The organism is Escherichia sp. KCJ4928 (assembly GCF_004352695.1).
GTDB lineage: Bacteria > Pseudomonadota > Gammaproteobacteria > Enterobacterales > Enterobacteriaceae > ECMA0423.
This window is the reverse complement of record NZ_SJWV01000017.1, coordinates 1-46,594: the sequence shown is the minus strand read 5'-3', so window position 1 is coordinate 46,594 and position 46,594 is coordinate 1. Positions and strand designations below refer to the sequence as shown.

Here is a 46,594-nt window from a genome sequence, read left to right as displayed (position 1 = left end):
GTATCCTGGTGGCGCTTGCCAACATGCTGGTGCAGTTCGGTTTGCCGTATACCGATATGTCGAAAGGCGCGCCGTCGTTTACCTGGGTAGTTGAATCCATCGGTTACCTTGGCTTCACCTTTATGATCCCCATCATGGGCGCTTATATTGCCTCGTCGATTGCCGATAAACCGGCTTTCGCTCCGGCGTTTCTGGTTTGCTATCTGGCGAACGACAAAGCGCTGCTCGGCACCCAGTCGGGTGCGGGATTCCTCGGCGCGGTGGTGCTGGGGCTGGCGATTGGCTATTTCGTCTTCTGGTTCCGCAAAGTGCGCCTTGGCAAAGCATTACAACCGCTGCTCGGTTCAATGCTGATCCCGTTCGTTACTCTGCTGGTTTTCGGCGTGCTCACTTACTACGTTATCGGGCCGGTGATGTCCGACCTCATGGGCGGGCTGCTCCACTTCCTGAATACCATTCCTCCATCAATGAAGTTTGCGGCAGCGTTTCTGGTCGGTGCGATGCTGGCGTTCGATATGGGCGGCCCCATCAATAAAACCGCCTGGTTCTTCTGCTTCTCACTGCTGGAAAAACACATTTATGACTGGTACGCCATCGTCGGCGTTGTCGCGTTGATGCCGCCCGTTGCGGCGGGTCTTGCGACGTTCATTGCGCCCAAACTGTTTACCCGACAGGAAAAAGAGGCTGCCAGTAGTGCCATTGTGGTCGGTGCCACAGTCGCAACCGAACCTGCTATTCCTTACGCTCTGGCAGCTCCGTTACCGATGATTACCGCCAATACGCTGGCGGGCGGTATTACCGGCGTGCTGGTGATCGCTTTCGGAATCAAACGTCTGGCACCTGGTTTGGGTATCTTTGACCCGCTGATCGGCCTGATGTCGCCGGTAGGTTCGTTTTATCTGGTGCTGGCGATTGGCCTCGCGCTAAACATTTCATTCATTATCGTCCTGAAAGGATTGTGGTTACGCCGCAAAGCGAAAGCCGCGCAACAGGAGCTTGTCCATGAACATTGAGTTACTGCAACAGTTGTGCGAAGCCAGCGCCGTCAGCGGCGATGAACAGGAAGTTCGCGACATCCTGATAAACACGCTGGAACCTTGCGTTAATGAAATCACCTTTGATGGTCTGGGCAGCTTTGTTGCCCGTAAGGGGAATAAAGGTCCAAAAGTTGCCGTTGTCGGGCATATGGATGAAGTCGGCTTTATGGTCACCCACATCGACGAGAGCGGTTTTCTGCGCTTCACCACCATTGGCGGCTGGTGGAATCAGTCGATGCTCAACCACCGGGTAACCATACGCACACACAAGGGATTTAAAATCCCTGGTGTGATTGGTTCCGTCGCGCCTCATGCGTTAACGGAAAAGCAAAAGCAACAACCGCTGTCATTTGATGAGATGTTCATTGATATTGGCGCGAACAGTCGCGAAGAAGCGGAAAAGCGCGGCGTTGAAATTGGCGATTTTATTAGCCCGGAAGCCAATTTTGCCTGCTGGGGCGAAGATAAAGTAGTCGGAAAGGCGCTGGATAACCGCATCGGCTGCGCGATGATGGCGGAGCTACTACAGACAGTAAATAACCCAGAAATTACGCTGTACGGCGTTGGCAGTGTGGAAGAAGAAGTTGGGCTACGCGGGGCACAAACCTCGGCGGAACACATTAAACCGGATGTGGTGATTGTGCTGGATACCGCTGTCGCAGGTGATGTTCCGGGCATTGATAACATTAAATACCCGCTGAAACTGGGCCAGGGGCCGGGGCTGATGCTGTTTGACAAGCGCTACTTCCCCAACCAGAAACTGGTAGCAGTGTTAAAAAACTGTGCCGCACATAACGATTTACCGCTGCAATTTTCCACCATGAAAACCGGAGCGACGGATGGCGGGCGCTACAACGTGATGGGCGGCGGGCGTCCGGTTGTCGCGCTGTGTCTGCCAACTCGTTATCTGCACGCTAACAGCGGCATGATTTCAAAAGCCGATTACGATGCTCTGCTCACGCTGATACGGGATTTTCTGACGACCTTAACTGCGGAGAAAGTCAACGCGTTTAGCCAGTTCCGTCAGGTGGATTAATGCTAAACGAACGCCAGTTAAAGATTGTCGATCTGCTGGAGCAACAGCCGCGCACGCCTGGAGAGCTGGCGCAACAGACTGGCGTTTCAGGCAGGACCATCCTGCGTGATATTGACTATCTCAACTTCACCCTTAACGGCAAAGCCCGCATTTTCGCCAGTGGTAGTGCGGGCTATCAGCTGGAAATCTTCGAGCGCCGCAGCTTTTTTCAGTTGCTGCAAAAGCACGATAACGACGATCGGCTGCTGGCGCTATTATTACTAAATACCTTTACTCCCCGTGCGCAACTCGCCTCGGCGCTTAATTTGCCAGAAACGTGGGTAGCAGAACGTCTGCCCCGGTTAAAACAGCGTTATGAACGCACTTGTTGCCTGGCCAGTCGCCCCGGTTTGGGCCATTTCATTGATGAAACAGAAGAGAAGCGCGTTATCTTGCTGGCGAACTTGCTACGCAAAGATCCGTTTTTAATTCCGCTGGCGGGCATAACACGAGACAACCTTCAGCATTTATCCACGGCCTGCGACAACCAACACCGCTGGCCGCTGATGCAGGGTGATTATCTCTCCAGCCTGATTCTGGCGATTTACGCCCTGCGTAATCAGCTTACTGACATATGGCCGCAATATCCCGGTAACGAGATAAAACAAATCGTTGAACAGTGCGGCCTGTTTCTCGGTGATAACGCTGTAAGAACCCTGACGGGTTTGATAGAGAAACAGCATCAGCAAGCGCAGGTAATTTCAGCCGATCATGTGCTGGGGTTGCTGCAAAGGGTGCCAGGCATCGCGTCATTGAATATTATTGATACGCAGTTGGTTGAGAATATTACCGGGCATTTATTACGTTGCCTTGCCGCACCGGTGTGGATTGCTGAGCACCGCCAAAGCAGCATGAATAACCTGAAAGCCGCCTGGCCTGCGGCCTTTGATATGAGTCTGCACTTTATTACGCTACTGCGTGAACAGCTCGATATTCCCCTTTTCGACAGCGATCTGATCGGTTTGTATTTTGCCTGTGCGCTGGAACGGCATCAAAACGAACGCCAGCCGATCATTTTGCTCTCGGACCAGAACGCGATTGCCACTATTAATCAGCTCGCCATTGAGCGCGATGTTTTACATTGTCGGGTGATTATTGCCCGTAGCTTAAGCGAACTTGTTGCCATTCGCGAAGAGATTGAGCCGTTATTGATCATTAACAACAGCCATTATTTACTGGATGACGCGGTAAATAATTACATCACCGTAAAAAATATCATTACGGCTGCCGGTATCGAACAAATAAAACATTTTCTGGCGACGGCATTTATTCGCCAACAGCCGGAGCGTTTTTTCTCTGCCCCCGGAAGTTTTCATTATTCGAATGTACGCGGTGAAAGCTGGCAACATATTACCCGGCAAATTTGTGCGCAATTAGTCGCACAACACCATATTACCGCCGATGAAGCACAACGCATCATCGCCCGCGAAGGCGAAGGTGAAAACCTGATTGTTAATCGCCTCGCCATCCCACATTGCTGGAGCGAACAGGAGCGACGTTTTCGTGGATTTTTTATTACCCTCGCCCAACCAGTTGAGGTGAATAACGAAGTCATTAACCATGTCTTGATCGCCTGCGCCGCCGCCGATGCGCGTCATGAGCTAAAAATATTTAGCTATCTGGCAAGCATATTGTGTCAGCATCCGGCGGAGATTATTGCCGGGTTAACAGGATATGAGGCATTTATGGAGTTACTTCACAAGGGGTGAACTGTGTCGGATGCGCCGCATCCGACACTGCATTTATCATCAAAAACGTTTAACGCAGGCTATTATAGTCATCAACCATTTCGTTGTACTCGCGTAATGCTCTCGGGAAAGAGTCTTCGACCATCCAGCTTGAGTTTGCGTCCTGAAGTTGCTCTTTATCCCAGTCAGAGTACGGGACTTTATCTCTGATGCGGCGAACGTATTTTTTAGCCTCGAGTTGATACTGGCCTGCCGAATTAATAAACGAGAAATTCATGCCGCCTTTATCCGCTTCTTTGGCCTGCGCCACTAGCGTTTCCAGTTCAGACACTTTCTTCATTGCCGCATCAACATCAAACTTCTCTTGCGATATCAGATTATTAATTTGTTTCGCTGAAATCATGACTGCCAGAGAGTAGTAGTGGAATGTTTTCCCTTCTCTTTCTTCAATATTTTTCAGTTCCGCAAGCTGGCGCTTATCGTTAATTTCCTGAATCGCCGCATGATAAGATTCTGCTACAGCTTCAAAGGCTTCCAGATTTTTTAAGAATGTCTGGTGCAGCGTTTTCCCTTTCGCAAACGCATCGTCTTTATAATTTTCCTGGGTGTAATATTTATCCATTTCGTTAATGGTATTACCCAACGCCACGGCAGCATCGATATAACTCACCGCCACGCCATCAATAGGTTGCAGCGCAGGCGTTAACGCCACAGCACTTTTTACGCCTTTTTCACACTCAGCGAGGTTGGATTCACTAATGCCGTAGATGCCATAAACAGTACGCTCTTCACCGGTAGGCCCCTGTTTAAAATCTTTCAGCCAGTCAGCATAACGCGCCAGACTGCTCTGTACAGGGATCTGTAACTTGTTATAGCACTTGATATAGACATCCATTTTTTCGTCGAAAACCGCTTGTTCATCGACCACCGGTTGCGCAGGTGTTTCAGGTTTAGCTTCTGCTTTTGCAACGGGAGCTTCAGGAGCTGGTGCGGCAGGTTGACTATTGGCAGGCGGGGGCGTTTCTGTTTCGGCTTTTTTATCATCACAACCCGTCAGACCGAGGGCCATGATGGCGACTATAATAGCGGAAGATAATAAATTCCTTTTCATTTAATTGCCTTATAAATATATAGATAAGAGAGTGAACATAATAAATGAAAAAAGAAAACGCCACTACACGCGTTTTATTTATAAATAAAATAATAAAATTCACGAAATGAATAAGTCCTGCAATTTAATATATATCGCAGGACTTATTTTAATTAATTGCTCAAACGCTGCGGATGGGTATAAACCGTTGCCCGACCCGGCTTACAAAAACCCACCAGCGTCAGATTACAACGCTCAGCCACTTCTACAGCAAGCGTGGTCGCGGCAGACACCGCAAACAAAATCTCTACGCCGCACATCGCCGACTTTTGCACCATTTCATAACTGGCACGACTGGAAACCAGTACCGCACCTTGCTGCCAGCTTTCCCCTTCTTGTGACCGGCGGCCTAACAGTTTGTCCAGCGCCACATGGCGACCCACGTCTTCATGCCCGCCGACCAGTTCGCCAGATGGCAACATCCAGGCAGCGGCGTGAGTACAACCAGTCAGTTGCCCCACTGGCTGAAAATCGTTGAGATGACGTAATGCATCATCCAGTTTGTTGAGATCAAACGTCTGGGTGAACGGTAGCGGCTGCACCGGTTTTCCGATGTCATTAAGTTGCTCCACGCCGCATACGCCACAGCCCGTACGTCCCGCCAGCGCCCGGCGGCGCTCCTTCAACCCCATAAAGCGGCGGCTGGAAAGCTCAATTTGTACTTCAAGACCATTACAGGAAGGAACGACATCCATGCCGAAGATATCGCGCGGACTTTCTATTATCCCCTCGGAAAGCGAAAAACCGAGCGCAAAGTACTCAAGGTCTTTGGGCGACGCCATCATCACCACATGCGAAATGCCGTTGTAGACCAGCGCAACGGGAACTTCTTCCGCGACCTCATCTAACCGTGGGTGTTGTAAATCATCACGCCGCCATAACTCAATTTGACGAACACCTGTGATATTTGTCACATTTTCGATTTCTTTTTGCTGTGTTTTTTTCACTTTCTCTTAACCAGATAAGAACACACACACCAACATTATGGTATTCTGTTACAAACCCTTCCTGGATGGAGGGAAATTGAGCCAATTCTGGACCTTTGCGGCCCCTTCCGCAAAGAAAAATAACTCCCACTCCCTGCACACGCAGCAAGCGAATGTAAATGGGACGTGACAATGTCGAAACAAGGAGCAATCCATGCAGGTCAGCAGAAGGCAGTTCTTTAAGATCTGCGCTGGCGGTATGGCAGGCACCACGGCAGCGGCACTGGGTTTTGCACCCAGCGTAGCGCTCGCGGAAACCCGGCAGTATAAACTGCTGCGCACCCGCGAAACCCGTAATACCTGCACCTATTGTTCCGTAGGCTGTGGGCTGTTGATGTACAGCCTCGGTGACGGAGCAAAAAACGCCAAAGCATCTATCTTCCATATCGAAGGCGATCCGGATCACCCGGTCAACCGCGGTGCACTTTGTCCGAAAGGCGCTGGCCTGGTGGATTTCATCCACTCCGAAAGCCGTCTGAAGTTTCCGGAATACCGTGCGCCAGGTTCTGATAAATGGCAGCAAATCAGTTGGGAAGAGGCGTTTGATCGCATCGCCAAACTGATGAAAGAAGACCGCGATGCTAACTACATTGCGCAAAACGCCGAAGGCGTGACTGTTAACCGCTGGCTCTCCACCGGGATGCTGTGTGCTTCCGCGTCGAGTAACGAAACCGGCTATTTAACGCAAAAATTCTCCCGCGCGCTGGGTATGCTCGCGGTCGACAACCAGGCGCGTGTCTGACACGGACCAACGGTAGCAAGTCTTGCTCCAACATTTGGTCGCGGTGCGATGACCAACCACTGGGTCGACATCAAGAACGCCAACCTCGTCGTGGTGATGGGCGGTAACGCCGCTGAAGCTCACCCGGTCGGGTTCCGCTGGGCGATGGAAGCCAAAATTCACAACGGCGCGAAGCTGATTGTGATCGATCCTCGCTTTACGCGTACGGCGGCGGTAGCTGACTACTATGCCCCTATTCGTTCCGGTACTGACATTGCTTTCCTGTCAGGCGTATTGCTGTACCTGCTGAACAATGAAAAATTCAACCGCGAATACACCGAAGCCTATACCAACGCCAGCCTGATAGTGCGTGAGGATTACGGCTTTGAAGATGGCCTGTTCACCGGCTACGACGCGGAAAAACGCAAGTACGATAAATCCTCCTGGACTTATGAACTGGACGAAAACGGCTTCGCCAAACGCGATACCACGCTGCAACATCCGCGCTGCGTGTGGAACTTGCTGAAACAGCACGTTTCCCGCTACACGCCAGATGTGGTTGAAAACATCTGTGGTACGCCAAAAGACGCGTTCCTGAAAGTCTGCGAATACATCGCAGAAACCAGTGCTCACGATAAAACTGCCTCGTTCCTGTATGCCCTCGGCTGGACGCAACACTCCGTTGGTGCGCAAAACATTCGTACGATGGCGATGATCCAGCTGCTGCTCGGCAATATGGGGATGGCCGGCGGCGGCGTTAACGCCCTGCGCGGTCACTCCAATATTCAGGGGCTGACGGACCTGGGGCTACTGTCGCAGAGTCTGCCAGGTTACATGACGCTGCCAAGCGAGAAGCAGACCGATCTGCAAACCTACCTTACCGCCAACACGCCAAAACCGCTGCTGGAAGGCCAGGTAAACTACTGGGGCAACTACCCGAAATTCTTCGTCTCTATGATGAAGGCCTTCTTTGGTGATAAAGCGACGGCGGAAAATAGCTGGGGCTTTGACTGGTTGCCGAAGTGGGATAAAGGCTACGACGTCCTGCAGTACTTCGAGATGATGAAAGAGGGCAAGGTCAATGGCTATATCTGCCAGGGCTTTAACCCTGTTGCCTCATTCCCGAACAAAAACAAAGTGATCGGTTGTCTGTCGAAACTGAAGTTCCTCGTCACCATCGACCCACTGAACACTGAAACCTCTAACTTCTGGCAGAACCACGGTGAGCTGAACGAAGTTGACTCGTCGAAGATCCAGACCGAAGTGTTCCGTCTGCCATCGACCTGCTTCGCAGAAGAGAACGGTTCAATCGTTAACTCAGGTCGCTGGTTGCAGTGGCACTGGAAAGGTGCGGACGCCCCGGGGATTGCGCTGACTGATGGCGAGATCCTCTCCGGTATCTTCCTGCGCTTGCGCAAGATGTATGCCGAACAGGGTGGCGCGAACCCGGACCAGGTGCTGAACATGACCTGGAACTACGCCATTCCGCATGAGCCGAAGTCGGAAGAAGTAGCGATGGAGAGCAACGGTAAGGCGCTGGCCGATATTACCGATCCGGCAACCGGTGCGGTTATCGTCAAGAAAGGCCAACAACTTAGCTCGTTCGCCCAATTGCGCGATGACGGTACAACCTCCTGTGGCTGCTGGATTTTCGCCGGTAGCTGGACGCCGGAAGGCAACCAGATGGCGCGTCGTGATAACGCCGATCCGTCTGGCCTCGGTAACACGCTGGGCTGGGCATGGGCATGGCCGCTTAACCGCCGCATTCTGTATAACCGCGCCTCCGCAGATCCGCAGGGTAACCCGTGGGATCCGAAGCGTCAGTTGCTGAAATGGGACGGCACTAAGTGGACCGGCTGGGATATTCCGGACTACAGCGCAGCGCCTCCGGGTAGCGGCGTCGGGCCGTTTATCATGCAGCAGGAAGGCATGGGGCGTCTGTTTGCCCTCGATAAGATGGCGGAAGGTCCGTTCCCGGAACACTACGAGCCGTTTGAAACGCCGCTGGGAACTAACCCGCTGCATCCAAACGTTATCTCGAACCCGGCTGCACGTATCTTTAAAGACGACGCCGAAGCATTGGGTAAAGCCGATAAGTTCCCGTATGTCGGAACCACCTATCGTCTGACCGAGCACTTCCACTACTGGACCAAACACGCGCTGTTGAACGCGATTTTGCAACCAGAGCAGTTTGTGGAAATCGGGGAGTCGCTGGCGAATAAACTTGGCATTGCCCAGGGCGATACCGTGAAAGTCTCCTCCAACCGTGGCTATATCAAAGCCAAAGTGGTGGTGACCAAACGTATTCGTACGCTGAAAGCGAACGGCAAAGATATCGATACCATCGGTATTCCGATTCACTGGGGTTATGAAGGCGTAGCTAAAAAAGGCTTTATTGCCAATACGTTAACGCCATTCGTTGGTGATGCGAACACGCAGACGCCGGAGTTTAAGTCCTTCCTTGTGAATGTGGAAAAGGTGTAACGGAGACGACATATGGCTTATCAATCTCAAGATATCATTCGTCGTTCCGCGACTAACGGTCTGACCCCCGCGCCTCAGGCGCGGGACTTCCAGGAAGAAGTGGCGAAACTCATCGACGTCACCACCTGTATCGGCTGTAAAGCCTGTCAGGTGGCGTGTTCAGAGTGGAACGACATTCGCGATACCGTCGGCAATAACATTGGGGTGTACGACAACCCCAATGATTTAAGCGCCAAATCGTGGACGGTAATGCGCTTCTCGGAAGTGGAGCAGAACGACAAACTGGAATGGCTGATCCGCAAAGACGGCTGTATGCACTGTTCCGATCCAGGCTGCCTGAAAGCGTGCCCGGCGGAAGGTGCAATTATTCAGTATGCCAACGGTATCGTCGACTTCCAGTCCGAGCAGTGCATTGGCTGCGGTTATTGCATTGCGGGCTGTCCGTTCGACATTCCGCGCCTCAACCCGGAAGACAACCGCGTCTACAAATGTACGCTGTGCGTTGACCGCGTGGTGGTTGGGCAAGAACCAGCCTGCGTGAAGACCTGCCCAACGGGCGCGATTCACTTCGGTACGAAAGAGTCGATGAAAACGCTGGCGAGCGAGCGCGTTGCTGAGCTGAAAACCCGCGGTTACGACAATGCGGGTCTGTACGATCCGGCAGGCGTCGGTGGTACACACGTCATGTACGTGCTGCACCATGCTGACAAGCCAAATCTGTATCATGGCTTGCCGGAGAACCCGGAAATCAGCGAAACCGTGAAATTCTGGAAAGGCATCTGGAAACCGCTCGCGGCTGTTGGCTTTGCGGCTACCTTTGCGGCCAGTATCTTCCACTACGTGGGTGTCGGTCCGAACCGTGCGGATGAGGAAGAGAATAATCTGCACGAAGAGAAAGACGAGGAGCGCAAATGAAACGACGTGACACCATCGTGCGCTACACCGCGCCGGAACGTATCAACCACTGGATCACCGCCTTCTGCTTCATCCTGGCGGCGGTGAGCGGGCTGGGCTTTTTGTTCCCGTCCTTCAACTGGTTGATGCAAATCATGGGCACACCGCAGCTGGCGCGAATTCTGCACCCGTTTGTCGGCGTGGTTATGTTTGCCTCGTTCATCATCATGTTTTTCCGTTACTGGCATCACAACCTAATCAATCGGGATGATATCTTTTGGGCGAAGAATATTCGTAAGATCGTCGTCAACGAGGAAGTAGGTGACACCGGGCGTTATAACTTCGGTCAGAAATGCGTTTTCTGGGCGGCGATTATTTTCCTGGTTCTGCTGCTGGTGAGCGGCGTGATTATCTGGCGTCCTTATTTTGCGCCTGCTTTCTCAATCCCGGTGATCCGATTCGCGTTAATGCTGCATTCATTTGCCGCAGTGGCGTTAATTGTGGTTATCATGGTGCATATCTACGCCGCCCTTTGGGTGAAAGGCACGATTACCGCCATGGTGGAAGGATGGGTTACCAGCGCCTGGGCGAAGAAACATCACCCGCGCTGGTACCGTGAGGTCCGCAAGACAACGGAAAAGAAAGCTGAATGAGTATTCGCATAATCCCGCAAGATGAGCTGGGTTCGAGCGAGAAACGTACGGCGGATATGATTCCGCCGTTATTGTTCCCTCGGCTCAAGAATTTATACAACCGCCGCGCCGAGCGTCTGCGCGAGCTGGCAGAAAATAATCCGCTGGGTGATTACCTGCGCTTTGCTGCGCTTATCGCCCACGCCCAGGAAGTGGTGCTGTACGACCATCCGCTGGAGATGGATCTGACCGCGCGCATTAAAGAAGCCAGCGCACAGGGCAAGCCCCCGCTGGATATTCACGTTCTGCCGCGTGATAAGCACTGGCAAAAGCTGCTGATGGCGCTGATTGCTGAGCTGAAACCTGAAATGAGCGGCCCGGCGCTGGCAGTGATTGAGAATCTGGAGAAGGCATCGACTCAGGAGCTGGAAGATATGGCCAGCGCACTGTTTGCCTCTGATTTCTCATCCGTCAGCAGCGATAAAGCGCCGTTTATCTGGGCTGCACTGTCGCTCTACTGGGCGCAGATGGCCAATCTGATCCCCGGCAAAGCCCGCGCTGAATACGGCGAGCAACGTCAATATTGCCCGGTTTGTGGTTCTATGCCGGTGTCCAGCATGGTGCAAATTGGCACCACTCAGGGTCTGCGTTACCTGCACTGCAACCTGTGTGAAACCGAATGGCACGTAGTGCGCGTAAAATGCAGCAACTGCGAGCAGAGCGGCAAACTGCATTACTGGTCGCTGGATGACGAACAGGCCGCGATTAAAGCCGAAAGCTGCGATGACTGTGGCACTTACCTGAAGATTCTTTATCAGGAAAAAGAACCGAAAGTTGAAGCCGTGGCAGATGACCTCGCTTCTCTGGTACTGGACGCGCGAATGGAGCAAGAAGGCTATGCCCGCAGTTCCATCAACCCGTTCCTGTTTCCGGGTGAAGGGGAGTAATCTCTGACGTTTTCCGGGTGGCGCTGGTCGCCCGGATTACAGCTCATAGGGTGTGACGACACCATCTCTCGTATTCCGCGTTACCCATTCAAGATCATGCCGCAATTGTCTGTTTGCCTCGTTCTTCCCTCCAACACATCGATAAGGTTATGGGTATGTCACTGATGACAAGCGTATGATTGCCTGATGCGCTGCGCTTATCAGCCCTACCAATAAACTTCAATATATTGAATTTGCATGACTTTGTAGGCCGGATAAGGCGTTCACGCCGCATCCGGCATGAACAACGCGCACGTTGTCAGCAATCTGATTGACATCATTTTTTCCCATTACCATTCCTCGCGCAGCTTACGCTGATATTCGACACCATCTTCCTCACACCCTTGCCAGATGCCAGGAACACTGGTTCTTGCTGTTTGCGATTGATTTATCAGGTATTGATCTACCGCTTCCCTTAATAGGTCCGCACGAGGAAGATTACGCTGCACCTCGAGATCATCAAGTTGCTTAATCACCTCATTCGATAAATCGAGTAAAATTCTGCCCATATCTATACCTGCCAGAGAGTTCATAAATATCTCGCCAATATCATTTTTGAATCTATGGAGAGAAAAGTACCCTTTCCGAATCTTTAAAGAAAGCTCATTTACGCATCATTTTTTATTTTTGCGAGGCGTTTTCCAGATACGATGTAACAGTTGCAGTTATTATAAGTTCAAGTAAAACAGCCTTGTATTAATACCAGAATAAGGGCATCTGTTTTTTTATATTCAAGAATGAAAAATTTTTTTCATTCCTTATGCTCCTTACACTGATCATCAACACCAACTGTCTCACCCCTTTGCCTGCCTCTCTTTGCTTTACGCACCGGAAATTGCTGCCGCTCCAGATATTGCTCAACCGCTTCGCGTAAAATTGCAGATCGTGAAACCTTACGCCAGCCCCGAAGCTTGTTCAGCCGTTTAATTGCCTCTTCTGATAAATGAAGAAAAACCGTATTCATCGCCATTACCACCACCTTACATATATTACTCATTAATGTATGTGCGAAAATTACGCCGGAAAATCATTTAAAAAAAGCGGATTTTTGCATGTTGTTTTGTTTTTGCGAGGTGTTTTCCAGAAATAATAAGAGTGTTGCAGTTGTTTCATTTATTACTCAAAAATGGTTTAGTTATCGCCCAGGATGAGTTATGGATGCTATGAATATATTATATTCAGGGATGTTTATTTTTTGATTGGATCTTTATTTGCATAATCTGAATGGTGTACCCGAAAAATGTCAGCATCCTAACAGCACCCGGATTTAAGGTGAAATTAATCATCCATCACAGACCGGTCAGTACTGCCACCAACCGGTCTTTACTTGTTCATCGTTATAATTTTGTTGGTAACAGTTCGGGAAACAAGGAATTCCTTCCGGAACCCCCCGGTATCATCCGATAGCATTGACGTCAATCATCAGCGCGACGATGAGTTTTTTTAATCGCATCATAGGGTGGCGACGTTCAGCACGATTACGGGTCATAGCAAAACTCCTGGGCAGGCGACCACTATGCCGCTTTCACAGGAGTTCTGAATGCTAGTGCTTTCTGTATGGCATAACCATGCCTCTAACGGTTAAGTGCTTGCAGCACATGTTGCGGATCATTGGCAATCGCTCGCAGCAAAGCCTTTGCAGGCCCGGTCGGTGAACGTCGCCCCTGCTCCCAGTTACGCAACGTGTCTACGCTTACAGAAATAAGATCGGCAAATTTAGATTGTGACAACCCTGAAGCGCGGCGTATTTCTTTGATTTTCATAGCATCAACTTCAAAAGTCCGCGAAGGCTGTCGCGTTCCTTCAATAATTTCATTCATCTGGGCCATGCTGTGAGTCAACCGCTCAAAAAGTGCCTTATCCATTTACCACCTCGTATTTAACAACCGGAGCATTGCTTTTTCCTGGGGAGACAGATCATCTTTAATACCCTTACGATAAATAAGCAGTAATCTGATCTCATAATGTTTAACCTGATGAAAGTAAATAACCCTGACACCAGCACGTTTCCCCTTTCCTCCTGAAACCCATCGAACCTTTCTTAACCCACCAGTTTCAGGTATTACCTCACCATAGTCAGGATTCAAGGCCAGGAAAAACTGAAAACGACTGAATTCATCGTCGGTCAGCAGTTTTTGAACATCTTCAGTAAAAATTTCCGTTTCGATGAAGAGCATAATTATACGCCATTGGCTTAGAGTAACAATCCTTTTTGTACGTCATTGACGTACCCTTGAAACCACTAGCTTACTGATAGTGCTCCAGCAAAACCACGTCTCTGCCGGGTTTGTCTTTAGATTTGCGAGGCGCTTTCCAGATTTTTCACGCCCGTGAATTTCCCTGTATCCATCCAGCAAAAACGGGTGTATAAGACTGTACATTCATACAGCAAAATAAGTTCTACTATGGCACTGGAAAAAGGAATTGCAGAGTTAGTCGAAAAGTTTATCGCTGCGGGTCGCCCCTCATCGCGTCAACAAAGTATTGCGCAGCGCAGGGAGGGCTATATCGCCAGCGCTGTCCTTGCGGGTGAGACAGAAACGCGGGTAGATATTCAGACTATCGAACTTGAAGGGATGACCTTACGAATAGTGTCGCCGCTGAATGCCCCGACATTACTCCCGACGATAATTTATTACTACGGTGGCTGTTTTGTTAGCGGCGGGTTCGCAACTCACGACAACCAGCTGCGCCAGTTAGCCTATTACGGGCAATGTCGGGTTATTGCCGTCCAGTATCGGCTGGCACCGGAACATACTTTCCCCGCCGCCCATGATGATGCGCAACGAGGTGCAGAAATAGTCTGGCAACACGCCGAACGACTCGGCGTTGATAAACAACGTATAACTCTTGCCGGTGACAGTGCGGGCGGACATCTGGCGCTGGTAACTGCTTTGCGATTAAAGCGTGCTGGCGAGTGGCAACCGGCACAACTCATCTTAATTTATCCTATGCTTGATGCGACTGCGCATTTCGAAAGCTACATACGCAATGGTCACGATTACATCATCACACGCGACACTTTACTGAGCGGCTTTGAGATGTATCTGCCAGGCATTGAACGCAGGCATCCTGAAGCCAGCCCTCTTTGGCGCGATGATTTCAATGGCTTGCCACCTGTACATATCATTACCGCTGAATACGACCCACTTTGCGATGAAGGTGAAGCGTTGTATCACCGCATGACAGGGCAAGGAGTGCAATGCACCTGCCAACGCTACCTTGGCGTTATCCACGGATTTTTTCAGTTAGGTGGTATCAGCGAGGCCGCGCGATCGGCACTACGGGATGTTGCCTGGAGAGCGGGAAGGTAACTTCGGACCTGGGCCCTGAAAAGGTTTTCAGATTGAAAACCTTTTCAGTCAAGTAAAACGCCCCTACTCTTCTTCGTTCCCGCCCTCTTCATACGGGCCAAATGGCTTCGCGGGCAGAACGATATACGTGCCTTCAAACACTGCACCCGGCGTCTCGTCGCCAAAGATTTCAACTTGCATCTGCACCCGTGCTTTTCGTCCGCGCGCCAGACGGTCGAGATCGCCGCTTAAGGCACCAAGGTCGGCTACCGCATGAGGTTTACCGCTAATCGGCTTGCTGTAGCGGATATGCGCATCCGCCAGAATAATCGTTCCGCCGAGATGGCGTTCGCGCAGCATCAGCCAGATAAGCCCCCAACCGGTGAGCGTTGCCAGTGAGAATAAACTCCCGGCAAACAGCGTATGGTGCGGATTCTGATTACCGGTTTCCGGCATGGTGGTGATAAATTTTTGCCCGGTATATTGTTGAATACGCACGCCCATTTTTTCACTAAGCGGGATATGTTCGTACCACGCCTGTTGCAGCTGCGCGCACCAGTCTCCGCGATGCAAAATATCATCCAGAGTGGCAACGGGTTTAATCATCAAAAAATGGCGAATCGGCGTGGTAGTTGGGGTGGTGATCTCCCCCTGATTAATGAATCCCAGCTTGGCGAAAAACTCCACCGCGTCTTCACGGGCGCTACAGGTCACGCGCTTAACGCCTTCCTGACGCGCCACCGACTCCAGGGTCATCGCCATCAGCGTGCCTAACCCTTTGTCCTGCACGTCCGGGTGAACGGCCATAAAGCGAATGGACGCTTCATTGTCGGCATTAATATACAATCGGCCTACCGCCACCAGATTACCCTGCTCGTCGACGACCATCTGGTGATGCGCCATCGCATCCCACGCGTCGCGTTCCGAACCTTTTGGTTGATGCAGGGGCTTACGCAACATTTCCCAGCGAAACTGATAGTAACGCTCTAATTCTTCTTCTGTTTGTGGAACCCGAAGGTGATACATAGCGATACTCTCTCTTGTTTCCCGTGACAACCCTGGAAGCTGGCTCATACCTGCAACCAGAATGTCACGGGGCCATCATTGACCAGCGATACCTGCATATCCGCAGCGAAGCGTCCTGTTTGCGTGTTCATCTCTTGCTGACGGCAGCGTTCGACGAAATAGTCATATAACGCCTCTGCGCGATCCGGTGATGCACCTTTGGAGAAACTTGGGCGCATCCCCCGTTCGGTATCTGCGGCGAGGGTAAACTGGGAAACCACCAGCACACTGCCGCCCGCCTGTTGCACGTTGAGGTTCATCTTGCCTTCGGCATCGCTAAAGATGCGGTAGCCGAGCACACGCTCGCACAGACGGTTTGCTTTCTGTTCGTCGTCATCCTTTTCGACACCCAATAACACCAAAAGTCCCGCGCCAATTTCGCCCGTCACTTCTCCCTCCACGGTGACGCTGGCACGGGTTACGCGTTGAATTAATGCAATCATGGTTCGTCGTCTTCTTCTTGTTCAGCTGCTTGTTTTAGTTTGCGGTATTCCCCGAGAGTGACAGTAATTTCCGCGCCAAGCAAGACGATACACCATGTCCAGTAGACCCAAACAAAGAGAATGGGGATCACCGCCAGCACGCCGTAAATGAGCTGATATGAGGGGAACATGGTGATATAAAGCGCGAAACCTTTCTTTCCTGCTTCGAACAGGAGCGCGGCGACAAACGCGCCGACAATCGCGTCGCGGTTAGGTACGCGGATGGTAGGAACAATGCTGTACAGCAACCAGAAGGAGATCCACGACAACAGCAGCGGAAAAATACGCAGCACGTTATCGATGACAGTATTGAGATCGCTCGCCCAGCGCAGGGAGAGCAAATAGGAACTGATCGCCAGACTGGCCCCTGCCAGCAGCGGCCCCAGCGTTAAAATCATCCAGTACACGGCGAACGAATAAATTTTTGGTCGCGCTCGTTTACTGCGCCAGATGGTATTCAACGCGCTATCGATGGAGTACATCAGCAATAACGCGGTGACGATCAGCCCGCACGCCCCAACGGCGGTCATCTTGTTGGAATTGGCAACAAATTGTTCGATATACCGCTGAATAACATCGCCAGTAGCAGGCAGAAAGTTGGCAAAAATAAAGTGACGTAACTGAATGCTGACGTCGGAAAACATGGGAAAAGCGGCGAAAAGCGCAAAAACAACGGCAACCAGCGGCACTAATGAGAGCAACGACACATAGGCAAGGTTACCTGCCAGGGTTGTCATGTTGTCCTCATCAATGCGTTGCCAGAGTAGTTTTAGCCAGGCCCATAGTGGACGGGTACGGTGCCTGGCTTTGTCCTGAATGGTTTTTAGCATAACACCTTCGCGAAATAGTCCGGGATGGTGGTTTTATCTTTCACCAGAATACTGGTAATGCCCAGCTGATTGGCTCCTTCTATATTATCGGCGTTATCGTCGAAAAAGACCGTATCGCTGGGTGAAAAACCTTCCGCCTGCAAAACATGCTGGTAAATTCGTGCTTCAGGTTTGCGCATCCCCAGATCTTGCGACAGATAGATATGGTCAGCAGCATCACGAATTTCCGGGTATTCTTCCGGCCAGAAGGTGGTATGCAGGCGGTTGGTATTGGAAAGCACCACCACGCGATGCCCCTGCTCACGCAGTTTATGCATGATGGCGATCACTTCCGGGCGCAGCGCAACAAACACCGCCTGCCAGCCGTGAGAGAACTGCTCGTAGCTTAGCGGTAGAGCCATCTCATGACACAGCGCCTCTGCGAACGCTTCGTCGCTAATTTCCCCACGCTCATGCTGATGAAACGCCTCCCCCATATGAAAACTCTTCTTAAGCGATGCCAGCGGAATACGCGTTAAATCGCTCCAGGCTCCCAGCACACGGTTAAAGTCGATATCGACAATCACATTACCTAAATCAAAGATATAGAGCATTTTTGCCTCCTTTCGCGCCACAAGAAATTAACTGTAGCGGGAAAGGATGGGTTTGGCTATGTGGCAAGGTATGAAGCCAGGTTAACGGTCACAAAAATCTACGCGTCTTCCTGGGGAAGAATGATTTCAATTTGGCTGTCTTGTAAGCGTGATTTTAGCGCAGCGGGCGGCAGCTCGTCGGTAAAGAGCGCAGTGACCTGTGCCACGTTACCAATTTCAACCGCCGCCGAAGCATGATACTTAGTGTGATCGGCGACCAGCAGAATATTTCTCGCGTGCGCCATCATCGTTTTCACCACGTTAGCTTCGTTTACATCAAACTCCATCAACGCGCCATCGCTCTCAATCGCCCCAACGCTTGTTACCAGATAATCAGCACGAAAATCAGCCACAAAGGACGCCGCTGAAGGGCCAATGATCCCGCTATTATGAGAGCGCAACGTACCGCCGGGCACCATCACTTCAAAGCGCGGGTTGTGGTAAAGAATATGCGCCACACGCAGGCTGTTGGTGATTATCCGCAAATGATTATGGTTAAGTAACGCCCGGGCAACATGCTCAACAGTCGTACCAATGGTGATAAATATTGTTGAACCATCAGGAATATAGTCTGCCACCGCTTCGGCAATCGCTTTTTTTTCCTCGGTTTGCGAAACCTCACGCTGCTCGAACGCCGTATTAACGACGCTGGAAGCCCGACCCGCGCCACCGTGATGGCGCGTAATCAGGCCTTGCTCGCTTAATTTACGAATATCCCGGCGGACCGTCTGCGTGGAGACATCCAGCAGATTTGCCAGCTCATCAATATTCATATACCCACGCTCGGCGATCAGCATGAGGAGTTGGTCGTGCCGCGGGTTACCGGTTAGTTCGGTAAGGCTCATGAAAATTCCTCGAAAAACCATCACCCTGGCATTTTATACAAAAAGTGACAAAAAAGATCGGGTTTGATCACAGTCAGGGATCCCGGCTCGTCCACCGGGACGTGTGCATTTTAACGCCGCTACACCGCTGGCGAAGCGGACTGACTCCGCTAAATCCCCACTTGTTGCCAGCGCCACCGCCAAAGCGCCGTGAAAAACATCACCCGCACCTGTGGTATCTACCACATCAACTTTGAAGGCCGGTTGATGCTGACGCCCACCATTTTCCAGCCAGTCGCAGCCTGCGCTACCCTGGGTCACATAGACATGACCATTTGTGAGCGTTTGTGCCTGTTTTAGCGCACTGGCCATCTCTTTCACGCCCGTTAAGCGCGCCAGACCCGGTTCTGAAAAGGCCGCGTGATCGCTTAATGCCACCAGCTCACTGATATCCTGCGGCGTAATGTCCCCGTCCAGAACGGTCATCACACCCGCCTGACGGGCCAGGGTGAAGGCTTTTTTAGCGCCGTCGTGCCAGCGTACATCTGCCAGCACAACATCCCACTGAGAGAAATCAATTTCCTCCAACCACTCTGCGTCAGGCAGCAGATCCGGGCTGGGGTAGTTAATGATTATCCGCTCGCCTTTGGTATCCACCATGATGGCGGATTGCGAAGATTTCGCCTGGTTATACCGTTTGGTGTAACGGGTGTTAACGCCCCAGGATTCCAGCTCTGCCAGCAGGCTGTTGCCCGTGTCGTCATCACCTACGCGACCAATAAAATCGACCTGCGCCCCCAGCCTTGCCGCCGCAACCGCTGCCGTCGCCGCTGGCCCGCCACCAACTTCCGTATAATTTCTCGCCACGTATTTACCGCTCTCCGTCGGTAACCCTTCCACGTAATAGATGCGATCCATCACGGTTATACCTACACAAGCAACACGAATCATGGTCATTCCTTAAACATTTTGGGATGCGTTCATTTTAATTTCACCAATTGTTTAAAAAGTGACGGCTGTCAATTTTTTGACGATAAATTACAAATACGATCAAAAACAGACAAGCAAAGCATGTCATAAATGACAAAAAGTGACATCGCTGTATTCAGGAGAGGGTTATGGCAGCAATCGCGTTTATCGGTTTAGGACAAATGGGTTCGCCAATGGCGAGCAATTTATTGCAGCAAGGGCATCAACTTCGCGTCTTTGATGTGAACGCCGAAGCTGTGCGGCATCTGGTAGACAAAGGTGCGACTCCCGCCGCCAACCCGGCGCAGGCCGCTAAAGATGCCGAATTTATCATTACCATGTTGCCGAATGGCGATCTGGTGCGCAACGTGTTGTTCGGTGAAAACGGCGTTTGCGAAGGCTTATCTACCGATGCGCTGGTCATTGATATGTCCACCATCCATCCGCTGCAAACCGATAAATTGATTGCCGATATGCAAGCCAAAGGCTTCAGCATGATGGATGTTCCGGTAGGCCGTACTTCTGCAAATGCCATTACCGGTACTCTGTTACTGCTGGCTGGCGGCACCGCTGAACAAGTTGAACGTGCCACACCGATCCTGATGGCGATGGGCAGTGAGTTGATCAACTCTGGCGGTCCGGGCATGGGGATCCGCGTTAAGCTCATCAACAACTACATGAGCATCGCGCTCAATGCGCTTTCGGCAGAAGCCGCCGTTTTGTGCGAAGCCCTGAATCTTCCCTTCGATGTTGCCGTCAAAGTGATGAGCGGTACCGCCGCCGGTAAAGGTCACTTCACCACTTCCTGGCCAAACAAAGTCCTCAGCGGAGATCTTTCTCCCGCCTTCATGATCGATCTTGCCCATAAGGATCTTGGCATCGCCCTTGATGTCGCCAACCAGCTGCATGTGCCAATGCCGCTGGGGGCCGCCTCACGGGAGGTTTATAGCCAGGCGCGCGCAGCGGGTCGCGGTCGCCAGGACTGGTCCGCCATTCTGGAACAGGTCCGTGTCAGTGCCGGGATGACTGCCAAAGTAAAAATGTAACGACTGGATAAAGGAATAAATGAATGAATAAGTACACCATCAACGACATTACGCGCGCATCGGGCGGTTTTGCCATGCTGGCGGTCGATCAGCGCGAAGCCATGCGCATGATGTTTGCCGCGGCTGGGGCACCCGCTCCGGTAGCCGATAGCGTTTTAACTGATTTCAAAGTTAACGCTGCAAAGGCCCTCTCGCCTTATGCCTCGGCGATTCTGGTAGATCAACAATTCTGCTACCGCCAGGTGGTTGAGCAAAACGCGATTGCCAAAAGTTGCGCCATGATTGTCGCCGCCGATGAGTTCATTCCTGGCAACGGTATTCCGGTCGATAGCGTGGTTATTGACCGCAAAATCAATCCGCTACAGATCAAACAAGACGGTGGCAAAGCCTTAAAACTGCTGGTGCTGTGGCGTAGTGATGAAGATGCGCAGCAACGTCTGGATATGGTGAAAGAGTTCAACGAACTGTGCCACTCACACGGTCTGGTAAGCATCATTGAGCCAGTCGTCCGCCCACCGCGTCGTGGCGATAAATTCGATCGCGAACAAGCGATCATCGATGCCGCCAAAGAGCTGGGCGACAGTGGCGCTGACCTCTACAAAGTTGAAATGCCGCTTTATGGCAAAGGTCCGCAACAAGAGCTTCTCTGTGCTTCACAACGTCTGAATGACCATATCAATATGCCATGGGTGATCCTCTCTTCCGGTGTCGACGAAAAACTGTTCCCGCGTGCCGTACGCGTGGCAATGACGGCGGGCGCATCGGGATTCCTGGCAGGCCGTGCAGTCTGGGCATCGGTCGTCGGTTTACCAGACAACGAGCTGATGCTGCGTGACGTTTGCGCACCGAAATTACAACAACTTGGCGATATCGTCGACGAAATGATGGCTAAACGCCGCTAAGATGAGGATAAAAGGAATGAAATGGTTTAACACCCTAAGCCACAACCGTTGGCTGGAACAGGAAACCGACCGCATCTTTGATTTTGGTAAAAATTCCGTAGTGCCGACTGGTTTTGGCTGGTTAGGCAATAAAGGGCAAATCAAAGAAGAGATGGGCACCCATCTGTGGATCACCGCTCGTATGTTGCACGTTTATTCCGTTGCTGCGGCGATGGGTCGACCTGGCGCTTACTCGTTGGTTGATCACGGTATCAAAGCCATGAACGGCGCACTGCGTGATAAAAAATATGGCGGCTGGTATGCCTGCGTGAATGACGAGGGCGTGGTGGATGCCTCCAAACAGGGCTATCAACACTTCTTTGCTCTGCTGGGTGCCGCCAGCGCCGTCACAACGGGTCACCCGGAAGCGCGCAAGCTGCTCGATTACACCATTGAAATTATCGAGAAATATTTCTGGAGCGAAGAAGAGCAGATGTGCCTGGAATCCTGGGACGAAGCCTTCAGCAAAACCGAAGAGTACCGCGGCGGCAATGCCAATATGCACGCGGTGGAAGCTTTCTTGATTGTTTATGACGTCACTCACGACAAAAAATGGCTGGATCGCGCGATTCGCGTGGCTTCCGTGATTATCCACGACGTCGCCAGAAATAATCATTATCGCGTTAACGAACACTTCGATACCCAGTGGAATCCGCTGCCGGATTACAACAAAGATAACCCGGCGCATCGCTTCCGCGCGTTTGGAGGTACACCAGGCCACTGGATCGAATGGGGCCGTTTAATGCTGCACATCCATGCTGCCCTGGAAGCCCGTTGCGAACAACCACCAGCATGGCTGCTAGAAGATGCCAAAGGTCTGTTTAACGCCACCGTGCGCGATGCCTGGGCACCCGATGGCGCGGACGGGATTGTTTATACCGTTGACTGGGAAGGAAAACCGGTGGTCCGCGAACGTGTACGTTGGCCTATCGTCGAAGCAATGGGTACGGCCTACGCGCTCTACACCGTCACTGGCGATCGCCAGTATGAAACCTGGTATCAAACATGGTGGGAGTACTGCATTAAGTACCTGATGGACTATGAAAATGGTTCCTGGTGGCAGGAGCTGGATGCGGACAATAAGGTCACCACCAAAGTCTGGGACGGCAAACAGGATATTTATCACCTGCTGCATTGCCTGGTGATCCCGCGTATCCCGTTAGCGCCCGGCATGGCTCCAGCGGTTGCAGCGGGTCTGCTGGATATTAATGCGAAATAACTGATCTGAAAATAGGGTGCGGGTTTTCCCCTCACCCTAACCCTCTCCCCAAAGGGGCGAGGGGACCGTCCGGTGCAGTTTTTGGGTTTGACATCAGCCTCACGGGAGGCTGTATGTCGTTAATTAAGGTGCCTTGTATGCAAATCACCAATATGCATTGCAGTGGACAGACCGTTTCACTTGCCGCGGGGGATTATCACGCGACCATTGTGACCGTCGGTGCTGGTCTGGCTGAATTAACCTTTCAGGGTTGTCATTTAGTCATCCCGCACAAACCCGAAGAGATGCCGCTGGCGCATCTGGGTAAAGTGCTTATTCCGTGGCCGAACCGGATCGCCAACGGCTGTTACCGCTATCAGGGGCAGGAATATCAGTTACCCATTAATGAACATAGTTCAAAAGCCGCTATTCACGGGCTGCTTGCCTGGCGAGACTGGCAAATTAGTGAATTAACCGCCACCAGCGTTACCCTGACAGCTTTTCTGCCGCCCAGTTACGGCTATCCGTTTATGCTGGCTTCACAAGTTGTTTATTCGCTCAACGCACACACGGGTCTTTCCGTTGAGATCGCAAGCCAGAATATCGGCACTGTCGCAGCGCCTTATGGCGTGGGTATTCATCCTTATTTAACCTGCAACTTAACATCTGTTGATGAATATCTGTTCCAGCTTCCGGCAAACCAGGTTTATGCCGTTGATGAACACGTAAATCCGACAACGCTTCACCACGTTGATGAGCTGGATTTAAATTTCACGCAGGCGAAAACAATAGCCGCGACAAAAATCGACCACACCTTTAAAACCGCTAATGATCTGTGGGAAATAACCATTACCCATCCACAACAGGCGCTTTCGGTTAGCCTTTGTTGCGATCAACCCTGGGTACAAATTTATAGCGGTGAAAAATTACAGCGTCAGGGACTGGCAGTTGAACCTATGAGTTGCCCGCCTAACGCCTTTAATTCAGGTATCGACTTATTATTACTGGAACCAGGAAAACCGCACCGCCTGTTTTTTAACATTTACGGACAGAGAAAATAACTTGTATTGATTAGCAGTCAAAATCATTGAAGAACATTTCACTCGCTAAAGGCAACATTATGTATCTTCAATTTATTAAGTTAAAAACAGCTCAGCTTCTGTAAAGTTTTTATATATCAGTTTTATGAGAATCATTTTACATAAGCCTGTAATAACAGGAAGGCAACAATCTCGTTCTCAACTCTATGGAGATTAGTTATGGATACGCCACGTCCACAGTTATTAGATTTTCAATTTCATCAGAATAACGACAGTTTTACCCTACATTTTCAACAACGTCTTATTTTAACCCATAGCAAAGATAATCCTTGTTTATGGATTGGCTCAGGTATAGCGGATATCGATATGTTCCGCGGTAATTTCAGCATTAAAGATAAACTACAGGAGAAAATTGCGCTTACCGACGCCATCGTCAGCCAGTCACCGGATGGTTGGTTAATTCATTTCAGCCGTGGTTCTGACATTAGCGCCACGCTGAATATCTCTGCCGACGATCAGGGCCGTTTATTGCTGGAACTACAAAACGACAACCTTAACCACAACCGTATCTGGCTGCGCCTTGCCGCTCAACCAGAGGACCATATCTACGGCTGCGGCGAACAGTTTTCCTACTTCGATCTGCGTGGCAAACCGTTCCCGCTATGGACCAGTGAACAAGGCGTTGGTCGCAACAAACAAACCTATGTCACCTGGCAGGCCGACTGCAAAGAAAATGCGGGCGGCGACTATTACTGGACTTTCTTCCCACAGCCTACGTTTGTCAGCACGCAGAAGTATTACTGCCATGTTGATAACAGTTGCTATATGAACTTCGACTTTAGTGCCCCGGAATACCATGAACTGGCGCTGTGGGAAGACAAAGCAACGCTGCGTTTTGAATGTGCTGACACATACATTTCCCTGCTGGAAAAATTAACCGCCCTGCTGGGACGCCAGCCAGAACTGCCCGACTGGATTTATGACGGAGTAACGCTCGGCATTCAGGGCGGGACGGAAGTGTGCCAGAAGAAACTGGACACCATGCGTAACGCGGGCGTGAAGGTCAACGGCATCTGGGCGCAGGACTGGTCCGGTATTCGTATGACCTCTTTTGGCAAACGCGTGATGTGGAACTGGAAGTGGAACAGCGAAAACTACCCGCAACTGGATTCACGCATTAAGCAGTGGAATCAGGAGGGCGTGCAGTTCCTGGCCTATATCAACCCGTATGTTGCCAGCGATAAAGATCTCTGCGAAGAAGCGGCACAACACGGCTATCTGGCAAAAGATGCCTCTGGCGGTGACTATCTGGTGGAGTTTGGCGAGTTTTACGGCGGCGTTGTCGATCTCACTAATCCAGAAGCCTACGCCTGGTTCAAGGAAGTGATCAAAAAGAACATGATTGAACTCGGCTGCGGCGGCTGGATGGCTGACTTCGGCGAGTATCTGCCCACCGACACGTACCTGCATAACGGCGTCAGTGCCGAAATTATGCATAACGCCTGGCCTGCGCTGTGGGCGAAGTGTAACTACGAAGCCCTTGAAGAAACGGGCAAGCTCGGCGAGATCCTTTTCTTTATGCGCGCCGGTTCTACCGGTAGCCAGAAATACTCCACCATGATGTGGGCGGGCGACCAGAACGTCGACTGGAGTCTCGACGATGGCCTGGCGTCGGTTGTCCCGGCGGCGCTGTCGCTGGCAATGACCGGACATGGCCTGCACCACAGCGACATTGGCGGTTACACCACCCTGTTTGAGATGAAGCGCAGCAAAGAGCTGCTGCTGCGCTGGTGCGATTTCAGCGCCTTCACGCCGATGATGCGCACCCACGAAGGTAACCGTCCTGGCGACAACTGGCAGTTTGACGGCGACGCAGAAACTATCGCCCATTTTGCCCGTATGACCTCCGTCTTCACCACCCTGAAACCTTACCTGAAAGAGGCTGTCGCGCTGAATGCGAAGTCCGGCCTGCCGGTTATGCGCCCGCTGTTCCTGCATTACGAAGACGATGCGCACACTTACACCCTGAAATATCAGTACCTGTTAGGTCGCGACATTCTGGTCGCTCCGGTGCATGAAGAAGGCCGTAGCGACTGGACGCTCTATCTGCCGGAGGATAACTGGGTCCACGCCTGGACGGGTGAAGCGTTCCGGGGCGGGGAAGTTACCGTTAATGCGCCCATCGGCAAGCCGCCGGTCTTTTATCGCGCCGATAGCGAATGGGCGGCACTGTTCGCGTCGTTAAAAAGCATCTAATCACATCCGCCCGTGGGGAAACTCATGGGCAAAGGGAGAACATCGATGAGTCACATCACAACGGAAGATCCAGCAACTTTACGCCTGCCCTTTAAAGAGAAACTCTCTTACGGTATTGGCGACCTGGCCTCTAACATCCTGCTGGATATCGGTACGCTTTATCTTTTGAAGTTTTATACCGACGTTCTGGGGCTGCCAGGCACCTATGGCGGCATTATCTTTTTGATTTCAAAATTCTTTACTGCGTTTACCGATATGGGTACCGGCATTATGTTGGATTCCCGACGCAAGATCGGTCCAAAAGGTAAGTTCCGTCCTTTTATTCTGTATGCGTCATTCCCGGTCACCTTACTGGCGATCGCCAACTTTGTCGGCACACCGTTTGATGTCACCGGTAAAACGGTGATGGCCACTATTCTGTTTATGCTTTACGGACTGTTTTTCAGCATGATGAACTGCTCCTACGGCGCAATGGTTCCCGCTATCACCAAAAACCCCAACGAACGCGCCTCACTGGCGGCATGGCGTCAGGGCGGCGCTACGCTGGGCCTGCTGCTGTGCACGGTGGGATTCGTGCCAGTGATGAATCTTATCGAGGGTAATCAGCAACTTGGCTATATCTTCGCCGCCACGCTGTTTTCACTGTTCGGCCTGCTGTTTATGTGGATCTGCTACTCAGGCGTGAAAGAGCGTTATGTCGAAACCCAACCAACCAATCCGGCGCAAAAGCCTGGCCTGTTGCAATCTTTCCGCGCAATTGCCGGTAACCGCCCACTGTTCATTCTGTGTATTGCCAACCTCTGCACCTTAGGGGCGTTTAACGTCAAGCTCGCCATTCAGGTCTATTACACCCAGTACGTACTTAACGATCCCATCCTGTTGTCGTATATGGGATTTTTCAGCATGGGCTGTATTTTCATCGGCGTGTTCCTGATGCCTGGCGCAGTCAGACGTTTTGGTAAGAAGAAGGTCTATATCGGCGGCCTGCTGATTTGGGTGCTGGGCGATCTGCTCAACTATTTCTTCGGCGGCGGCTCGGTCAGCTTTGTGGCGTTCTCCTGCCTGGCGTTCTTCGGCTCAGCGTTTGTTAACAGCCTGAACTGGGCGCTGGTTTCCGACACCGTCGAGTACGGCGAGTGGCGCACCGGCGTGCGTTCGGAAGGCACGGTCTACACCGGCTTCACCTTCTTTCGCAAAGTGTCTCAGGCGCTGGCTGGTTTCTTCCCCGGCTGGATGCTGACGCAAATTGGCTATGTGCCGAACGTCGCACAGGCTGACCACACCATTGAAGGGTTACGCCAGTTGATCTTCATCTACCCAAGCGCACTGGCGGTAGTCACCATTGTGGCGATGGGTTGCTTCTACAGCCTGAACGAGAAGATGTATGTCCGCATTGTGGAAGAGATAGAAGCCCGTAAACGCACGGCGTAATAATAATAAACGACGCCCTGCGGGGCGTTATAAGGAGTGATTATGTCTGACCATAATCCACTGACATTAAAACTGAATCTGCGGGAAAAAATCGCCTATGGTATGGGCGACGTCGGTTCGAATTTAATGCTCTGCATCGGTACTCTGTATCTCCTCAAATTTTATACCGATGAATTAGGGATGCCTGCTTACTATGGCGGGATTATCTTTCTGGTGGCGAAGTTTTTTACCGCGTTTACCGATATGCTCACCGGATTTTTACTCGACTCGCGGAAAAATATTGGGCCTAAAGGCAAATTTCGTCCCTTTATTTTATATGCAGCAGTTCCGGCGGCGTTAATTGCAACGCTCCAGTTTATCGCCACCACCTTTTGTTTGCCGGTTAAAACGACGATTGCCACCGCGCTGTTTATGATGTTTGGACTTTCATACAGTCTGATGAACTGCTCGTATGGTGCGATGATCCCGGCAATTACCAAAAACCCGAATGAGCGCGCGCAGCTCGCGGCTTACCGCCAGGGTGGTGCAACCATAGGGCTATTGATTTGTACCGTGGCGTTTATTCCGTTGCAGTCGCTTTTTTCTGACTCAACCGTCGGTTATGCCTGTGCGGCACTTATGTTCTCCATTGGCGGCTTTATTTTTATGATGCTGTGCTACAGAGGCGTCAAAGAGCATTATGTGGACACAGCGCCAACCGGACATAAAGCCAGTATTCTCAAATCTTTTTGCGCGATATTTCGTAATCCACCATTGCTGGTTTTATGCATTGCTAACCTGTGTACTCTGGCGGCATTTAATATCAAACTGGCGATTCAGGTCTATTACACCCAGTATGTGCTGAATGATATTAATTTATTGTCGTGGATGGGATTCTTCAGTATGGGATGCATCCTCGTCGGCGTATTACTGGTGCCAGTAACTGTAAAATGTTTTGGTAAAAAACAGGTTTATTTAGCTGGCATGGTGCTGTGGGCGGTGGGTGATATACTGAATTATTTCTGGGGAAGTAACTCTTTCACTTTCGTCATGTTCTCTTGTGTCGCCTTTTTTGGCACGGCCTTTGTAAACAGCCTGAACTGGGCACTGGTACCAGATACCGTAGATTACGGTGAATGGAAAACCGGTATTCGTGCCGAAGGTTCTGTTTATACCGGTTATACCTTCTTTCGTAAAATTTCTGCCGCACTTGCTGGCTTCTTGCCAGGCATTATGCTGACGCAAATTGGTTATGTTCCCAACATCGCGCAAAGCGATGCGACATTACAGGGTTTGCGTCAGCTCATTTTTATCTGGCCTTGTGCACTGGCAATTATTGCTGCATTGACGATGGGATTCTTTTACACACTCAATGAAAAACGGTTTGCATTGATTATTGAGGAAATCAACCAACGCAAAAATAAAGAGATGGCGACAGAAGAAAAAACGGCTTCCGTAACGTTATAAATGTCAATAGCCGCTATTTCCATCCTGGTGGGTGGCGGCCTCCCTACGTTTAAAAAATGGACTTATTATGAAAAAGATTAATGCAATAATTTTATTATCTTCTCTGACCTCTGCCTCGGTATTTGCTGGCGCATACGTCGAAAACAGGGAGGCATATAATCTTGCCTCCGATCAGGGCGAGGTTATGCTACGTGTGGGTTATAACTTCGATATGGGCGCGGGTATTATGTTAACCAATACCTACACCTTTCAGCGAGAAGATGAACTAAAACATGGCTATAATGAAATTGAAGGTTGGTATCCTTTATTCAAACCAACCGATAAATTAACCATCCAGCCCGGTGGCTTAATTAATGATAAGAGTATCGGTTCGGGTGGTGCAGTGTATCTGGACGTCAACTATAAATTTGTACCATGGTTTAATCTGACAGTACGAAATCGCTATAACCATAATAACTATAGTTCAACAGATTTGAGCGGGGAACTGGATAATAATGACACCTATGAAATTGGCACCTACTGGAATTTTAAAATCACCGATAAATTTTCCTATACATTTGAGCCACATTATTTCATACGCGTAAATGACTTTAATAGCAGCAATGGAAAAGATCATCACTGGGAAATCACTAATACCTTCCGTTATCGCATTAATGAACACTGGCTGCCTTATTTCGAATTACGTTGGTTAGATCGTAATGTCGAACCGTACCACCGCGAGCAAAACCAGATTCGTATCGGGACGAAGTATTTCTTCTGATGTGAAACTGCCGGATGCGACGTAAACGCCTTATCCGGCCTACGGTTGATACGGTTTTCGTTGGCCGGATTAAGCACATCCGGCCATTAATCAAGCTTCAGCCGCCAGCATCTCTTTCTTACGTTGGCTAATTCGCTTAACCAGCATTACGGAAACCACCGCACCACAGAATGCGAAGCAGGCCATAATGCCAAACACGATTTTGTAGCCAATAATCCCCGGATTTAAATCCAGAATGTAGCCATACAGACTGAAGCAGAACATCGCCGGAGCGTAACCAATAAAGCTACCCAACGCCATCGCCGCGCCTGTTTTATTTTCAGCAATTTTTGCTTCGCCGATAGGTGCAAAAAATACGGCTCGCTGTGTAAAGACTATCGCGCCAAAGCCCAGCGTACATGCCATCCCTAAATAGACCGGCATACTTTCGTGCGGCAGCATAATCAACAGTACGAGCGCAGCGGTACTGATGATAAAGGTGTAGCATAGATATTTACTCGGCGATTTCAGGATCTTATCTGAAATCATGCCACCAATCGGTCCACCAATCATTTTCAGACAGTATTGGTTAATGATGCCGTAAGCCCCCACCAGCGCAACGGGCAATAGATAGATGTTTTTCAGGAATGGAATGAAGAATGTCAGGCCACAGTAAACCGCGTAAACGAAGAAGACGTTAAAAGCGATAAGCCAGATGGTTTTGTCTCTCAGCACCGAGGTCATACTGGTGTTTTGCGATGCTCCGTCTTCTTTTTTCACCTCAACGGACGGTGCCTCTTCTTTGTCATTCAGGACAAAGAAAATAATAATGCCTACGGCAATCACAATAAGGGAATAGAACCAGATGCCTGCTTTAAAACCCAATAAGCCACTGCCAAACCAGGTAAATACTGCCAACGCAGAAAATGCCACCACGGTATCGACAATGCCACGCCCTGTTTCGAAGAAGCCAAACAACCGACCTTGTTGTTCGCTATTGCCCAATCGACTTACCGACTTGAGCAAGACCGGCCAGTTCATCATGTCGCAAGTAACGCCAAATAGCGCCCAGACAAAGAGGATGCCCCAATACCCCGGCATTGTCGTCAAATAAACACCCAGTAATCCTGTCGCAATGAGTGAGAATGACATGGTGTATCTGCGCGGTAGTTTATCGGCAAAATAAATAGACAGAAAAAAACCCACTGTCGTGACAAATGAGTTTACCGACATAGCATTACCAATTTGACCATTGGTCAAATGGAAATATTCCTGCATCGGGATATAAAACGCATCTTTCAGCGACGGTAATTTATAAATTGTACCGCCACACAATGTTAATAGACTAAATAACGCCCATTTCTTTTTCGTGAGCATAACATCCCCTAAGCGATTTTTAAAATCACTGTTTTAAAGGCAATAAGATACCGACCATTCATATGGAATGGTTTTATTAACTGCGTATGAGTTAAAACTTATTAGTGGTTCAGAAGATGGTTTGCCTCTTGTTTGATTTGTTGTAGTACGTTACGCACATGATTTATCTGATTAATTGCATCTTCTTTTTCTTTACGTAACCGCGCATCCAGTAAATGATTTTCTGGCAATGGTGTTTCACTCATCTGGCGATAAGGGATCCACGGATTATCATCTTCGTCTTCAAAGCGGAACGCCGGCGCATAGTAATCAACCTCTTCTTCCAGGCCATATGCCGTCACCTGCGGCTCATCATCACCCAGGCATATAAGGTGCGTTAATAACGCTTTGAACGGCATATCACCCTGACCTGAAATACAGGCTTTATGACCCAGGCCACCCGGTTCTTTAACGATCAAGGCATCTTTGATATGGACCTGGGTAATATGCGGCGCCATCGTTTTTAAAGCGTCGATGGGATGCTCATTTGCATTGATCATGTTCGCAAAATCAAACAGTAAGGAAAGAGATTCCATCTCACTTTCTTTGACCAGCGACACCAGCTCATGGCTTTTTAAATCTTCATGCTGTTCGATCGTAAAAGTCAGGCCGCTGTCCTGATACGTTTCCCGTACATAGGCAATGTCGTTAGCGATGATCGATAATACGTCGCGCAAATTACCTTCATAACGTGGATAAAAACGTACGGACGATGCCCCAGTTTTCAACGCAATGGCGACGGCTTCGTCAATAGATGCCTTATCTGAGGCGCTGGTTTCAATATGAATATCAAGGTTCAGACGGCGGGCTTTATCCCCAAAGGCAGAGAGTTCTTTATCGTCCATATTACCAAGAGAAAAACGCTCGCCATCCAGAACATGGATTTTGACGCCACGTAGATTATTTTCACTTGCGATATCAAGTAAATCAGCAGGCAACACTCTTTCCAGCCGCATATTTAAATGAAAGGCATAAGCATGTAAATAAAGAGGAAGAGTGTCGACACGTTGTAGAATCTTTCTTGCGTTATTTATTGTCACCATAAAACACCTACAGATTAATGATGAGGTCTACGGCCTCAAATCGCCAATATTCAATATCTATCTGGACAATATTGCCTTGCTGGTCGGCGCGATGCTTTTCAATTAAGATCGCTGGCATACCCGCAGAACCGCCAAGATACTTGCTGATATCGCCCGGCATTCTGACGGGTTTGAAAATCAATTTTTTTACTACCGTCTCTTTTTGGTAGCACTTTTCCCAGACTGCAGAAAATGAGTGGTTTTCAAGTTGTTCAATAAAACCTGGGGCAACTTCAGGATTAATATATGTTTCATGATAGAAAACTTTATGTCCTTCCAGCGCCCCCCAGCCGGTAATACGATAGAGTTCGGTTGATGGCGTCACTGCAATCAGTGGCGCAAGCGTCTGGGGAATGTCGCTGGTACGGCTTTTCTCGGTAAACCCCCAGGAAGGTTCCCGCCCTTGCTCAATTGCGGCCCGCTGAAAGCTCGCCGACAGCTCCGGGCTGTAATTAAATCGCGGCTGAGTCACGAACCACCCTTTACGATCCTTACGGAAGATTTTGGATTCTGCCTCGAGGTTCAGCAACGCCTGGCGCAGCGTCATACGTTTAATGCCCAGCAGCTCTCCCAGCTCTCTTTCTGAAGGGAGTTTTCCACCCGGCGTGGTGATGCCATCTTTCAACCACCGATCCAGTTTCTCTTTTGCATTTTCTACGGTGGATTGATTCTCCGCCATTGTTTAATCCTTTTGGTTTAAACCAGATGAAGCATCTTACGCTTACGCCAAAAAAGAAAGCAATTAACGGCGTATGACTTTGCAGATAATTGTGACAAAGCTCTCTATTGACGTAATCCCAGACTTATAAGGGAGATACTCGCATTGGTGTGCGCTCACGACAGGTAAAAAAAAACCTGCCAGCGCTGGCAGGTTTTTTATGACTAAAAAACGAAATTAATCGTCTTTCGGTGCGCGGTTGGCGCGACGACGATCGTTTTCCGTCAGGTGACGTTTACGAATACGGATAGAGGTCGGGGTCACTTCTACCAGTTCGTCATCATCGATGAACTCCAGAGCTTGTTCCAGAGTCATGCGGATAGGCGGAACCAGAACAACGGCTTCGTCAGTACCGGAAGCACGCATGTTGGTCAGTTTCTTACCGGTCAGGCAGTTTACAGTCAGGTCGTTAGAGCGGCTATGAATACCGATAATCTGACCTTCGTAAACTTCTGCACCGTGACCGAGGAACAGCTTACCGCGATCCTGCAGACCGAACAGCGCGAACGCGACCGCTTTACCCTGACCGTTAGAGATCAGTACGCCGTTCTGACGCTGACCCACTTCACCCGGACGTACGTCGTCGTAGTGGCTGAAGGTGGAGTACAGCAGACCAGTACCGGAAGTCATGGTCATGAACTCAGAACGGAAGCCAATCAGACCACGGCTTGGGATCACGTAGTCGAGACGTACGCGGCCTTTACCGTCTGGATTCATGTTTTTCAGGTCGCCTTTACGTTCGCCCAGCGCCTGCATTACAGAACCCTGATGCTGTTCTTCAACGTCCAGCGTCACGTTTTCATACGGCTCTTGTTTACGACCGTCGATTTCACGGAAGATAACTTTCGGACGGGATACCGCCAGTTCGAAACCTTCACGACGCATGTTTTCGATCAGAACAGACAGGTGCAGTTCGCCACGACCAGAAACGCGGAACGCATCGGCGTCTTCGGTTTCTTCTACGCGCAGCGCAACGTTGTGTACCAGTTCTTTGTTCAGACGATCCAGGATCTGACGAGACGTTACGAACTTACCTTCTTTACCGCAGAACGGCGAGGTGTTAACGCAGAAGAACATAGAAACGGTCGGCTCATCAACGGAGAGTGCCGGCAGCGCTTCAACGTTTTGCGTGTCGCAAACGGTGTCAGAAATGTTCAGTTCGCCAAGGCCCGTGATCGCAACGATATCGCCAGCTTCCGCCAGATCGGTTTCGATACGTTCCAGACCGAGGTGGCCCAGCACTTTACCGACTTTCGCGTTGCGGGTTTTGCCTTCGCTATCGATGATAGTGACCTGCTGGTTCGGCTTCACTTTACCGCGCTTGATGCGGCCAATGCCGATAACGCCAACATAGCTGTTGTAATCGAGCTGAGAAATCTGCATCTGGAACGGACCGTCAAGGTCAACGTCCGGCGCAGGAACGTGATCAACAATCGCCTGATACAGCGGGGTCATGTCTTCCGCCATATCTTCGTGGTCCAGACCCGCGATACCGTTCAGCGCAGAAGCGTAAACGATCGGGAAGTCCAGCTGCTCGTCGGTCGCGTCGAGGTTAACGAACAGATCGAATACCTGATCCACAACCCAATCAGGACGCGCGCCAGGGCGGTCAACTTTGTTGATAACAACAATCGGCTTCAGGCCGTAAGCAAACGCTTTTTTGGTTACGAAGCGCGTTTGCGGCATCGGGCCGTCAAATGCGTCAACCACCAGCAGCACTGAGTCTACCATGGACATTACACGTTCAACTTCACCACCGAAGTCGGCGTGCCCCGGGGTATCAACGATGTTGATACGGTAATCATTCCATTTGATAGCGGTGTTTTTCGCGAGGATGGTAATCCCACGCTCTTTCTCCAAATCGTTGGAGTCCATCACGCGCTCTTGGGTTTCGGCACGAGAGTCGAACGTACCGGATTGTTGGAGCAGCTTGTCTACCAGGGTGGTTTTACCATGGTCTACGTGCGCGATGATGGCGATATTACGCAATTTTTCGATCACAACTTTGCCTCAGGCATTAGAAATAGCGCGTTATTGTACACGGATTAATCGCACTACAAAACAGGATCACAAACATCCTCCGCAAACAAGTATTGCAGAGTCCCTTTGTGATCGCTTTCACGGAGCATAAAAAGGGTTATCCAAAGGTCATTGCACCAATATGGTGCTTAATGTTTCCATTGAAGCACTATATTGGTGCAACATTCACATCATGGTGCAGCCCTTTTGCACGATGTTAAGCATGATAACGCCTTTTAGGGGCAATTTAAAAGTTGGCACAGATTTCGCTTTATCTTTTTTACGGCGACACGGCCAAAATAATTGCAGATTTCGTTACCACGACGACAATGACCAATCCAGGAGAGTTAAAGTATGTCCGCTGAACACGTACTGACGATGCTGAACGAGCACGAAGTGAAGTTTGTTGATTTGCGCTTCACCGATACCAAAGGTAAAGAACAGCACGTCACTATCCCTGCTCATCAGGTGAATGCTGAATTCTTCGAAGAAGGCAAAATGTTTGACGGCTCCTCGATTGGCGGCTGGAAAGGCATTAACGAATCCGACATGGTGCTGATGCCAGACGCATCCACCGCAGTGATTGACCCGTTCTTCGCCGACTCCACCCTGATTATCCGTTGCGACATCCTTGAACCTGGCACCCTGCAAGGCTATGACCGTGACCCGCGCTCTATTGCGAAGCGCGCCGAAGATTACCTGCGTTCCACTGGCATTGCCGACACCGTACTGTTCGGGCCAGAACCTGAATTCTTCCTGTTCGATGACATCCGTTTCGGATCATCTATCTCTGGTTCCCACGTTGCTATCGACGATATCGAAGGCGCATGGAACTCCTCCACCCAATACGAAGGTGGTAACAAAGGTCACCGTCCGGCAGTGAAAGGCGGTTACTTCCCGGTTCCGCCGGTAGACTCTGCTCAGGATATTCGTTCTGAAATGTGTCTGGTGATGGAACAGATGGGTCTGGTGGTTGAAGCCCATCACCACGAAGTAGCGACTGCTGGTCAGAACGAAGTGGCTACCCGCTTCAATACCATGACCAAAAAAGCTGACGAAATTCAGATCTACAAATATGTTGTGCACAACGTAGCGCACCGCTTCGGTAAAACCGCGACCTTTATGCCAAAACCGATGTTCGGTGATAACGGCTCCGGTATGCACTGCCACATGTCTCTGTCTAAAAACGGCGTTAACCTGTTCGCAGGCGACAAATACGCAGGTCTGTCTGAGCAGGCGCTGTACTACATTGGCGGCGTAATCAAACACGCTAAAGCGATTAACGCCCTGGCAAACCCGACCACCAACTCTTATAAGCGTCTGGTCCCGGGCTACGAAGCACCGGTAATGCTGGCTTACTCTGCGCGTAACCGTTCTGCGTCTATCCGTATTCCGGTGGTTTCTTCTCCGAAAGCACGTCGTATCGAAGTACGTTTCCCGGACCCGGCGGCTAACCCGTACCTGTGCTTTGCTGCCCTGCTGATGGCCGGTCTTGATGGTATCAAGAACAAGATCCATCCGGGCGAAGCCATGGACAAAAACCTGTATGACCTGCCGCCAGAAGAAGCGAAAGAGATCCCACAGGTTGCAGGCTCTCTGGAAGAAGCACTGAACGAACTGGATCTGGACCGCGAGTTCCTGAAAGCCGGTGGCGTGTTCACTGACGAAGCAATTGATGCGTACATCGCTCTGCGTCGCGAAGAAGATGACCGCGTGCGTATGACTCCGCATCCGGTAGAGTTTGAGCTGTACTACAGCGTCTAATAGTTGAAGTTGTACTACCCGGCGCAACAACGCCGGGATTTAGTTGCCGTGGAAACTTTCAGCCCATCTCTGCATGGGCTTTTTTCTCCGTCAATTCTCTGATGCTTCGCGCTTTTTATCCGTAAAAAGCTATAATGCACTAAAATGGTGCAACCTGTTCAGGAGACTGCTTTATGGCAACAGGCACGCAGCCCGATGCTGGGCAGATCCTCAACTCGCTGATTAACAGTATTTTGTTAATCGATGACAACCTGGCGATCCATTACGCCAACCCCGCCGCGCAACAACTGCTCGCCCAAAGCTCCCGCAAATTGTTTGGTACACCGTTACCGGAACTGTTGAGCTACTTCTCATTAAATATCGAGCTGATGCAAGAAAGTCTGGAGGCGGGGCAAGGTTTTACCGATAACGAAGTGACGCTGGTCATCGACGGGCGCTCGCATATCCTTTCTGTGACGGCCCAGCGTATGCCGGACGGCATGATCCTGCTGGAGATGGCTCCGATGGATAACCAGCGCCGCTTAAGTCAGGAACAGCTACAGCACGCCCAGCAGGTTGCTGCCCGTGATTTAGTGCGCGGCCTGGCACATGAGATTAAAAATCCGCTTGGCGGTTTACGTGGCGCGGCGCAGCTGCTCAGCAAAGCGTTACCTGACCCATCACTACTCGAATATACCAAAGTGATTATCGAACAGGCGGACCGGCTGCGAAATCTGGTCGACCGTCTGTTGGGGCCGCAGCTGCCCGGTACGCGCGTTACCGAAAGTATTCACAAAGTAGCTGAACGCGTGGTAACGCTGGTGTCGATGGAACTGCCGGACAACGTGCGGTTGATTCGTGATTACGATCCCAGCCTGCCGGAACTGGCGCACGACCCGGATCAAATTGAACAGGTCTTGCTGAATATTGTGCGCAATGCGCTACAGGCGCTGGGGCCGGAAGGCGGTGAAATCATTCTGCGTACCCGCACCGCGTTTCAACTGACCTTACACGGCGAACGCTACCGGCTGGCGGCGCGGATTGATGTGGAAGATAACGGGCCAGGCATTCCGCCTCATTTGCAGGATACGCTGTTTTACCCGATGGTCAGCGGCCGCGAAGGTGGCACCGGGCTTGGCTTATCCATCGCTCGTAATTTGATTGATCAGCATTCAGGCAAAATTGAATTTACCAGTTGGCCAGGGCATACCGAGTTCTCGGTTTACCTGCCTATCAGGAAATAAAGGTGACGTTTATGCAACGAGGGATAGTCTGGGTAGTCGATGACGATAGTTCCATCCGTTGGGTGCTTGAACGTGCGCTCGCTGGAGCGGGTTTAACCTGTACGACATTTGAGAACGGCGCGGAGGTACTGGAGGCGCTGGCGAGCAAAACGCCGGATGTGCTGCTTTCAGATATCCGTATGCCGGGAATGGACGGGCTGGCACTGCTCAAGCAGATTAAACAGCGCCATCCGATGCTTCCGGTCATCATTATGACCGCACATTCCGATCTGGATGCTGCCGTCAGCGCCTATCAACAAGGGGCGTTTGATTATCTGCCCAAACCGTTTGATATCGACGAAGCCGTGGCGCTGGTTGAGCGCGCCATCAGCCATTATCAGGAACAGCAGCAGCCGCGTAATATTCAGCTTAACGGCCCAACGACCGATATCATCGGCGAAGCGCCAGCCATGCAGGACGTGTTCCGTATTATCGGTCGGCTTTCGCGTTCTTCTATTAGCGTGCTGATTAACGGCGAATCCGGCACCGGTAAAGAACTGGTCGCTCATGCCCTGCATCGCCACAGTCCGCGCGCCAAAGCGCCGTTTATCGCGCTGAATATGGCAGCTATCCCAAAAGATTTGATCGAATCAGAACTGTTTGGCCACGAGAAAGGCGCGTTTACTGGCGCGAATACCATTCGTCAGGGGCGTTTTGAACAGGCCGATGGCGGTACATTATTCCTCGACGAAATTGGTGATATGCCGCTGGATGTGCAGACGCGTTTGCTGCGCGTGCTGGCAGACGGTCAGTTTTACCGCGTTGGCGGCTATGCGCCGGTGAAAGTGGATGTGCGGATTATCGCTGCCACTCACCAGAATCTCGAACAGCGAGTGCAGGAAGGTAAGTTCCGTGAGGATCTGTTCCACCGCCTGAACGTTATCCGCGTTCATCTGCCGCCGCTGCGCGAACGTCGGGAAGATATTCCCCGTCTGGCGCGCCATTTTTTACAGGTTGCCGCGCGCGAACTGGGCGTAGAAGCGAAGTTGCTGCATCCGGAAACCGAAGCTGCTCTGACGCGTCTGGCGTGGCCAGGCAACGTACGCCAGCTGGAAAACACCTGCCGCTGGCTAACGGTGATGGCCGCCGGGCAGGAAGTGTTGATTCAGGATTTGCCCGGCGAACTGTTTGAATCAACGGTTGCGGAGAGTACTTCGCAAATGCAACCGGACAGTTGGGCGACACTTTTAGCGCAGTGGGCAGACAGAGCGCTGCGTTCCGGTCATCAAAATCTGCTTTCCGAAGCGCAGCCAGAGCTGGAGCGGACGTTACTGACGACCGCGTTGCGACATACGCAGGGGCATAAACAGGAAGCGGCGCGGCTACTCGGCTGGGGCCGCAACACCCTGACGCGTAAGTTAAAAGAGCTGGGGATGGAGTGATTCACAGCTTGTGTGTAAAGATTGATTATTGAGCGCAAATTGCTGGTATTTTACGCTTTACTGTTCCGATAAGTTCAGTATGATCTTGCCCGGAAAACGGGGAGAGTCATTATGCTGGAATCAATAATTAATCTGGTATCGAGTGGCGCAGTTGACAGCCACACACCGCAAACTGCCGTTGCTGCCGTGCTGTGTGCCGCAATGATTGGGCTGTTTAGTTGAGTTTCAGATTGCTGATGAAGTGCTCTTTGTTCATGCCGGATGCGGCGTGAACGCCTTATCCGGCCTACAAAAGCAATATTTTCAACAGGTTTTGTAGGCCTGATAAGCGTAGCGCATCAGGCAATCTTGTTCTCAGCACATTGATGGCGCTTTCGTTTTCTACTTTGTAAACGAAGCGCCATTCACTATTTAAATCACCCGTGAGAACTGCTGCATCCGCGCTTTCTGGCGCAGATAGGTATCAAAGCACATGCAAATGTTGCGGATCAGCAAGCGACCTTTCGCCGTCACCTGTATTCCCTTCTCATCCACATCCACCAGCCCATCTTTTGCTAACGGGGCGAGCAGCTTGAGATCTTCCGCAAAGTAATCAGCGAAGTGCAAATCCCACTGTTTCTCAATAGGGGCGTAATCCAGACGGAAGTTGCAGATGAGCGACTTAATCACATCGCGGCGAATACAGTCATCACGCGTTAGCGCAATACCACGCCACAGCGCATTGCCTTGTTCATCCACTTGCTGATAGTACTGCTTCAACTCTTTCTGGTTCTGCGCGTAGCAGTCGCCAATCATGCTGATGGCGGAAACGCCCATCCCCAGCAGATCGGTATCGCCCTGAGTGGTGTAGCCCTGGAAGTTACGATGCAGCACGCCTTCACGCTGGGCCACCGCCAGCTCGTCATCCGGACGGGCAAAGTGATCCATACCGATAAACTGATAGCCCGATTGCGTCAGGAAGGCGATGGTTTCCTGCAGGATATCGAGTTTTTGCTGCGGACTCGGCAGGTCAGCATCTTTGATTTTGCGCTGAGCAGCAAAAATGGTCGGCAGATGCGCGTAGTTAAAGACACTCAGACGATCGGGGTTCAGCTCCGCCACACGTTTCAGGGTAAAGGCGAAACTCTCCGGCGTCTGTTTCGGCAGGCCGTAAATCAGGTCGATGTTGGTGGAGGTAAAACCAATCTCACGCGCATGGTTAAGCAGTGCAAAGATGAACTCTTCATCCTGCTCGCGGTTAACCAGACGTTGCACTTCTTTGTTGAAGTCCTGCACGCCCATGCTCAGGCGATTAAAGCCTTCGGCGCGTAAATGATCGAGTACATCCAGTTCGATTTCCCGCGGATCGACTTCGATCGAAATCTCCGCATCGGCATTGAACTGGAAGTTTTCGCGCAGCAGCTTCATCAGGCGGCTGATTTGCGCTTTATTCAGATACGTCGGCGTTCCGCCGCCCCAGTGCAATTGGCTGACGTGACGCCCGGCGAACAGCGGTGCACGATGGACGATTTCTTGCTCCAGCGCGTCCAGATACTGATCGGCCTTGTGCTGCTGGCGAGTAACAATCTTATTGCAACCGCAGAAGTAACAAAGCTTATGGCAGAACGGGATATGTACGTAGAGAGATAATGGACGCTCAGGATAGCGCGCCACGGCTTGTAAAAACGCCTGTTCGCCGAAGTCTTCTGAAAACTCCAGCGCGGTCGGGTACGAGGTGTATCGTGGCCCGGAATAGTTATATTTCTGGATCAGGGCCAGATCCCAGTCGATTTGCTGTACAGACATGCTCACTCCTTCCGATGGCGTCTCTGGCGGCTACGGCGTACCGGCGGATGCCCGTTTCGGGTCATCAGCCGGTTGCGCAGCCACTTTTGTCGCCGCGACAACCGCTGTAGTTTAACGAATAACCACACCAGATAACATATAACCGGAAGGGTTATCAGCAGAACGGGAAGGCCCACGGCGGCAATCCGTTAGTTGCCCCGCAGCAGACGCATCATGTCTTCTTGCTTCTCGTCTTCTTCCTCTTCTTCGTCATCGTCATAAGAGAGGCCGAGTTTCTGCATCAACTCATCAATACGATCCAGTTTAGCATCCACCCAGGATTGCTCTTCGGCACTCAGGGTTTCGCCTGCTTCCAGACGTTCCAGCAGCGCATCCAGACGCTCATCCGTTTCCAGTAATTCCAACTCCGCCTGCGGTGAAAGCATAGGTTTCTCACTCTTCGGTTTGTGCTGTTTGGTGACTTTTTCAGTCACGCCCAATGGAATAGGGGTTTTACTGCCAATACGTGGATCTTTTGGTGCGTTCTGGCCTTTGCTGCCTGACGTGGTGTTTCCGCCCGCTGCGCGGCTGCCCGGCGCATGACCACGACGTTTTTTCTGACGCTTGCGATCACGAGCTTCCTGATCCAGCTCCTCGCGTGTTTTTCGACGCGCTTTTGCATGACCTTTGCTGCGTGAGTTTGAAGATGATGGTTTCATAATGGTTCGTCTTTTAGCCGTTTTATTCAGTATAGATTTGCGGCGGAATCTAACAGAAAGCAAGCAAAGAAAAAAGGCGACAGATTACTCTGTCGCCTTTTTTCCTGACTCATAACCCTTAACGGGTCTTACAATCCTTGCAGGCCGCCAACACACCCTGTTTTTCCTTTAGCCGGAACAATCCGTGTTGATTCCATTTCCGTTTAATTACGTCTCCGGACGTTTGTCTTCCTGACAATCCTCTGTCTTCGCCTCCTGGCGCTCCTGACCCTCATCCTGAGTCATTGTTCCTGTTAGCGTCCTCGCTCTATGGGTGCTACTTTACGCCTTTGCTTTAAACAAACAATCAACCGCCATCAGTATTTGCACATTTTCAGAGTTTTATATAAAAGCAATTCACTGATTTATATAGCTTATTTGACATGCATCGCAGAATTTTCTCTGCTATTTCGCATAAAGACTATCGGCAATGTCTCACAAAGCGTATGGCTTTTACTTACAACGCTCACGCCGAAAAATCCGCCTTTTATTATGGTTCAGGTATAATCGCCACAAAGCTTTGACTGACGGAGACGACCGCTTTGACTAATTTGAATTATCAACAGACGCATTTTGTGATGAGTGCGCCTGATATTCGCCACCTACCTTCCGATACCGGAATTGAAGTGGCTTTTGCAGGCCGTTCCAACGCAGGTAAATCCAGCGCGCTGAACACGCTGACTAACCAGAAAAGCCTGGCTCGTACCTCAAAAACCCCAGGGCGCACCCAGCTTATCAACCTGTTTGAAGTGGCTGACGGCAAGCGTCTGGTTGACTTGCCTGGGTACGGTTATGCGGAAGTCCCGGAAGAGATGAAGCGCAAATGGCAGCGTGCGCTCGGCGAATACCTCGAAAAACGTCAGAGCCTGCAAGGTCTGGTGGTGCTAATGGATATTCGCCATCCGCTGAAAGATTTGGATCAGCAGATGATTGAGTGGGCGGTAGACAGCAATATCGCCGTTCTGGTGCTGCTGACCAAAGCGGACAAACTGGCAAGCGGCGCACGTAAAGCGCAATTGAATATGGTGCGTGAAGCTGTACTGGCGTTTAACGGTGATGTGCAGGTTGAAACGTTTTCTTCGTTGAAGAAACAAGGCGTGGACAAGCTGCGGCAGAAACTGGATACCTGGTTTAGCGAGATGCAGCCTGTAGAAGAAACGCAGGACGGCGAATAATTTTCTTGCCTTAATGCTTGTGCCGGATGTGGCGTATCCGGCCCGTAAATTCAATAGATTACAATTCTACCGTTGGCCTGATAAACATAGCGCATCAGGCATTACGGATCTTTTCTTTCGCCCAATAAAAAACGCCCCAGTCATTACTGACTGGGGCGGCTAAAATATTCAGCCAAATCCGATTACGTGAAGTAAAAGGTCTGAAAGATAGAACATCTTACCTCTGTACCCTACGCGACTAACTTTACTCTTTTTTGTTCAGTTCAGAAAGCACTTTTTGTAATTTTTTTTCAGTTGTTGCATAGGAATTTCTAATAGCCATCACAAAACGTGACAGCTTATGTTGCTTACTTACGAAAAAAGGGCATGTTCAGGCGAATCTTAGTGCGCCTGATCCCAGTTTTCGCCACTCCCCACTTCCACCAGCAACGGCACATCCAGACGGGTACAGTTTTCCATCAGTTGATGAATCTGCTTCGCGACGGCATCAACATCATCTTTATGAACTTCAAATACCAGTTCATCGTGTACCTGCATGATCATACGTACACGCGGTTGCTCAGCCTGTAACCACGCATCAACGGCAATCATCGCCCGTTTGATAATGTCGGCGGCGGTTCCCTGCATTGGCGCGTTAATGGCTGCACGTTCAGCCGCTGCACGACGAGCACCATTGCTGGATTTGATATCCGGCAGATACAGACGGCGTCCGTCCAGCGTTTCAACGTAGCCCTGCTCTTTCGCCTGAGCACGGGTGCGTTCCATATACTCCAGCACGCCAGGGTAGCGTTCGAAGTAAAGGTCCATGTACTTCTGCGCTTCTTTACGTGGAATGTTCAATTGCCGCGCCAGACCGAAAGCACTCATGCCATAAATCAGACCAAAGTTGATCGCTTTCGCGCTACGGCGTTGCTCGCTGGTGACGGTTTCCAGTGGCAAACCAAACACTTCTGCCGCCGTTGCCCGGTGGATATCTTTTCCTTCCGCGAATGCGGTCAGCAAGCCTTTGTCACGCGAAAGATGCGCCATAATGCGCAGTTCAATCTGCGAGTAGTCCGCTGAGACAATCACATAATCCTCTGGCGCAATAAACGCCTGGCGGATACGACGACCTTCTTCGTTACGCACCGGAATGTTTTGCAGGTTAGGATCGGTTGACGATAAACGTCCCGTTGCAGTTACTGCCTGGTGATAAGAGGTATGCACACGCCCGGTTTTCGGGTTGATCATCAGCGGCAGCTTGTCGGTGTAGGTCGATTTCAGCTTCGCCAGACCACGATACTCCAGAATCACTTTTGGCAACGGATAGTCCAGCGCCAGTTCTTCCAGTACCTCTTCCGACGTTGACGGCGCGCCACCCGGCGTTTTCTTCAGCGGTTTAATACCCTGTTTTTCAAAGAGAATGGTTTGTAACTGCTTGGTGGAAGAAAGGTTAAATTCCTCACCTGCAATTTCATGCGCTTTCTTTTCCAGCTCAGCCAGACGAAGGGTGAGCTCTTCAGAATGATTGTGCAGCACTTTCGGATCGATCTTCACACCGTTACGTTCAATGCGTGAAAGCACTGGCACCAGCGGCATTTCGATATTCTCGAAGACGTTCAACGGCCCTTTGTGTTTTTGCAGATCCGGCCACATTTTCAGATGCAACTGCAAGGTGACATCTGCATCTTCGGCGGCGTAACGTCCGGCTTCTTCGAGGGCAATCTGGTTAAAGGTCAGTTGATTTTTGCCTTTACCAGCAATCTCTTCAAAAGTGATGGTTTTGTGCTTCAACCAACGTTCCGCGAGGCTGTCCATATCGTGACGCCCGGCAACGCTATTGAGAATGTAGGACTCCAGCATGGTATCAAACGCAATCCCACGCAGTTCAATGCCGTAGTTCGCCAGAATACCGCGATCGTATTTCAGGTTTTGCCCGACCTTCAGCGCCTTTTCATCTTCCAGCAGCGGTTTTAGCAACTCGAGTGCACGCTCGCGAGAGATTTGATCGGGCGCATCAAGATAATCATGAGCAACCGGAATATATGCCGCTACGCCTGGCTCGATAGCAAAAGAAAGCCCGACCAGGTTAGCAGAGATGTTATCAAGGCTGTCGGTTTCGGTATCAAATGCAAATACCGGCGCTTTTTCCAGCTTCGCAATCCACGCTTTCAGTGTTTCTTCATCAAGGATGGTGACGTAGTTGTCATAAGAAATCACCGTTGCCGTCACTTCTGGCGCTTCGTCTGCAACACTGGTTTCCTGCGGCTTCGCGGCTGGTTTTGCCCCTTTGGCCTGTAACCATTTGCCCGCTTCGACATCAGCAGTCCAGCGTTTGAACTCATACTTTTTGAACAGCCCCAACAACTCTTCCGCTGCCGGTTGCTGCACTTCCAGTTGTTCACAGGTCAGCTCCAGTTCAACGTCGGTTTTAATCGTCGCCAGCTGGTATGAGAGATAAGCAACTTCTTTGTTTTGCTCGAGCTTCGCTGCCATTGTTTTCGCGCCACGGAAGCTCAACCCAGCAATTTTTTCTGGCTCGGCATACAGCGTATCCAGCCCGCCAAGACCTTGCAGCAATGCCTGCGCGGTTTTTTCACCGACGCCCGGTACGCCAGGAATGTTATCGGAGGAGTCACCCATCAGCGCCAGGAAATCGATGATCAGTTCTGGCGGCACGCCGTACTTATTCACCACCTCTTCCGGTCCGAGGATGGTATTCGTCATGGTATTGATAAGCGTAATATTTGGCGTCACCAGCTGCGCCATATCTTTATCGCCAGTGCTGATCAGCACCGGACGCCCGGCTTTTTCGGCTTCGCGCGCCAGAGTACCGATAACGTCGTCCGCTTCTACGCCAGAAACCGCCAGCAGCGGCAGTCCCATCGCTTTAACCATCGCGTGCAGAGGTTCGATTTGTGCTCGCAGATCGTCCGGCATTGGCGGGCGATGTGATTTGTAATGTTCAAACAGTTCATCACGAAAGGTTTTTCCCTTGGCGTCAAAGACCACCGCTGCATGCGTCGGTTTATATTGCATGATCAGACTGCGCAGCATGTTGAGGACACCATACATCGCACCGGTCGGCTCGCCTGCGCTGTTAGTCAGCGGGGGAAACGCGTGATATGCGCGATAAAGATAAGATGAACCATCTACAAGGATAAGTGGATTTTGGGGGATCTGAACCATAATGTCCGTGCCTGTTTATCAGATTATGGGTAAAGGATGCCACAGACAGGATGAAAACATGAGTTTTTCACCGCTTTTCGTGAAAATCTTTTGTAGATCTTCTGGATCGCTCGCAAATCGTCATGTGGATAACTTTGTGCATAAATTATTTACATCGCTTTTAATTTATTATCATGCTTTTTACAGCATGATGTTTGTCTTTGTTTTTCATGCAGTTAAAAATAAAGCCATCCCTAATAAT

At 50.7% G+C, this 46,594-nt stretch carries 41 protein-coding genes and 1 pseudogene; 22 read left to right on the top strand and 20 right to left on the bottom strand.

Annotated features, from left to right (window positions below; translation table 11 throughout):
• The 3 genes from E0D98_RS04880 to E0D98_RS04870 form a co-directional block, all read left to right on the top strand.
• A partial coding sequence (locus E0D98_RS04880; protein ID WP_131890527.1) for a fructose-specific PTS transporter subunit EIIC occupies positions 1–1,013 on the top strand: 1,013 nt, incomplete at its 5' end.
• Complete coding sequence (locus tag E0D98_RS04875) at positions 1,003–2,073, top strand: aminopeptidase (RefSeq protein ID WP_001019466.1); 1,071 nt, start codon at positions 1,003–1,005, stop codon at positions 2,071–2,073. The genes E0D98_RS04880 and E0D98_RS04875, both read left to right, overlap by 11 nt.
• Positions 2,073–3,821, top strand: a complete 1,749-nt coding sequence (locus tag E0D98_RS04870; protein ID WP_000931313.1) for a putative frv operon regulatory protein — start codon at positions 2,073–2,075, stop codon at positions 3,819–3,821. The genes E0D98_RS04875 and E0D98_RS04870 overlap by 1 nt, the downstream gene beginning before the upstream one ends.
• 49 nt (positions 3,822–3,870) lie before the next feature.
• Here the strand turns inward: E0D98_RS04870 and E0D98_RS04865 are convergent, their stop codons facing one another.
• Positions 3,871–4,911, bottom strand: a complete 1,041-nt coding sequence (locus E0D98_RS04865) for a YiiG family protein (RefSeq protein WP_001348539.1) — start codon at positions 4,909–4,911, stop codon at positions 3,871–3,873.
• Between the two features lie 152 nt (positions 4,912–5,063).
• Positions 5,064–5,897 carry a formate dehydrogenase accessory sulfurtransferase FdhD gene (fdhD, locus tag E0D98_RS04860; RefSeq protein WP_000753589.1) on the bottom strand — a complete coding sequence of 278 codons (834 nt, stop codon included), beginning with the start codon at positions 5,895–5,897 and terminating at the stop codon, positions 5,064–5,066.
• A gap of 193 nt (positions 5,898–6,090) precedes the next feature.
• Here fdhD and fdnG point away from each other — a divergent pair, with 193 nt between their 5' ends.
• The 4 genes from fdnG to fdhE are packed head-to-tail and all read left to right on the top strand — an operon-like array spanning position 6,091 to position 11,614.
• Positions 6,091–9,141, top strand: a complete 3,051-nt coding sequence (fdnG, locus tag E0D98_RS04855) for a formate dehydrogenase-N subunit alpha (protein ID WP_077793174.1) — start codon at positions 6,091–6,093, stop codon at positions 9,139–9,141.
• A gap of 12 nt (positions 9,142–9,153) precedes the next feature.
• Positions 9,154–10,056, top strand: a complete 903-nt coding sequence (fdoH, locus tag E0D98_RS04850; protein WP_000331377.1) for a formate dehydrogenase O subunit beta — start codon at positions 9,154–9,156, stop codon at positions 10,054–10,056.
• Positions 10,053–10,688: a formate dehydrogenase cytochrome b556 subunit gene (gene fdoI, locus E0D98_RS04845; RefSeq protein WP_000829013.1), complete on the top strand. Its 636-nt coding sequence runs from the start codon at positions 10,053–10,055 to the stop codon at positions 10,686–10,688. Before fdoH ends, fdoI begins: the two co-directional genes overlap by 4 nt.
• On the top strand, positions 10,685–11,614 hold the full coding sequence (gene fdhE, locus E0D98_RS04840) for a formate dehydrogenase accessory protein FdhE (protein ID WP_000027708.1): 930 nt from the start codon (positions 10,685–10,687) through the stop codon (positions 11,612–11,614). Before fdoI ends, fdhE begins: the two co-directional genes overlap by 4 nt.
• A 329-nt stretch (positions 11,615–11,943) precedes the next feature.
• On the opposite strand, the gene yiiF is transcribed toward fdhE, so the two are convergent.
• The 4 genes from yiiF to E0D98_RS04820 form a co-directional block, all read right to left on the bottom strand.
• Positions 11,944–12,186 (bottom strand): protein YiiF, encoded by a 243-nt coding sequence (yiiF, locus tag E0D98_RS04835; RefSeq protein ID WP_001086388.1) that lies wholly within the window; start codon positions 12,184–12,186, stop codon positions 11,944–11,946.
• A 218-nt stretch (positions 12,187–12,404) separates the two neighbouring features.
• Positions 12,405–12,623 (bottom strand): CopG family transcriptional regulator, encoded by a 219-nt coding sequence (locus E0D98_RS04830; protein WP_001297075.1) that lies wholly within the window; start codon positions 12,621–12,623, stop codon positions 12,405–12,407.
• A 604-nt stretch (positions 12,624–13,227) separates the two neighbouring features.
• Positions 13,228–13,518: a NadS family protein gene (gene nadS, locus E0D98_RS04825; RefSeq protein WP_000356397.1), complete on the bottom strand. Its 291-nt coding sequence runs from the start codon at positions 13,516–13,518 to the stop codon at positions 13,228–13,230.
• Entirely contained in the window at positions 13,519–13,830 is a 312-nt protein-coding gene (locus E0D98_RS04820; protein ID WP_000897305.1) for a hypothetical protein, read from the bottom strand. It lies immediately after the preceding gene.
• 228 nt (positions 13,831–14,058) lie between these two features.
• On the opposite strand from E0D98_RS04820, the gene E0D98_RS04815 reads away from it, so the two are divergent.
• Positions 14,059–14,967: an alpha/beta hydrolase gene (locus tag E0D98_RS04815; RefSeq protein WP_001162704.1), complete on the top strand. Its 909-nt coding sequence runs from the start codon at positions 14,059–14,061 to the stop codon at positions 14,965–14,967.
• Between the two features lie 63 nt (positions 14,968–15,030).
• Here the strand turns inward: E0D98_RS04815 and fabY are convergent, their stop codons facing one another.
• The 6 genes from fabY to yihV all read right to left on the bottom strand — a co-directional run bounded on the left by fabY (position 15,031) and on the right by yihV (position 19,730).
• Positions 15,031–15,972, bottom strand: a complete 942-nt coding sequence (gene fabY / locus E0D98_RS04810; protein ID WP_001343389.1) for a fatty acid biosynthesis protein FabY — start codon at positions 15,970–15,972, stop codon at positions 15,031–15,033.
• A gap of 44 nt (positions 15,973–16,016) precedes the next feature.
• On the bottom strand, positions 16,017–16,454 hold the full coding sequence (dtd, locus tag E0D98_RS04805; RefSeq protein ID WP_000560983.1) for a D-aminoacyl-tRNA deacylase: 438 nt from the start codon (positions 16,452–16,454) through the stop codon (positions 16,017–16,019).
• Positions 16,451–17,323, bottom strand: a complete 873-nt coding sequence (locus E0D98_RS04800) for a virulence factor BrkB family protein (protein ID WP_000920762.1) — start codon at positions 17,321–17,323, stop codon at positions 16,451–16,453. Before E0D98_RS04800 ends, dtd begins: the two co-directional genes overlap by 4 nt.
• Positions 17,317–17,916 (bottom strand): glucose-1-phosphatase, encoded by a 600-nt coding sequence (gene yihX / locus E0D98_RS04795; protein ID WP_001295269.1) that lies wholly within the window; start codon positions 17,914–17,916, stop codon positions 17,317–17,319. The genes E0D98_RS04800 and yihX overlap by 7 nt, the downstream gene beginning before the upstream one ends.
• 98 nt (positions 17,917–18,014) lie before the next feature.
• On the bottom strand, positions 18,015–18,800 hold the full coding sequence (locus E0D98_RS04790; protein ID WP_000059678.1) for a DeoR/GlpR family DNA-binding transcription regulator: 786 nt from the start codon (positions 18,798–18,800) through the stop codon (positions 18,015–18,017).
• A gap of 33 nt (positions 18,801–18,833) precedes the next feature.
• Entirely contained in the window at positions 18,834–19,730 is an 897-nt protein-coding gene (yihV, locus tag E0D98_RS04785) for a sulfofructose kinase (protein ID WP_000621656.1), read from the bottom strand.
• 167 nt (positions 19,731–19,897) lie between these two features.
• Between yihV and yihU the strand changes: the two genes are divergently transcribed.
• From yihU to ompL, 8 genes are all read left to right on the top strand, one after another.
• Positions 19,898–20,794 carry a sulfolactaldehyde 3-reductase gene (yihU, locus tag E0D98_RS04780; protein WP_000718896.1) on the top strand — a complete coding sequence of 299 codons (897 nt, stop codon included), beginning with the start codon at positions 19,898–19,900 and terminating at the stop codon, positions 20,792–20,794.
• Between the two features lie 23 nt (positions 20,795–20,817).
• Positions 20,818–21,696: a sulfofructosephosphate aldolase gene (gene yihT / locus E0D98_RS04775; RefSeq protein ID WP_001046453.1), complete on the top strand. Its 879-nt coding sequence runs from the start codon at positions 20,818–20,820 to the stop codon at positions 21,694–21,696.
• Between the two features lie 16 nt (positions 21,697–21,712).
• Positions 21,713–22,954 carry a sulfoquinovose isomerase gene (gene yihS / locus E0D98_RS04770; RefSeq protein ID WP_000870916.1) on the top strand — a complete coding sequence of 414 codons (1,242 nt, stop codon included), beginning with the start codon at positions 21,713–21,715 and terminating at the stop codon, positions 22,952–22,954.
• Positions 22,955–23,091: 137 nt separating this feature from the next.
• Positions 23,092–23,994 (top strand): aldose-1-epimerase, encoded by a 903-nt coding sequence (locus tag E0D98_RS04765; RefSeq protein WP_001330865.1) that lies wholly within the window; start codon positions 23,092–23,094, stop codon positions 23,992–23,994.
• Positions 23,995–24,192: 198 nt separating this feature from the next.
• Positions 24,193–26,229 (top strand): sulfoquinovosidase, encoded by a 2,037-nt coding sequence (yihQ, locus tag E0D98_RS04760; RefSeq protein WP_000380841.1) that lies wholly within the window; start codon positions 24,193–24,195, stop codon positions 26,227–26,229.
• 45 nt (positions 26,230–26,274) lie between these two features.
• Positions 26,275–27,660 carry an MFS transporter gene (locus E0D98_RS04755; protein WP_000018387.1) on the top strand — a complete coding sequence of 462 codons (1,386 nt, stop codon included), beginning with the start codon at positions 26,275–26,277 and terminating at the stop codon, positions 27,658–27,660.
• Between the two features lie 42 nt (positions 27,661–27,702).
• The gene (locus E0D98_RS04750) at positions 27,703–29,106 is read left to right on the top strand and encodes an MFS transporter (protein WP_001297066.1); all 1,404 of its coding nucleotides are present in this window, start codon (positions 27,703–27,705) and stop codon (positions 29,104–29,106) included.
• Positions 29,107–29,173: 67 nt separating this feature from the next.
• Positions 29,174–29,866: a porin OmpL gene (ompL, locus tag E0D98_RS04745; protein ID WP_000723472.1), complete on the top strand. Its 693-nt coding sequence runs from the start codon at positions 29,174–29,176 to the stop codon at positions 29,864–29,866.
• 90 nt (positions 29,867–29,956) lie between these two features.
• Here the strand turns inward: ompL and E0D98_RS04740 are convergent, their stop codons facing one another.
• The 4 genes from E0D98_RS04740 to typA form a co-directional block, all read right to left on the bottom strand.
• Positions 29,957–31,222: an MFS transporter gene (locus E0D98_RS04740; RefSeq protein WP_000956320.1), complete on the bottom strand. Its 1,266-nt coding sequence runs from the start codon at positions 31,220–31,222 to the stop codon at positions 29,957–29,959.
• Positions 31,223–31,323: 101 nt separating this feature from the next.
• Positions 31,324–32,304, bottom strand: coding sequence for a TIM barrel protein (locus tag E0D98_RS04735; RefSeq protein ID WP_000256396.1), 981 nt, complete (start codon positions 32,302–32,304; stop codon positions 31,324–31,326).
• Positions 32,305–32,311: 7 nt separating this feature from the next.
• Positions 32,312–33,022 carry a GntR family transcriptional regulator gene (locus tag E0D98_RS04730; RefSeq protein WP_000829806.1) on the bottom strand — a complete coding sequence of 237 codons (711 nt, stop codon included), beginning with the start codon at positions 33,020–33,022 and terminating at the stop codon, positions 32,312–32,314.
• A gap of 216 nt (positions 33,023–33,238) precedes the next feature.
• Entirely contained in the window at positions 33,239–35,062 is a 1,824-nt protein-coding gene (gene typA, locus E0D98_RS04725; protein ID WP_000570668.1) for a ribosome-dependent GTPase TypA, read from the bottom strand.
• Between the two features lie 372 nt (positions 35,063–35,434).
• On the opposite strand from typA, the gene glnA reads away from it, so the two are divergent.
• The 4 genes from glnA (at position 35,435) to E0D98_RS04705 (ending at position 39,710) form a co-directional block, all read left to right on the top strand.
• Entirely contained in the window at positions 35,435–36,844 is a 1,410-nt protein-coding gene (glnA, locus tag E0D98_RS04720; RefSeq protein WP_001271717.1) for a glutamate--ammonia ligase, read from the top strand.
• Positions 36,845–37,017: 173 nt separating this feature from the next.
• On the top strand, positions 37,018–38,067 hold the full coding sequence (gene glnL, locus E0D98_RS04715; protein WP_000190577.1) for a nitrogen regulation protein NR(II): 1,050 nt from the start codon (positions 37,018–37,020) through the stop codon (positions 38,065–38,067).
• Positions 38,068–38,078: 11 nt separating this feature from the next.
• Entirely contained in the window at positions 38,079–39,488 is a 1,410-nt protein-coding gene (gene glnG, locus E0D98_RS04710) for a nitrogen regulation protein NR(I) (RefSeq protein ID WP_001188776.1), read from the top strand.
• A gap of 111 nt (positions 39,489–39,599) precedes the next feature.
• Positions 39,600–39,710, top strand: a complete 111-nt coding sequence (locus E0D98_RS04705) for a YshB family small membrane protein (protein WP_000893994.1) — start codon at positions 39,600–39,602, stop codon at positions 39,708–39,710.
• Positions 39,711–39,899: 189 nt separating this feature from the next.
• Here the strand turns inward: E0D98_RS04705 and hemN are convergent, their stop codons facing one another.
• The 3 genes and pseudogenes from hemN to E0D98_RS27815 all read right to left on the bottom strand — a co-directional run bounded on the left by hemN (position 39,900) and on the right by E0D98_RS27815 (position 42,256).
• On the bottom strand, positions 39,900–41,273 hold the full coding sequence (gene hemN, locus E0D98_RS04700) for an oxygen-independent coproporphyrinogen III oxidase (RefSeq protein ID WP_000116090.1): 1,374 nt from the start codon (positions 41,271–41,273) through the stop codon (positions 39,900–39,902).
• 188 nt (positions 41,274–41,461) lie between these two features.
• On the bottom strand, positions 41,462–41,971 hold the full coding sequence (gene yihI, locus E0D98_RS04695; protein WP_001295266.1) for a Der GTPase-activating protein YihI: 510 nt from the start codon (positions 41,969–41,971) through the stop codon (positions 41,462–41,464).
• Positions 41,972–42,089: 118 nt separating this feature from the next.
• A pseudogene (locus E0D98_RS27815) lies at positions 42,090–42,256 on the bottom strand (hypothetical protein).
• A 296-nt stretch (positions 42,257–42,552) separates the two neighbouring features.
• Here E0D98_RS27815 and yihA point away from each other — a divergent pair.
• On the top strand, positions 42,553–43,185 hold the full coding sequence (yihA, locus tag E0D98_RS04690; RefSeq protein WP_000183349.1) for a ribosome biogenesis GTP-binding protein YihA/YsxC: 633 nt from the start codon (positions 42,553–42,555) through the stop codon (positions 43,183–43,185).
• A 381-nt stretch (positions 43,186–43,566) separates the two neighbouring features.
• Here yihA and polA read toward each other — a convergent pair whose 3' ends face one another.
• Positions 43,567–46,353 carry a DNA polymerase I gene (polA, locus tag E0D98_RS04685; protein ID WP_000250006.1) on the bottom strand — a complete coding sequence of 929 codons (2,787 nt, stop codon included), beginning with the start codon at positions 46,351–46,353 and terminating at the stop codon, positions 43,567–43,569.
• 58 nt (positions 46,354–46,411) lie between these two features.
• Here polA and E0D98_RS04680 point away from each other — a divergent pair.
• Positions 46,412–46,594, top strand: a 183-nt coding sequence (locus tag E0D98_RS04680; RefSeq protein WP_000010549.1) for a hypothetical protein, incomplete at its 3' end; no start/stop codon positions are given.

What these genes read in the sequence shown, in the direction of transcription:
- E0D98_RS04875 (WP_001019466.1), top strand. Translation starts at nt 1,003, where the DNA reads ATGAACATTGAGTTACTGCAACAGTTGTGCGAAGCCAGCGCCGTCAGC.
- E0D98_RS04870 (WP_000931313.1), top strand. Translation starts at nt 2,073, where the DNA reads ATGCTAAACGAACGCCAGTTAAAGATTGTCGATCTGCTGGAGCAACAG.
- E0D98_RS04865 (WP_001348539.1), bottom strand. Translation starts at nt 4,911, where the DNA reads ATGAAAAGGAATTTATTATCTTCCGCTATTATAGTCGCCATCATGGCC.
- fdoH (WP_000331377.1), top strand. Translation starts at nt 9,154, where the DNA reads ATGGCTTATCAATCTCAAGATATCATTCGTCGTTCCGCGACTAACGGT.
- fdoI (WP_000829013.1), top strand. Translation starts at nt 10,053, where the DNA reads ATGAAACGACGTGACACCATCGTGCGCTACACCGCGCCGGAACGTATC.
- fdhE (WP_000027708.1), top strand. Translation starts at nt 10,685, where the DNA reads ATGAGTATTCGCATAATCCCGCAAGATGAGCTGGGTTCGAGCGAGAAA.
- yiiF (WP_001086388.1), bottom strand. Translation starts at nt 12,186, where the DNA reads ATGAACTCTCTGGCAGGTATAGATATGGGCAGAATTTTACTCGATTTA.
- E0D98_RS04830 (WP_001297075.1), bottom strand. Translation starts at nt 12,623, where the DNA reads ATGGCGATGAATACGGTTTTTCTTCATTTATCAGAAGAGGCAATTAAA.
- nadS (WP_000356397.1), bottom strand. Translation starts at nt 13,518, where the DNA reads ATGGATAAGGCACTTTTTGAGCGGTTGACTCACAGCATGGCCCAGATG.
- E0D98_RS04820 (WP_000897305.1), bottom strand. Translation starts at nt 13,830, where the DNA reads ATGCTCTTCATCGAAACGGAAATTTTTACTGAAGATGTTCAAAAACTG.
- E0D98_RS04815 (WP_001162704.1), top strand. Translation starts at nt 14,059, where the DNA reads ATGGCACTGGAAAAAGGAATTGCAGAGTTAGTCGAAAAGTTTATCGCT.
- fabY (WP_001343389.1), bottom strand. Translation starts at nt 15,972, where the DNA reads ATGTATCACCTTCGGGTTCCACAAACAGAAGAAGAATTAGAGCGTTAC.
- dtd (WP_000560983.1), bottom strand. Translation starts at nt 16,454, where the DNA reads ATGATTGCATTAATTCAACGCGTAACCCGTGCCAGCGTCACCGTGGAG.
- E0D98_RS04800 (WP_000920762.1), bottom strand. Translation starts at nt 17,323, where the DNA reads ATGCTAAAAACCATTCAGGACAAAGCCAGGCACCGTACCCGTCCACTA.
- yihX (WP_001295269.1), bottom strand. Translation starts at nt 17,916, where the DNA reads ATGCTCTATATCTTTGATTTAGGTAATGTGATTGTCGATATCGACTTT.
- E0D98_RS04790 (WP_000059678.1), bottom strand. Translation starts at nt 18,800, where the DNA reads ATGAGCCTTACCGAACTAACCGGTAACCCGCGGCACGACCAACTCCTC.
- yihV (WP_000621656.1), bottom strand. Translation starts at nt 19,730, where the DNA reads ATGATTCGTGTTGCTTGTGTAGGTATAACCGTGATGGATCGCATCTAT.
- yihU (WP_000718896.1), top strand. Translation starts at nt 19,898, where the DNA reads ATGGCAGCAATCGCGTTTATCGGTTTAGGACAAATGGGTTCGCCAATG.
- yihT (WP_001046453.1), top strand. Translation starts at nt 20,818, where the DNA reads ATGAATAAGTACACCATCAACGACATTACGCGCGCATCGGGCGGTTTT.
- yihS (WP_000870916.1), top strand. Translation starts at nt 21,713, where the DNA reads ATGAAATGGTTTAACACCCTAAGCCACAACCGTTGGCTGGAACAGGAA.
- E0D98_RS04765 (WP_001330865.1), top strand. Translation starts at nt 23,092, where the DNA reads ATGCAAATCACCAATATGCATTGCAGTGGACAGACCGTTTCACTTGCC.
- yihQ (WP_000380841.1), top strand. Translation starts at nt 24,193, where the DNA reads ATGGATACGCCACGTCCACAGTTATTAGATTTTCAATTTCATCAGAAT.
- E0D98_RS04755 (WP_000018387.1), top strand. Translation starts at nt 26,275, where the DNA reads ATGAGTCACATCACAACGGAAGATCCAGCAACTTTACGCCTGCCCTTT.
- E0D98_RS04750 (WP_001297066.1), top strand. Translation starts at nt 27,703, where the DNA reads ATGTCTGACCATAATCCACTGACATTAAAACTGAATCTGCGGGAAAAA.
- ompL (WP_000723472.1), top strand. Translation starts at nt 29,174, where the DNA reads ATGAAAAAGATTAATGCAATAATTTTATTATCTTCTCTGACCTCTGCC.
- E0D98_RS04740 (WP_000956320.1), bottom strand. Translation starts at nt 31,222, where the DNA reads ATGCTCACGAAAAAGAAATGGGCGTTATTTAGTCTATTAACATTGTGT.
- E0D98_RS04735 (WP_000256396.1), bottom strand. Translation starts at nt 32,304, where the DNA reads ATGGTGACAATAAATAACGCAAGAAAGATTCTACAACGTGTCGACACT.
- E0D98_RS04730 (WP_000829806.1), bottom strand. Translation starts at nt 33,022, where the DNA reads ATGGCGGAGAATCAATCCACCGTAGAAAATGCAAAAGAGAAACTGGAT.
- glnA (WP_001271717.1), top strand. Translation starts at nt 35,435, where the DNA reads ATGTCCGCTGAACACGTACTGACGATGCTGAACGAGCACGAAGTGAAG.
- glnL (WP_000190577.1), top strand. Translation starts at nt 37,018, where the DNA reads ATGGCAACAGGCACGCAGCCCGATGCTGGGCAGATCCTCAACTCGCTG.
- glnG (WP_001188776.1), top strand. Translation starts at nt 38,079, where the DNA reads ATGCAACGAGGGATAGTCTGGGTAGTCGATGACGATAGTTCCATCCGT.
- E0D98_RS04705 (WP_000893994.1), top strand. Translation starts at nt 39,600, where the DNA reads ATGCTGGAATCAATAATTAATCTGGTATCGAGTGGCGCAGTTGACAGC.
- hemN (WP_000116090.1), bottom strand. Translation starts at nt 41,273, where the DNA reads ATGTCTGTACAGCAAATCGACTGGGATCTGGCCCTGATCCAGAAATAT.
- yihI (WP_001295266.1), bottom strand. Translation starts at nt 41,971, where the DNA reads ATGAAACCATCATCTTCAAACTCACGCAGCAAAGGTCATGCAAAAGCG.
- polA (WP_000250006.1), bottom strand. Translation starts at nt 46,353, where the DNA reads ATGGTTCAGATCCCCCAAAATCCACTTATCCTTGTAGATGGTTCATCT.